This window comes from Alistipes sp. An66, from assembly GCF_002161445.1.
Lineage (GTDB): Bacteria > Bacteroidota > Bacteroidia > Bacteroidales > Rikenellaceae > Alistipes > Alistipes cottocaccae.
In genome coordinates this window covers 1-57671 of record NZ_NFHT01000017.1, presented here as the reverse complement: position 1 = coordinate 57671, position 57671 = coordinate 1, and the positions used below count along the sequence as shown (strand labels likewise).

General features: G+C 61.8%; 41 protein-coding genes and 2 pseudogenes (1 of these 43 running past the window's edge). 10 read left to right on the top strand and 33 right to left on the bottom strand.

Annotated elements, in window-relative coordinates; translation table 11 throughout:
- The 5 genes from infB to B5G16_RS10515 all read right to left on the bottom strand — a co-directional run.
- Positions 1–554: the 5' end (the start) of a translation initiation factor IF-2 gene (gene infB / locus B5G16_RS10535; protein ID WP_087263703.1), read on the bottom strand. The gene continues 2383 nt to the left of window position 1, outside the view; 554 of the gene's 2937 nt are visible here — the first part of the coding sequence; the start codon lies at positions 552–554; its stop codon lies off the left edge, out of view.
- A 30-nt stretch (positions 555–584) separates the two neighbouring features.
- Complete coding sequence (nusA, locus tag B5G16_RS10530; protein ID WP_087263702.1) at positions 585–1814, bottom strand: transcription termination factor NusA; 1230 nt, start codon at positions 1812–1814, stop codon at positions 585–587.
- A 39-nt stretch (positions 1815–1853) separates the two neighbouring features.
- On the bottom strand, positions 1854–2321 hold the full coding sequence (rimP, locus tag B5G16_RS10525; protein ID WP_087263701.1) for a ribosome assembly cofactor RimP: 468 nt from the start codon (positions 2319–2321) through the stop codon (positions 1854–1856).
- Between the two features lie 136 nt (positions 2322–2457).
- The gene (gene lpxA, locus B5G16_RS10520; protein WP_087263700.1) at positions 2458–3249 is read right to left on the bottom strand and encodes an acyl-ACP--UDP-N-acetylglucosamine O-acyltransferase; all 792 of its coding nucleotides are present in this window, start codon (positions 3247–3249) and stop codon (positions 2458–2460) included.
- A gap of 9 nt (positions 3250–3258) precedes the next feature.
- Positions 3259–4650, bottom strand: coding sequence for a bifunctional UDP-3-O-[3-hydroxymyristoyl] N-acetylglucosamine deacetylase/3-hydroxyacyl-ACP dehydratase (locus B5G16_RS10515; RefSeq protein WP_087263699.1), 1392 nt, complete (start codon positions 4648–4650; stop codon positions 3259–3261).
- Positions 4651–4737: 87 nt separating this feature from the next.
- Between B5G16_RS10515 and B5G16_RS10510 the strand changes: the two genes are divergently transcribed.
- Entirely contained in the window at positions 4738–5541 is an 804-nt protein-coding gene (locus B5G16_RS10510) for an energy transducer TonB (RefSeq protein WP_204228082.1), read from the top strand.
- 62 nt (positions 5542–5603) lie between these two features.
- Positions 5604–7112, top strand: coding sequence for a potassium/proton antiporter (locus tag B5G16_RS10505; RefSeq protein WP_087263708.1), 1509 nt, complete (start codon positions 5604–5606; stop codon positions 7110–7112).
- A 56-nt stretch (positions 7113–7168) separates the two neighbouring features.
- On the opposite strand, the gene B5G16_RS10500 is transcribed toward B5G16_RS10505, so the two are convergent.
- The 14 genes and pseudogenes from B5G16_RS10500 to B5G16_RS10435 form a co-directional block, all read right to left on the bottom strand.
- Positions 7169–7702, bottom strand: coding sequence for a PaaI family thioesterase (locus tag B5G16_RS10500; RefSeq protein ID WP_087263697.1), 534 nt, complete (start codon positions 7700–7702; stop codon positions 7169–7171).
- A 156-nt stretch (positions 7703–7858) separates the two neighbouring features.
- Positions 7859–9061, bottom strand: a complete 1203-nt coding sequence (locus B5G16_RS10495) for an MFS transporter (protein ID WP_087263696.1) — start codon at positions 9059–9061, stop codon at positions 7859–7861.
- Positions 9062–9279: 218 nt separating this feature from the next.
- The gene (locus tag B5G16_RS10490; RefSeq protein ID WP_143260872.1) at positions 9280–10263 is read right to left on the bottom strand and encodes a serine O-acetyltransferase; all 984 of its coding nucleotides are present in this window, start codon (positions 10261–10263) and stop codon (positions 9280–9282) included.
- Positions 10260–11219, bottom strand: coding sequence for a cysteine synthase A (cysK, locus tag B5G16_RS10485; RefSeq protein WP_087263695.1), 960 nt, complete (start codon positions 11217–11219; stop codon positions 10260–10262). Before cysK ends, B5G16_RS10490 begins: the two co-directional genes overlap by 4 nt.
- 528 nt (positions 11220–11747) lie before the next feature.
- Positions 11748–14879 (bottom strand): DUF4906 domain-containing protein, encoded by a 3132-nt coding sequence (locus B5G16_RS10475; protein WP_162612062.1) that lies wholly within the window; start codon positions 14877–14879, stop codon positions 11748–11750.
- 11 nt (positions 14880–14890) lie between these two features.
- Positions 14891–16666 carry an RICIN domain-containing protein gene (locus tag B5G16_RS12745; protein WP_162612061.1) on the bottom strand — a complete coding sequence of 592 codons (1776 nt, stop codon included), beginning with the start codon at positions 16664–16666 and terminating at the stop codon, positions 14891–14893.
- A gap of 22 nt (positions 16667–16688) precedes the next feature.
- On the bottom strand, positions 16689–17879 hold the full coding sequence (locus B5G16_RS10465) for a fimbrillin family protein (protein WP_087263691.1): 1191 nt from the start codon (positions 17877–17879) through the stop codon (positions 16689–16691).
- Positions 17876–18838: a fimbrillin family protein gene (locus tag B5G16_RS10460; protein WP_087263690.1), complete on the bottom strand. Its 963-nt coding sequence runs from the start codon at positions 18836–18838 to the stop codon at positions 17876–17878. Before B5G16_RS10460 ends, B5G16_RS10465 begins: the two co-directional genes overlap by 4 nt.
- Before the next feature lie 84 nt (positions 18839–18922).
- Positions 18923–19999, bottom strand: a complete 1077-nt coding sequence (locus B5G16_RS10455) for a fimbrillin family protein (RefSeq protein ID WP_087263689.1) — start codon at positions 19997–19999, stop codon at positions 18923–18925.
- A 47-nt stretch (positions 20000–20046) separates the two neighbouring features.
- A complete protein-coding gene (locus B5G16_RS10450; protein WP_087263688.1) occupies positions 20047–21093 on the bottom strand; it encodes a DUF5119 domain-containing protein in 1047 nt (348 codons plus the stop codon).
- On the bottom strand, positions 21090–22643 hold the full coding sequence (locus B5G16_RS10445; protein WP_087263687.1) for a DUF3575 domain-containing protein: 1554 nt from the start codon (positions 22641–22643) through the stop codon (positions 21090–21092). The genes B5G16_RS10450 and B5G16_RS10445 overlap by 4 nt, the downstream gene beginning before the upstream one ends.
- 486 nt (positions 22644–23129) lie before the next feature.
- Positions 23130–24396, bottom strand: a pseudogene (locus B5G16_RS10440) (glycoside hydrolase family 97 N-terminal domain-containing protein).
- A gap of 21 nt (positions 24397–24417) precedes the next feature.
- The gene (locus tag B5G16_RS13030; protein ID WP_366944421.1) at positions 24418–24621 is read right to left on the bottom strand and encodes a glycoside hydrolase family 66 protein; all 204 of its coding nucleotides are present in this window, start codon (positions 24619–24621) and stop codon (positions 24418–24420) included.
- A gap of 15 nt (positions 24622–24636) precedes the next feature.
- Positions 24637–25163: pseudogene (locus B5G16_RS10435) on the bottom strand (glycoside hydrolase family 66 protein); the annotation flags it as partial.
- A 418-nt stretch (positions 25164–25581) separates the two neighbouring features.
- On the opposite strand from B5G16_RS10435, the gene B5G16_RS12980 reads away from it, so the two are divergent.
- The 8 genes from B5G16_RS12980 to B5G16_RS10400 all read left to right on the top strand — a co-directional run bounded on the left by B5G16_RS12980 (position 25582) and on the right by B5G16_RS10400 (position 34252).
- The gene (locus B5G16_RS12980; protein ID WP_275532351.1) at positions 25582–25905 is read left to right on the top strand and encodes a sulfatase-like hydrolase/transferase; all 324 of its coding nucleotides are present in this window, start codon (positions 25582–25584) and stop codon (positions 25903–25905) included.
- A 5-nt stretch (positions 25906–25910) separates the two neighbouring features.
- A complete protein-coding gene (locus tag B5G16_RS10430) occupies positions 25911–26963 on the top strand; it encodes a sulfatase-like hydrolase/transferase (protein ID WP_162612060.1) in 1053 nt (350 codons plus the stop codon).
- A gap of 28 nt (positions 26964–26991) precedes the next feature.
- Positions 26992–28260, top strand: a complete 1269-nt coding sequence (locus tag B5G16_RS10425; RefSeq protein WP_143260870.1) for a hypothetical protein — start codon at positions 26992–26994, stop codon at positions 28258–28260.
- An 18-nt stretch (positions 28261–28278) separates the two neighbouring features.
- Positions 28279–31404 carry a SusC/RagA family TonB-linked outer membrane protein gene (locus B5G16_RS10420; protein WP_087263683.1) on the top strand — a complete coding sequence of 1042 codons (3126 nt, stop codon included), beginning with the start codon at positions 28279–28281 and terminating at the stop codon, positions 31402–31404.
- Positions 31405–31415: 11 nt separating this feature from the next.
- Positions 31416–31781: a hypothetical protein gene (locus B5G16_RS10415; RefSeq protein ID WP_087263682.1), complete on the top strand. Its 366-nt coding sequence runs from the start codon at positions 31416–31418 to the stop codon at positions 31779–31781.
- Positions 31782–31819: 38 nt separating this feature from the next.
- Positions 31820–32392, top strand: a complete 573-nt coding sequence (locus B5G16_RS10410) for a RagB/SusD family nutrient uptake outer membrane protein (RefSeq protein ID WP_087263681.1) — start codon at positions 31820–31822, stop codon at positions 32390–32392.
- 190 nt (positions 32393–32582) lie between these two features.
- Entirely contained in the window at positions 32583–33329 is a 747-nt protein-coding gene (locus tag B5G16_RS10405; protein WP_143260869.1) for a hypothetical protein, read from the top strand.
- Entirely contained in the window at positions 33305–34252 is a 948-nt protein-coding gene (locus tag B5G16_RS10400) for a DUF6377 domain-containing protein (RefSeq protein WP_335341000.1), read from the top strand. Before B5G16_RS10405 ends, B5G16_RS10400 begins: the two co-directional genes overlap by 25 nt.
- An 88-nt stretch (positions 34253–34340) precedes the next feature.
- Here B5G16_RS10400 and B5G16_RS10395 read toward each other — a convergent pair whose 3' ends face one another.
- The 14 genes from B5G16_RS10395 to B5G16_RS10330 all read right to left on the bottom strand — a co-directional run bounded on the left by B5G16_RS10395 (position 34341) and on the right by B5G16_RS10330 (position 57167).
- Complete coding sequence (locus tag B5G16_RS10395) at positions 34341–35531, bottom strand: AGE family epimerase/isomerase (protein ID WP_087263678.1); 1191 nt, start codon at positions 35529–35531, stop codon at positions 34341–34343.
- Entirely contained in the window at positions 35528–36919 is a 1392-nt protein-coding gene (locus tag B5G16_RS10390; protein WP_087263677.1) for an MFS transporter, read from the bottom strand. The genes B5G16_RS10395 and B5G16_RS10390 overlap by 4 nt, the downstream gene beginning before the upstream one ends.
- Before the next feature lie 6 nt (positions 36920–36925).
- Complete coding sequence (locus B5G16_RS10385; protein WP_087263706.1) at positions 36926–38101, bottom strand: glycoside hydrolase family 130 protein; 1176 nt, start codon at positions 38099–38101, stop codon at positions 36926–36928.
- Between the two features lie 29 nt (positions 38102–38130).
- Positions 38131–39234: a glycoside hydrolase family 26 protein gene (locus B5G16_RS10380; RefSeq protein ID WP_087263676.1), complete on the bottom strand. Its 1104-nt coding sequence runs from the start codon at positions 39232–39234 to the stop codon at positions 38131–38133.
- Positions 39222–41522, bottom strand: a complete 2301-nt coding sequence (locus B5G16_RS10375; RefSeq protein ID WP_087263675.1) for a glycoside hydrolase family 3 N-terminal domain-containing protein — start codon at positions 41520–41522, stop codon at positions 39222–39224. Before B5G16_RS10375 ends, B5G16_RS10380 begins: the two co-directional genes overlap by 13 nt.
- Before the next feature lie 174 nt (positions 41523–41696).
- The gene (locus B5G16_RS10370; protein ID WP_162612059.1) at positions 41697–43094 is read right to left on the bottom strand and encodes a glycosyl hydrolase; all 1398 of its coding nucleotides are present in this window, start codon (positions 43092–43094) and stop codon (positions 41697–41699) included.
- 71 nt (positions 43095–43165) lie between these two features.
- Positions 43166–45691 (bottom strand): IPT/TIG domain-containing protein, encoded by a 2526-nt coding sequence (locus B5G16_RS10365; protein WP_087263673.1) that lies wholly within the window; start codon positions 45689–45691, stop codon positions 43166–43168.
- A gap of 12 nt (positions 45692–45703) precedes the next feature.
- Complete coding sequence (locus B5G16_RS10360) at positions 45704–46915, bottom strand: glycan-binding surface protein (RefSeq protein ID WP_087263672.1); 1212 nt, start codon at positions 46913–46915, stop codon at positions 45704–45706.
- Between the two features lie 31 nt (positions 46916–46946).
- Positions 46947–48803 carry a RagB/SusD family nutrient uptake outer membrane protein gene (locus B5G16_RS10355; RefSeq protein ID WP_087263671.1) on the bottom strand — a complete coding sequence of 619 codons (1857 nt, stop codon included), beginning with the start codon at positions 48801–48803 and terminating at the stop codon, positions 46947–46949.
- 18 nt (positions 48804–48821) lie between these two features.
- Positions 48822–52019, bottom strand: coding sequence for a SusC/RagA family TonB-linked outer membrane protein (locus B5G16_RS10350; RefSeq protein WP_087263670.1), 3198 nt, complete (start codon positions 52017–52019; stop codon positions 48822–48824).
- 12 nt (positions 52020–52031) lie between these two features.
- Positions 52032–53303 carry an acetylxylan esterase gene (locus B5G16_RS10345; protein WP_087263669.1) on the bottom strand — a complete coding sequence of 424 codons (1272 nt, stop codon included), beginning with the start codon at positions 53301–53303 and terminating at the stop codon, positions 52032–52034.
- Positions 53300–54532, bottom strand: a complete 1233-nt coding sequence (locus tag B5G16_RS10340; RefSeq protein ID WP_087263668.1) for a glycoside hydrolase family 27 protein — start codon at positions 54530–54532, stop codon at positions 53300–53302. Before B5G16_RS10340 ends, B5G16_RS10345 begins: the two co-directional genes overlap by 4 nt.
- Before the next feature lie 23 nt (positions 54533–54555).
- Positions 54556–55836 (bottom strand): glycoside hydrolase 5 family protein, encoded by a 1281-nt coding sequence (locus B5G16_RS10335; RefSeq protein ID WP_087263667.1) that lies wholly within the window; start codon positions 55834–55836, stop codon positions 54556–54558.
- A gap of 449 nt (positions 55837–56285) precedes the next feature.
- Positions 56286–57167 (bottom strand): helix-turn-helix domain-containing protein, encoded by an 882-nt coding sequence (locus B5G16_RS10330; RefSeq protein ID WP_087263666.1) that lies wholly within the window; start codon positions 57165–57167, stop codon positions 56286–56288.
- Positions 57168–57671 lie beyond the last annotated feature (504 nt).

The window sequence follows — 57671 nt, the reverse complement described above, 5'->3', positions numbered from 1 at the left end:
CGGGTCGGAGCTGCTGCCGGAGCCGGCTCTTCGTGCTTCACCGTCGGAGCGGCCTGCATCGGCTCGGCGGCCTGTGCAGGTGTCGCGGGTGCTGCCGTTGCAGCGGCCGCCGGGGCCTTCTCGGCCGGAGCGGCAGCCGGAGCCGCCTCCTCGGCCGTTTCCTGCGGAGCCGGGGCCGGCGTGGCCTTGGGTTTGGGCGACAGGTCGATCTTGCCCAGGAACTTCGGTTGCGGGATTTCGTCCTTCACGCTGATGACGTTGCTCTTGATGACCACCTCCTTCTCCTCCTCGCGCTCCTGTTTTTTGGCACCTTCCAACGTGATGGTAGTCTGTTTCAGTGAGATACGCTCGCGGATCGAATCCCGTGCATTGGCTGCGCTGCGGTTGGCGCCGAACTCCTTTTCCAGAACGGCATACGTTTCCGCGTCGACCAGCGTATTGGGCGACCCGTCGTTCTTGATGCCCTTCTTTTGCAGGAAGTCCGTGATGGTGTTCAATCCCACCTTGAACTCCTTGGCAACCTGAATGAGCCTTAATTTTCTTTCATTACCCATATGTCTCTGTTCTCCTTTCTTGCTTGATGGTTATTCGAATTCGGCTTTCAGGATCTCCACGACCTTCTGCGCCTGTTCCAGTTCGAGGTCCGCACGTGCGGCGATCTCCTCCACGGGGAGTTCCAGCACGCTCTTGGCCGTGTCGCACCCGGCGGCTTTCAGCGCGTCGATGATCCATCCGTCGATCTCGTCGGCGAACTCCGTCAGCGCCACGTCCTCCTCCTCGACCTCGCGGTAGACGTCGATGTCGTATCCGGTGAGCATCTTCGACAGGCGGATGTTCAGGCCGCCCTTGCCGATGGCCAGCGACACCTGATCGGGTTTAAGGTAGACCGACGCGGTTTTCTTCTCCTCGTCGATGGTGATCGACGAGATCTTCGCGGGGTTCAGCGACCGCTGGATCATCAGCTGCGGGTTGGCCGTGTAGTTCACCACGTCGATGTTCTCGTTGCGCAGCTCCTTGACGATCGAGTAGATGCGCGAACCCTTCATGCCGACGCAGGCGCCTACCGGGTCGATGCGCTCGTCGTAGGACTCCACGGCGACCTTCGCACGCTCGCCCGGGATGCGGACGATCTTCTTGATGGTGATCAGCCCGTCGAAGATCTCCGGCACCTCCTGTTCGAAGAGGCGTTCGAGGAACTGGCTGGCCGTGCGCGAGAGGATGATGCGCGGCTGGTTGTTGTTCATCTCCACCGACTTGACGATCGCCTTGATCGTGTCGCCCTTGCGGTAGAAGTCGTTGGGGATTTGCTCGGACTTGGGGAGGATCAGTTCGTTCTCCTCGTCGTCGAGGATCAGCACCTCCTTCTTCCACACCTGGTAGACCTCGCCGGTGATGATCTCGCCGACCTTTTCCGAGTATTTCTCGTAGAGGTTGGCCTTTTCCAGGTCGAGGATCCGCGATGCGAGGTTCTGGCGCAGCGACAGTACGGCGCGGCGTCCGAACGACGAGAGTTTGATCTCGTCGGCATACTCGTCGCCGATTTCGTAGGTCGGGTCGATGGCCTTGACCTCCGAGACGGCGATCTGCGTGTTGGGGTTCTCCACGGCGCCGTCCTCCACGACCGTGCGGTTGCGCCAGATTTCCAGGTCGCCCTTCTCGGGGTTGATGATGACGTCGAAGTTCTCGTCCGTTTCGTACTGTTTCTGCAAGGCGTGGCGGAAGACATCTTCCAGCACGCCGATCATCGTCGACTTGTCGATGTTCTTCAACTCCTTGAACTCGGCAAAGTTGCTGATAAGGTTGAGATTGTCCATGGGATGATTATCTTGTTTTTCGTTTTTTGATTTTCCGTCTTACTTGAAGTCCAGCCACTCCTTCGTGTACTTGATTTCGGCAAAGGGGTACGTGCGGCTCACCGTCACCAGTTGTTTGCGTTTCCGGCCCTCGACGGTCTGCTTCTCCTCGTAGGAGAGCGTGATGCCCTGCTCGTCCACGGCGTCGAGTTTCGCGAGGATCTTCACGCCGTTGGCGAGCAGCACCTCCACCGGGCTTCCGACGAGTTTGCGGTACTGGCGCAGCGAGCGCAGCTCCGAACCGATTCCGGCCGACATGACCGTCAGCGAGAAGTCCTCCTCCTCGCGGTCGAGCTCCGCCTCGATGGCGCGGCTCAGCGACGCGCAGGCGTCGATACCCACCGACGTGTCGCTGTCGATCGTCAGTTCTACCTCGTTGCCGGGCGAGCAGCTGCAATCCACGACGAAAAGGTCCGTGTCGGCCAGCATGCGTTCGGCGATGGCTGTTATTTTTTTCGTGTCAATCATAGTCTCCGGTGTGGCTCAATCATGAAATAAGGGGACTCACCGTCCCCTTATCGCTTCGTGCTTTGTCTTTCGACACTGCAAATATAGGAAAAATTTCCGATATACCAATATTTAAGGAAAAAATCGGGATAAAAAATCACGATTCGGCCTTTGCGGCGTAGGGTTTGATGATGCCGCGCTTCGAGTCGCGGATGAATTGCAGGAGCAGGTCGCGTTCGGAGCTCTGGGGAACCTGCCGTTCAACCTCGTCGCAGCCGTTCAGATAGTTCATGCCGCTCTGGAACAGCAGCCGGCAGGCGTCGTGGATCTCTCCGATGCGCTCCGGCGTGAACCCCCGGCGCGAAAGCCCCACCTTGTTGATGCCGGCGAAGCGCAGCGTGTCGTTGCGCACGATGACATAGGGCGGCAGGTCCTGGCTCAACAGCGCACCGCCCTGGACCATCGAGTGGTCGCCGATATGCACCCACTGGTGGATGGCCGCATGTCCGCCGATGACCACCCAGTCGCCGACGTGCACCTCGCCGGCCAGCGAGACGCGGTTGGCGATGACGCAGTGGCTGCCGACCACGCAGTCGTGGGCCACGTGGACGTAGGCCATCAGCAGGTTGTGCGAACCGATGCGGGTGGTTCCCGTGGAGGCGGTGCCGCGGCTGACGGTCACGTATTCCCGGATATCGTTGTAGTCGCCGATTTCGGCCGTGGTTACTTCGCCGTCGAATTTCAGGTCCTGGGGCAGGCACGAGATCGAGGCCGCGGTGTGGATCCGGCAACCCTTGCCGATGCGGGCCCCGTCGTGGATCACCGCACCCGGGCCGATCCAGCAGTCGTCGCCGATGACGACGTCGCCGGCGATGTAGGCGAAGGGTTCTACCGTGACGTTGTTTCCGATCTTCGCGTCGGGATGGACGTAGGCCAAATTGCTGATCATGGCATTCTCTTATTTACGGTTTTTGACGATCTGGGCCATCATGACGGCCTCGCACGCAAGCGTCTCGCCCACGAAGGCCTTGCCTTCGACCACGGCGACGCCGCGGCGGATGGGTTCCAGCAGATGGATTTCGAATTGGAGCGTATCGCCCGGCACGACCTTGCGTTTGAACTTCACGCTGTCGATCTTCATGAAGTAGGTCGAGTAGTTCTCGGGGTCCTCGACGGTGTTCAGCACCAGGATGCCGCTGCACTGCGCCATGGCCTCGACGATCAGCACGCCCGGCATGACGGGTTCTTCGGGGAAGTGTCCCACGAAGAAGGGTTCGTTCATCGTGACGTTCTTGATGCCGGCGACGTCGGTCTTGTCGCAGTAGAAGACCCGGTCGACGAGCAGGAACGGCGGACGGTGGGGCAGCATGCGGCGGATGTCGTTGATGTCGAAGAGCGCCGGCTTGCGGCAGTCGTAGGTGAAGCGGGGCTTCTCGCCGGCCTTGCGGATGGCATGCTTCAACTGCTTCATGAACTCCGTGTTGGCGAAGTGTCCCGGGCGGGTGGCCCACACGCGGCCCTTGATCCGCACGCCGAGCAGTGCGAAGTCGCCCAGCAGGTCGAGCAGTTTGTGGCGCGCCAGCTCGTTGTTGCAGCGCAGTTCGAGGTTGTTCAGGTAGCCCGCCTTGATTTCGATGTCGGGCTTGTTGAAGAGTTTTTTCAGATGGTCGAGCTGCTCTTCCGGGACGGGGTTTTCGACCACGACGATGGCGTTGTCCAGATCGCCGCCCTTGATGAGGTTCATCTTGATGAGCGGTTCGAGTTCGTGCAGGAAGACGAACGTGCGGCAGGGCGAGATCTTGCCGGCGTAGTCGTCGCCGGGGTTGAACGTGGCGTACTGGTTTCCGATGACCTTCGAGTTGTAGTCGACGTGCACCGAGACGGAGAACTCGTCGTCCGGGTAGAGGATGATGGCGACGCCCTTTTCGGGGATCGTGTAGACCATCTTCTCGGTGACGTGGTAGAAGGCGCGTTCGGCCTCCTGCTCTTCGAGACCCGTTTCGGTGATGGCCTGTGCGTAGGCGCAGGCGGATCCGTCGAGGATGGGGGTCTCTTCGGCGTCGATGTCGATGACGGCGTTGTCGACGCCCAGCGTCCAGAGGGCCGACATGACGTGTTCGATCGTATGCACGCGGTAACCGCCGGCTTCGATCGTCGTGCCGCGCGACGTGTCGACGACGTTGTCGCACAGCGCCGGAATTATGGGTTGTCCCTCGATGTCGGTCCGACGGAAGACGATGCCGGTGCCGGCTTCGGCGGGATTGACGGTCATGTTCACTTTCACGCCCGTATGCAATCCCTTGCCCGAGAACGAGATCGGGGCTTTCAATGTTTGCTGTTTGGTTGACATAAGAGGAGTGGCATAATTATATTTGCGCCAAAGGTATAAAATTTTCGTGAAAAAGCCTTATTTTTGCCTGAAATTCCATGCCGATCCATGAGTGAGAAACCCGCCAACCCGCACCCCGGGGCCCCGCGCAGGCCGCGTTTGAAGCTTCCGTTCGACAACCGTCGGGAGGATGCCGGCACGTGGGCCTACGACCATCGTGTCGGGCTGTGCGTGACGTTGATCGCCTATTTGGTGCTGATGATCGTCTTCGTGTCGTCGAAGATCGTCGTCGGGCGCCGCGCCAGCCAGCAGGGGATGTACATCGACTTGCAGACGCTGGCCGAACTGGAAAAGGAGCGCGACCGCCTCGAACGCGAGGTGCGCGAGCGGCAGGAGCAGGACCCCGTCGACTGGCGGAGCATCCGCAACGAGGCCTCGAACGAGCATGCCCTGAACGAGCAGCTGCGCGACGACCGCGGGACGAACACCGCGGCGCTGAACGAGGCGGCGGCCGAGGCCGAAGCGCGCATGCGGGCCAATCGCGAGGCCTATGAGGAGGGTCTGGCCGAGGAGCGTGCGATCCGCGAGCGGCGCGGTCGCGAGGACGGGGCCGAGCATCGGGACCGCAAGGTCAAGGGGCGCGTGACGGTGTCGTTCTCGCTGACGAATCCCGTGCGGACGTCGCGCTGGCTGGAAGTCCCGGCCTACCGCTGCGAAGGGGGCGGGGAGGTTGTTGTCTCCATTACGGTCAACCGGGCCGGCGAGGTCACGGCCGCCCGCATCGAGGAGGGGGGCGACGACTGCATGCGCGAGGCGGCCCTGCGGGCGGCGCGTACGTCGTTGTTCAACATCGACTCTTCGGCGCCTGCCCGGCAGACCGGTACGATCACCTATGTCTTCATTCCGCAGTAGCCCGGATTCGGCTGCAAACAACCTGCTGACGGTATCAAATTTGCAAGGATATGACTCCGCTGATGATCAATATTACAAGTGAAAACGTGGTGCTGGTCGGTGCCTTGCTGCTCTTCGTGGCGGTGATGGCCGGCAAGGTCGCATACCGGTTCGGAGCCCCCGCGCTGTTGCTCTTCCTCGGGGTCGGCATGCTCTTCGGCCTCGATTTCATCTCGTTCCGGTCGGTCGAGATGACGCAGTTCGTCGGGATGATCTCGCTCTGCATCATCCTCTTCACCGGCGGTATGGACACCTCCTTCCAGGAGATCCGGCCCATCCTCGGACCGGGCGTCGTGCTGGCCACGGCCGGCGTGGTGATGACCGCCGTGGTGCTGGCCGGGTTCGTGTGGCTGGTCGCCCCCTGGATGGGGCTGGAAATCTCCTTCCCGCTGGCGCTGCTGCTGGCCGCGACGATGTCCTCGACCGATTCGGCCTCGGTGTTCTCGATCCTGCGAAGCAAGAAACAGGGCCTCAAACAGCACCTGCGTCCGCTGTTGGAGTTGGAGAGCGGTTCGAACGACCCGATGGCCTACATGCTCACGGTGCTGCTGATCAGCGTCCTGACGAACTCTTCGGACGGAAATTCCGGGCTGGGGATGGGCATGGGGCTGGTCTATCTGGTCGTGCAGTTGGTCGTCGGCGCCGTGTCGGGCTATCTGATCGGGCGTCTGGCCGTCTGGACCATCAACAAGATCAACCTCGTCAACCATTCGCTCTACTCGGTTCTTCTGCTGGCCTTCATCTTCTTCGCCTTCGCCTTCACCGATCTGGTGAAGGGCAACGGCTACCTGGCCGTCTATCTTGCGGGCCTCGTCGTCGGAAACCGCAAGATCGTCCAGAAACGGCCCCTGACGGTCTTCTTCGACGGTTTCACGTGGCTCATGCAGATCGTCATGTTCCTCACGCTGGGCCTGTTCGTCAACAGCGACGAACTGCTCCGCCCCGAGGTGCTGATGCTGGGCGGCGCCGTCGGCGTGTTCCTGATCCTCGTGGCGCGGCCCGTGACGGTTTTCGCATGTCTGGCGCCCTTCCGGAACTTTTCGACCAAGGCCCGGCTCTATGTCTCGTGGGTCGGACTGCGGGGTGCCGTGCCGATCCTCTTTGCGACCTATCCGCTGATGGCCGAAATCGAGCATGCCGAACTGCTGTTCAACGTGGTGTTCCTTTCGACGATCATCTCGCTGCTGGTGCAAGGCACGACGGTCAGCGGCATGGCCAACCTGCTGGGGCTGGCCTTCGAGGAGCGCGAATCGGCGTTCAGCGTCGAGATGCACCACGAGGAGATGAAGTCGGCGCTGACGGAGGTCGAGGTCAACGAAGGAATGCTCGGAGCGGGCCACACGCTCAAAGAGATCACGCTGCCGGAGAATACGCTGGTGATGATGGTCTGCCGCGACGGGGCGTATTTCGTTCCGCAGGGAAAGACCGAATTGCAGGTCGGCGACAAACTGCTGGTCATTTCGGACCGCAGCGAGGAGCTCGAAAACACCTACAAGGATATGGGCATCGACGACGTGATGAAACTCCGGTAGGGATCGCACTGTACCGGCACGAAAAACGCGGTATCTCGATCGAGATACCGCGTTTTTCATGAGCGGTCGTCGGGATGCTGCCGGGCCGGGGTTGCGGGTTCCGGAAGCGGATTGCACTCCTCGTCGTCGAGCGAACAGTCGCAGAAGTGGAAATCACGAGCGGCCTTCTCCTTCGGGAAGAGGAAGTAGACGCACGCGGCCTCCGTACAGAGTTGTCCCTGCGTGTCGGTGATGCGCACGCCGATGCGCACGAGGTTGCGCCGCTGCTCCTCGACGTGGGCCCGCAGGACGATGTATTCGTCCGAGGTGTGGATCGGGCGGTGGTAGCGGACCTCCATCTTGGAGGTCACGCCGCTGGTCTGGAACTTCCGGAAGACCACCCAGCTGCTGATTTCGTCGGCCAGCGTGGCCTGGATACCGCCGTGGAGCGTGTCGATCCATCCCTGGAATTCGGGGCGGGGTTTCCAGACGCTGACGATTTCGTCGCCGTCCTCGTAGAACTCCATGCGGAGTCCCTCCGGGCTGTGGGGCGCGCAGCCGAAGCAGCGGTAGCCCTCCATCCCGCGCCACGGGTTGATGATGCGTTTCATGGTGTTGCAGTTTTATCGGTACAAAGATACGGATATTTCTTTCCGGAAGTTGCCGGGAAAAACGAATCCGGGTAGTAATTGTTGTCCGGATGGTCGGGGAACGTGTTGCGTAGGGGCCTGCCGGGACTTGTCCTCCGCAGTCGCGGCCTATCCGGGTCAGCGGAGCCGGTTGCGGAGGAAGCTGCGGCGTGCGTAGGTGAAGAAGAAGATGACCCCCGCGACGTTCACCGCAAAGGCCAGCCAGAAGGCTGCCGAGTAGCATCCGAGGTGCTCGGCGACGCTGCCGCCGCCGATGATGCCGATGCCGACGCCGAGGTCCCACGAGGTGAGGATCGTCGAATTGGCCGTGCCGCGGCGCTCGTGGGGTGCGAGGTTGATGAACATCGTCTGCATGGCGGGGTACATGTGTCCGTTTCCGAGACCGATCATCAGGGCTGCGGCATAGTAGCCGTAGAGGTTCGGCACGGCCGTGAAGACCAGATAGCCGCACAGCGACATCACCATGCCGGCCGAAGCGTTCTGGACGATCTTACCCTCGCGCAGGGATTTGCTGCCCATGAGCCGCGAGAGGATCAGTCCGGCGGCCAGCAGCATGAAGAAGGTTCCCGATCCGGAGGTGATGTGCAGGACCTCCTGGCTGTAAATGGCGATGTAGGTCGAGATGACGCCGAACGAGAAGGCGAAAGCTGCGACGCAGAGCCCCTCGCTCCATCCTTTGAGGAGGATGAAACGGTCGAGCGAGATCTTGCTCTCCTTGCGGATCGGCTGGCGTTCGCGGCAGTGGATGGTCGAGTCGATGGCCAGCCCGATGAAGGCGATCACCAGCGAGAGGGTGAAGAGCAGGTTGAAGTTGTGGATCGTGTGGTAGATGTAGAGCCCGGCCGAGGGGCCGATGGCCATGGCGATGTTGTTGCTCAACCCGTAGTATCCGATGCCTTCCGAGCGGCGTTCGGAGTGGAGGACATCGACGGCCATCGTGCTGCTGGCCACGGTCGTGGCGCCGAAGGGCCCTCCGTGGAGCGTTCGGATGACGGCGAAGAGCACCAGCGATCCCGTGATGAAGTATCCGGCGAAGAGCAGCGCGAAGCAGAAGTAGCAGATCAGCAGGACCTTCTTGCGGGAGAAGCTGTCGACGACGAAGCCGCTGAACGGCCGCACGCACAGCGCCGTCAGGGTGTAGCCGCTCAATACGATGCCGATCATGGCCTTTCCGGCCGAGAAGGTGTCGCGCAGGTAGAGCGGCAGCAGCGGAGCCAGCAGATAGAATGCAAAGAACAGCATGAAATTGGCGATCCACACCTTCACGTAGTTGCTGTTCCAAAGAACGGGTCTCTCCTCTCGAATTTTTGCTTCGGTCATGACATGCGGGGTTTCTTGACGTCGTTCCCGCCCGGGCGGATCCGGAACAGGGCGGGGGATCGGCCGGCCTTGCGGCGTGCGGTCTTGCGGCGGAGGGCGCTCCGACCTGCGGACCGCTCCGATCTTTGAACGTCGCTTTCCGGATGCAAAAATAGCGATTTTGTCGTCATGTTGCACCTCCGGGAGCGGCGAATTGCCGTCGCGGGGGTCGGAAGGGGCTATATGCCCCCTCCGTTTTCGAATCCCGAGACCGTGGCGCGGCCCTGTACGACCCGCGAGTGGGGCGGCAGATCGGTCGTCTGCCAGACGTTGCCGCCGATCACGGTGTCGTGTCCGATCCGCACCCGTCCGAGGATCGACGAGTTGGAGTAGACCACCACGCGATCTTCGAGAATCGGGTGGCGCGGCTCCCGGAGGATGTTGCCCGCGGCGTCGAACTTGAAGCTCTTGGCGCCGAGCGTCACGCCCTGATAGATCCGCACGTGGCTGCCGATGATGCAGGTCTCGCCGATGACGACGCCCGTGCCGTGGTCGATGCTGAAATAGTCGCCGATCTCGGCACCGGGGTGGATGTCGATTCCGGTGGCGGAGTGGGCCATTTCGGTGATCAGACGCGGCAGGATCGGTACGCCGAGCCGCAGCAGGGCGTGGGCGAAGCGGTAGTGGGTCATGGCCGTGAGGGCCGGATAGCAGAGGATTACCTCCTCGTAGCTGGCGGCCGCGGGGTCGCCGTCGAAGACCGCCCTGACGTCGGTGCCGAGCCGGCGGCGCAGCTCGGGCAGCTCGGCAAGGAGCCTTTCGGCCGTCTCCTGCCCGAAGCGTCGGGCCGCGGCGCCGGAGGCGTTGTCCGGGGATGTTCCGGCCGCCGGAGTGGTGTCCGCGACTGCACCTGCCGTCGGGGCGTTGCTTGGGGATGTTCCGGCCGCCGGGACTGTGTCGGAGGTGGTTCCGCGACGGAACGTCGCCAGGGCCCGGGCACTTTGGCGGGCGAGGATCCCGGCCAGCTCCGTGAGCCGGACGTCGAGCGGCCGCGGGTCGAAGTAGCCGTCGAAGATTACGGCGCGGAAGAGCGCGACGGCACGTTTGAGTTCCGCGGCGTCGATACCGGCGCGTGCGGCCGGGGGGATGTGCGGGTCGGGGGTCGTCAGTGTCTCGGCGAGTCGCCGCAGTCGGTTTTCTCCGGAATGGGTGTGCGTGGTCATGGGCGGATGTCGGTTTTGTATTCGTCGAAAGCGTAGAGCAGCGTCGAGAGATAGCGTTCCCCCGTGTCGGGCAGCAGCACGACGATCGTCTTGCCGCGGTACTCTTCGCGTTTGGCCAGTTGCAGCGCCACTCGGGCCGCCGCTCCCGAGGAGATCCCCGCCAGCAGCCCCTCGTGCGACGCGAGCAGCCGCGCCATGCCGATGGCCTCCTCGTCGCTTACGGGAACCACGCGGTCCACGACCTGCGCGTCGTAATTCCCCGGGACGAATCCCGCGCCGATCCCCTGAATCCTGTGCGGTCCCGGGGCGCCGCCCGAGAGTACGGGCGATGACGCCGGTTCCACGGCCACGATCTCCACCTCCGGGTTCAACTCTTTGAGCCGGCGTCCCGTACCGCTTACCGTGCCGCCCGAGCCGACTCCCGCCACGAAGAGGTCGACCCGTCCGTCGGTGTCGCGCCAGATCTCGTCGCCCGTCGTTCGGTAGTGTTGCTGCGGGTTGTCGGGGTTCTCGAACTGTTGCAGGATCACCGATCCCGGAATCTCCTCACGCAGCTCCCGGGCCCGGTCGATGGCCCCCGTCATCCCCTCGGCTCCGGGTGTGAGGACCACCTGCGCGCCGTAGGCGGCGACGAGCCTCCGGCGTTCGATGCTCATCGTCTCGGGCATCGTGAGGATCAGCCGGTAGCCTTTCAGTGCGCTCACGAGCGCCAGTCCTACGCCGGTGTTCCCGCTCGTGGGCTCGATGATCGTGTCGCCGGGGCGGATTTCGCCGCGGGCCTCGGCCTGCTCGACCATGGCCAGAGCCACGCGGTCCTTCACGCTTCCCGCGGGGTTGAACGACTCGACCTTTGCCACGACTCTCGCCACGGCCCCGGCTTCGCGGGCCAGGCGCGAGAGTTCCACCAGCGGCGTACGGCCGATGAGTTCCAATGTCGAATGTGCGATTTTTTCCATCTGGTTTCGGTTTTGGATACGAAAACGGGGCAACAGTGCGAACCTGCTGCCCCAATTCCGATGCGGATATGGTTGAAAATGTGATTTACCGTTGTTTCGATCCGGAATCTCTCCCGGCAGCAGGCACGATGCGGCGGCAACGACAACAGTTCGCTGCACAACAACACATCGTATGGTTCAGACTTGCCGGCATGGTTCGTTGTTTTCAGGATCGGCAACAAATATAGGCATTCGGAACGGAAAATCCAAATCCGCGGTCCGGGAATCGGAGTAAATTCCCTTCCGACCGGCTTTCCGACCGGCTTTCCGACCGGCTTTCCGACCGGCTTTCCGACCGGCTTTCCGACCGGCTTTCTGACCGGCTTTCCGACCGGCCTATGCCCGTCTCGCACCCGTCTCGCACCCGTCTCGCACCCGTCTCGCACCCGTCTCACACCCGTCTCGCACCCGTCTCACACCCGTCTCACACCCGTCTCACACCCGTCTCACACCCGTCTCACTCCCTGCTCCCTGCTTTCCGCCCGGGGGCTACTGGACGTCGCGGACGCAACGGATTGTTTTCGCTTCACTCGGCTTGGAGATCGTAATGTGGTTGCTCGTCGCATACCATGAGATCTCCGTGTCGTATTGCTTTCCGAGCGTTCCGAAGGAGTAATAGGTGTTTACCAGCGTGTAATTCCCCGACCACCAGTTCGGATTTACGTCCGAGGTGATGTAGTTCGACATGAGGTTCGCTTCCCGGATGTTCGGCACCCGGTATCCTTCGGGACAGGGCGACTCACCCCGTTCGATCATCTGCTTCAAGGACTGGTAAGTTCCCGTATAGGAGACGGCCGGACCCGTTTCGAATGACGAGTACAACCGTGCCGATTCCGAATATTCGTTTCCGGGTTCCAGCTCCCGCGTCGTATAGTAGCGGATCGAGCGTTTGTTGATCCGCGAGACGTCGAACCGGTATACCGAAGAGGAGGAGTTGTTCTCCTGCACCTTCTCGAAGATGATCGAATACTCGGGAATCGTGTTGGCATCGTTGAGTTTCGCGATGGCTTCGGCCTCGTCGGCGGGATCCATGCCCAGGTTGCGCACGCAGCGCACCGTATAGCGTCCCGGTTTGCCCTTTTCTCCGGTGCTGTATTGCTGGTAGGCACTTGTCGAGAGCCCCTCTTCGGCCCACAGCATCGTCGGATAGTTCACCGGATCCGATGTTCCCCAGCGGGTGCTGCTGATGATGTGCCGGCGCCACAGCTGGGTGCCGTAGGCATCCGTATCGTCTTTTCCGTAGTCGTTGTTCTTGTCGTAGAGCTGCGCTTCGGCCGAGATTCCCTGATCGCCGGCATAAAGGGCCGACAACTGCTGGATCGACGCTATGTACCACTTGACCTCCGCAGCGTCGATGATTCCGTTTCCGTTGTTGTCGCGGTTGCGCATCAGGCAGGTGTAGCGGGCCGTGGCTATCTCGTCGTCATCTTTGAGGAAGAGATAGGCGTGGTCGTTTTCGCGGTTGAAATCGAGGTAGCTGTCCCAGCGCTTGTAGGAGAAGTTTCCGGATCCGTCGGTGAGTTCCCAGAGGCGTCCCGTATTGTAGAGTCCGTTCGTGCGAGAGGTGTTTCCGGCATTCTCGTTGTTGTATGAGGTCGTTCCGTGGCGTTCGGTGCGGTTGTAGAACCACAACTTTCCCTCCGTTTCGTCGATCGACTCACCGCCCCAGGCCGTATGGATGGTTTCGCTGGTGGAGTCGAAGATCGACTGGATCGAACGCTGGCGGATGGTTACCACGCTGCCCGTGGCCGAACTGTCGCCGTCGGGGCTGAACTGCGTGTCGCAGAGGATGTGCATCGTGCGGTTGGGCTGGTTGACGAACTCCTTCCACAGCGTGGCGCGCACCTCGTCCGAGATGGGGTCGCGGTCGTAGTAGAATTCGTCGACGAAGATCGTGGCGTAGATTCGGTAGCGGGTATAGATCTCCGGATGGTCGGGATAGCGTTGGCGGAGCTCCTCGTCGATCTCTTTGCGGAAGGCGTTCGTACGGCCGTTGTCGAAGCGGACCTTCTGCTCGCGGATGTAGTTGCAGAACTCCATGACGTCCATCACCGTGTCGGGGTTGTACGTACGGTTCCGCCGGCTGTATTGCTCCGAAGTCTCGATGTCGTTCACAAGGAAGCTCACCCACTTGTAGTCCAGACCGTTGGGGACCTCCACACCGTCGATGATCTCCGGCATGCCTTCCCGTCCGAAGGGGGTCTTGACATACCAGGTGACGTCCTCCGGGGTGATGTACTCCTGATCGAATGCGAAGACCCGCTGTCCGTAGTGGGCGTCGAAGGTGTAGATCGACTCCTTGGCGATGTAGACGTGTCCCATGGCGCCCGATTCGTTCTCGATGCCCGTTTCGACCTCGACCTGGATGTTCTTCACTCCCTTGACGGTGATCGTATAGGTGTAATGCGTGTTGCGCTTCACCCGGAAGTCGTCCACGTCGCGGCCGATGTCGCCCAGATGGATGTAGTAGATCACCGATGCGCTGAGCGTCTGATCCTTGGCGTCGTCATCCACATTGACATTCATCGACACCTCGCCCTTGATGACCAGATAGGTGGATGTTTCCGGGGCATACTCCCACAATCCGTCGGTGGTGTCATAGGCTCCCGTATTGTCGTCCTTGATGCGCCGGTCGCGCTGGTGATACTCCGTGACGGTCTGCTTGGATGCCGGGCGGTTTTCGTACATGTAGAACGAGAAACCGTAGACGGGAGCCGTCACCGTTTCGGAGGTTCCGTCGCTGGTCTCGTAGGAGTAGGTCTCCTCGGTTTCGGTCTCGAAGTTGATCGGGTCGCTGTCGAAATAGCCCGTATCGGCATCGTGTCCTCCCTCCGCGGCGACGGCGTGTTCGAGCAGGAAGCAACCCTTCGGCAGGTTGACCACCTGCCACGAATCGGGCGTGAAGTCTTTGAGCACCTCGACGGTCGAACCGCTCTGACTTTCGACCCGGGTTTCGTTGCCTACGGCCGCCCGGATCTGGACCTCGATCTTGGCATCGAGCCGTGTCAGCGGGATCTTCACCCGCTGGTTTGTTGCGGAGGTGATGCCGCTGCTCGTGATGGTGATGTTTTCGGCGCTTCCGGTCATGGCGAACGAACCGTTGCGCGAGGTGATCTCCTGATTGAGCAGCACGGTCAGCGCTTTGAGTTCATCGAGCGTGCGGATGAAACTGAACTTCTCGGGCGAGATGTTCAGCATGTCGGTGTCGAGGTTCGACACCAGGTACAATATACCTCCGGTGAGCTGCGGCACCTTCATGCGGATGGTTCCGGTGGTGGTTCCCGTGTCGTCCATGCGGTTGTTCACCATCCAGCAGTTCGTATTGGCGGCGACGACCTCGTCGCGGGTCGCGCGTTTGTTCTCGCTGTCGAAATAGTGCCCGTAGACGCGCTCTCCGGCGCTGTTGAACAGGAAGACGTAGAGGTTCGAGACGCGGGCCTCGGCGATCGGGCCGAGGGTCGATCGGGTCGTGATTCGGATCGGGTCGTAGTCCGTATGCGCGAAGTCGAGCGTCGTCCATACGTCGCCCTCGCCGACCTGTGCCGGGTCGAGCTCCGGATCCTTGACGCAGCCGCCCGCCAGCAGGCTGCAAAGCAGAAAACAGCGTATGAGTCGTTTCATATCTTTCGGCATCAGTTGAAGGTTATCTCGTCTCCGCCGGTCTCCCAGTCGTTGACGATGAAGTCGAAGTCGCCCTTGTCGGGGTTGTACGACACCTCGACCAGAATGCGGATGTAGTCGTTCCGTTCGATTTCGTGGACGTCGCTTACGACGCCGCTTGCCTTGTCGATGGTCCGCAGCACCACTTCGTGACGGGCATTCAGGCTCCTGTGTGCGTCGAGGGGGTAGAGTGCGAACTGCGACCATTCGCCGGTTCCGTTCCACCCGACGACCAGCGTGTTGTCCGTGCCGCGGGTGTTGATGTAGGCGTTGCCGCCGTACCAGGAGTGGTTGCGGTAGTAATCCGACCGGAAAAGCAGGAAGCCGTTGTTGGTTTCGAGCGTGAAGGTGTCGGAATCGGTTTCGGTGGTGGTTCCCAGCCGGTAATTCTCGTTTTCTCTGTTGTTGGACCGGATTCTTTCGATGTAGTCTCCGGTCTGGACATTGCGCAGGCGGTAGCTCGAACCCGAGGGTACGAGTTCCCAGACGTAATTGTAGTAGTAGTTGTTCTGCTGGCAGCGATCGAGGATCTCCTGCGGGGTATAGCTGCCCGTGGAGGCGTAGACCTTGTCGTTCTCCACGTAGAGGTACGAGAAGGCGCTACTGCGCCGGATGAGAAAATAGGGACCTTGTGCCGCCACGTCGTCGGGAGTCGTGACTGCTTGTCCGTTTCCTTTCAACGTGTAGTTGTGGAGATCGCCCTCGCCTTTGTAGGAGACGTCGATCGCATAGGTGTAGTTGTTCGTCAGGTCGCGGCTTTCGTAGATCAGTCCGTCGAAGAGTGTTGTCGTGCCGTCCTCTTTCGTGAGGACCATGCCCGGCGTGAAGGTCGTGATGGCGTTGTCGTCCGTCACGACCGGAGCGCCTTTTCCGTAATGATCGTTTTCGATGGCGTAGTTCTCGCCGTCGGCCCGCGAGAAGAGGTAGCTGGTCGACTGGGTGAAGTTGCTGCTGAACGCCAGGTTGTTGATCGTCAGCGGCAGATCGCTGTAATTGCGGAGTTCGACCCGCACGCGGGCGGACGTACGTTTGAGTTCCGCGGTTGCGTGGTTCTGTCCCGAGATGAGGTTCAGGATGTGGGTGCTGCTCAACGGGATGGAGACGTCGTCCGGGCGGATATACGGGAATACGGTTTTTTTCGGGATGTAGAGTTGCAGGTTGTAGAACGCCTGGCAGGTTCCGCGGAAGTCGGAGATGCCCGTATCGGGGCTTTGCTGGAAGTGGTCGACGAGATTCCGGACCTGGGTGGCAATCCCCGAGTCTCCGAACTGGTCCGATTCCGAGAAGTTGGCCACGGCGAGCAGCATGTAGGATCCGCGGGTGAGTTTTTCGGCGTCGCCGTGCTTCGGGTCGTTGTAGTTGAACGTGACGCGGAGCATTTTGCCCGAGGTGCGTGACGGATCGACCTCGCCCGTTGTTTCATCGACGAATCCGTTCTGTTCGTCAATATCGTTGTAGGGCGTTGTGGTTCCGGGGTCGATGATGCGGTAGGCGACGAGCCGGTTGTCCATATAGTCGATCAGGAAGAGGGCGGCGTGCCGGATCGTATTGTCGTCGGCATCGTTGGCCCGGGTGCCTTCGGGGGTGATGAGTGCCCGGAAGTCGGTCGTCAGCACGAGGCTGGCGGGTTCGCGCACGGCTTCCGTTTCCGCATCCGTTCCGGGAACGGGGTCGGCCGTCCGGCAGCCGAAAGCCGTTGCCAGCATCAGCAGCAGGGCGAAAATCCGGTATGTGTATGGCTTGTACATGGTTCCGTCGGTTTGGTCGTTGTCAGAATACGATTTCGTATGAGGATTCGCGTTCGTTCCAGTCGGCGACGGTGAGTGTCAGGTCGACGTTTGCCTCGGTGATGGTGATCGTGTAGGTGTAGCGTCTTCCGGGGCGGTATTCGGTGCTTTCGTAGACGCTGCCGTCGGAGGCCGTGATGCGTTCGGTGATCTTCGGGATGGTGACCCGGTAGATGGCCTCTTCGCCGCTGGTGGTGGTGAAGCAGAATTGGAGGTTGCCCGAGGAAGCCTGCGGGAGGATCAGCACCCATCCGTTGTTTTGCGTGAAGAGGTCGCCGGAGGTGGCGTTTTCCGCGGTGTAGGCCATGGCCCGGACGGTATTTCCGGCCTCGTCGGTCGAGAACGCGACGCCCGGATGGCTCCAATAGTAGATCCGTTCGGTGACGGGCGGGGTGTAGCCTATGATCCAGGAGATGTTTTCCGGCTGGGTTTCGGTTCCGTATGCGAGCATGCCCGACGTGGCGAAGTCGCGCGAGTCGGCATTTTGGAGGTAGCAGGAGGTGAGCTGGTCGCTGTTCGTGTAGCTGGCCTTGACGAAGAAGCGCAGGGCGGCCAGTCCGTGGCTGAAATGCAGGGGCACGGGGTCGTTCAGATTGACCAGCGGATTGTTCGTGTCGACCTGGTTGTAGGCCAGGAGGAGATCCTCCTGGATTTCGTGCGTCGGGTACTCGATGACGAACGTCGTGGCGTTCGTCGACGAGACGACGTGGTCGGCAAGGTTCTGGGGGTAGTATGCGCGGAACTTGTATCTTCCGCCGATGAACCAGTAGAGGTCCGAACCGGCGTAGTTCCAGTCGCTGTGGGGATTTCCGCTCTCCTTGTGCTGGTAGATCAGACGGGTGCCGCGGAATACGTCCTTCATGGTCGACTCCTGTCCATCGGTATCCATGTAGGTGTAGTCGGCCCAGATGCCGATCGCCTCGCCCTGACCGCCCGATGCGGTCGGGGTGCAGGCCTCCTCGAGGGTGATCCAGTCGGGGTTCTGGCCCTCTTCCGGGGCGGGACCGATGAGCGAGCGGCTTTGGGTGCCGGGTTTGTCCACGCTCACGACGTCCCATACGATGGGAATGGTCCCGGCTTCGGGCCCTGTCGGGATCTTTTCCCGGGGCTCGGTGCTGCAACCCCCTGCGGCGAGCAGCGCCAGTGCGAACAGGTATTTCGACGTGCGTATCATGGCTTGGCTTCTGATTCGGTGGTTTGGTCCGGGAGTTCGGGGATGACCTCCGCGCCGGCGGGGCTGACGGCCAGCGTGAAGGTGTAGTGACGTCCGGCTTCGAGCGTGCGTTCGACGGGTTCCGTGGTGTCGGACTGCGGGAGGCGGGCCCCGGTGGGCGCCAGGAATTCGTATTCGACCGTGACGGTGCTGTTCAGCTCCTGTGGGATGAGCCGGAGGGTCGATCCGGTCTCCTGCGGAGCATATTCGAGCCGGATTTCGCCTTCGAAGAGGGTCAGCGGGGCGTTGTTGCCGCGCAGGGTCCACGTCGGCGCGGGCAGCGAGCGGAAGTCGCCCCGGATGCCCACGTTGTCGAGGGTGATCGAGCGCACGTAGACCTCCGTATCCTCGTATCCGTTCACGCCCCGGACGCGGAAGTCGACCTCGCAGAGAGCCTGAACCAGCGGCAGGGTGACGACTCCGCCGTTGTGACTCTTGACGAGGTCGGTCTGCGGCAGGGTGTAACGCAGGTCTCCGGGGTCGGTCGAGGTGTCGACCTCCTCGAAGCGGACGCCGTATGTGGCGTCGCAGCCGGCGGCGGCCTCATAGGGCGCGAATCCGATGCAGGTGAGGGTATAGCGGTTCGAGGGCCAGTCGTTGCCGCTTTCCGGCAGCCAGCGCTCGCCGTCGCGGACCAGACGTGCGGCATCGAGGAGCGGTAGTGCCGACTGTTGGTCGGTCTCCCAGGCCAGCTCCTCGGGGAGTTGCCAGACGCTGACTCCGAACGATGTCCCGACGGCATCCCCGGCATCCCCGGCATCCCCGGCATCCCCGGCGGCCGAACGGACCCGGGTGTGCATGACGGGTTCGAACGCGAGCCGCACGATCGGGTCGTGGCGCTCGCGGTCTTCTTTCACGCAGGCACCCGCCGCCGCTGCGACGGCCGTTGCGAGGAGGATCCGGATGATGAATCGGTTCATGCGTTCTGGTTTTTGTGCCTGCGAAGGGTATCACCCCTTCGCAGACTGGATGCGGGACTTCGTCGCTCCCGCGTGCGATGTGTGTCAGAGTTCGATGTCTATGCCGGGGACATCCTCCCACTCGTCGACGTCGGGCGAGAAGGTGATCTTGTCCAGACCGATGATCAGCGTGAAGATATAACGCTTGCCGATTTCGAACTCGGTGAGGTTGTATCCCGGATCCGTAATGTCGATCGTTGCCGTCTGGTCGATCTCGTTGGTGCCGTTGTCGATCGAGTAGGTTACGTCGATCGTGACGTTGTTGGTCCCATGTGCCAGATCCTGCGGCAGGACGATAAGCCGCTTGGCGCCTGCCGGCTCGGCAGCCGTGGAGGTGATTACCTCGGCTCCGTTGAAGGCCACGTATCCGGCCGTGTTCTCGGTGTTCTGGCCCGACCATGCGGCAGCGGTCGTTACGGCATTGTTCTCGTCTACGAGACCCTGGTTGAAGTTACCCTTCGTGAAGGTGTTCTTCAACGTGATGTTCTTCAATGTAATGGTGTGGCCCGTGTAGGTATCGCCCAGCTTGGTCTTGAAGACCACCGACGACAGGGCGTGCTTGAACGTGATGTCTACACCGCCCTTGTAGGTCGTCGAACTGGTCTCGCTCTGCGTCTTGTTGTAGGCGCGCTCGCTGAACAGCAGGTCGTAGTGGTTTGCCGGCTCGCTCTGCACCGTGAAGCCCGTGAAGGTGAAGCCCGCGGCGCCCCAGGCTACCTTGCAGTCATTCGCAGCCCCCGTCGGCGAGTAGGCGGCGAAGGTCAGCGAACCTTTTTTGGGCCAGTAGTAGGCCTGTCCTCCGGGAACGCTTTCCGAATCCCAGTATTGGCCGCCAGTGTTGTAAGCGGTCTCGACATTGTCCATGTACAGGGTTCCGTCGCCGAATTCCGTGTAGGTGCCGTTGGCAAAGTAGAGCGCATAGACCGAGAAGTGCTCGCCTTTGTCATACCCGGTTCCGATCTCGCCCGGGACCAGGGCGGCACGGGTGATGCCCGTCACGGCCGGGGCCTCGAAACTGATTTTCGATCCCGAAACGGCTCCGCCGTTCGCGGTTTCGTTCTTCACGCAGCCGGTGAGCATCGCGCCCGCCGCAACTGCCATCATGAGGAGTGTTTTTTTCATAGGGAAGTAAATTTTTGTAATTGTTGTTTATCTCTTTTTTTGATGGGTCAGATGATGATGTCCGTCTCGATGTCCTCCCACTCGTCGACACCCGGCGTGAATCCGTCGCCCTCGCCTTCGGGATCCTCCGGTTCGGGGATGTTCAGCACCTGGTCGAGCAGCAGCCACTGGTGTTCGACGGCATCGGGTTCGGAGAACTTGTCCGTGATGTCGAGCGTCGTGGTCAGGGCGCGTCCGTCGGTGGTCCGCACGTCGAACGTGATGGCGAGTTCGTTCGACGCGTCGGGGAGTTTCCCGAAGGTGTGGAACGTCGTGTAGATGACCCCTTCGTTGGCCGATGAGGGGCCGCGCTGCATCTCGAAATAGACCGTCACGGGGTCCTCCGTGCGGATCTGGCCGTCGTTGAGCGTTGCCGAGCCCGCCATGCCGGTCAGCAGCCCCACGGCCGACGAGATCCAGTCGATGCCCTTGACCCGGATTTGGAGGTAGTACGACAGCACGATGCTCCCGGCCGTGAAGTGGTCGCCGCCGGCATTGCGCAGCGTGTCGATGTCGCTGCCGAAGGAGGTGCTCAACTCCTCGTTGCGGTCGGTGAAGAGGTGGTCCGGGACGTAGACGATGCGTTCGTTGTCGCCGTTGGCCCGCGACGAAAGGCTGTTGCGGAGCGTCCCGGAGATCTCGTTCGTATAGGCCTGGATGCCGTCGTAGAGGTGTCCGTCGCGGATGAGCGTCGATTCGGTGCCGAAGTTGTAGGTCAGCAGGCGGTAGTGCCCCGGGGCGGCCACGACGTATCCGTCGAAGTAGATGCCGCGTTCGTCGCTCTTGCGGTTGCGCAGGTAGCGTTCGGCCGCAACGTGTCCGTTTGCGGGGTCATAGAGCACCACGCGGAGCATCTCCGGCGTTGCATAGTCGGGTTTTTCCAGCGTCTCGTCGTAGAATCCCGTGGTGACGTTCTTCAACTCCTCGTCGAGGTAGACCCGCACATAGTGGGTGTTTCCGGCGTCGACGAGCGGGCGCCGCTCGCAACGGACCGTCAGCAGTGCCGCAGTCAGAAGAACCGCGGCCGCGAACAGATATGTCATCGGACGTTTCATCGGTTGCCTCCTGTCTTTACGGGTTTCTTGACGGGGAACAGCAGCGGCACGGAGAGGGCGATCTCCACCTTCGTGGGACCGAAATAGTGCCAGACGCCCGTCTTGTTGCGGTCGCGGATCAGCAGGCTCCAATCCTCCGTCGGGATGTAGTGCCGGTAGGGGATGCGGGCATACCCGGCCGAGATCGAGAATTCGAGGTTCAGCCGTTTGGCGATGGGCATCGAGTAACCGTAGGTGAGTCCGGCGCTGAAAAACTCGCCCTGGTAGCAGAGGTTGCGGTTGAGCTGGAAGTCGAACTTTCCGCCCATGCCGTAGAGGCCGAGGAAGTGGCCGACGAGCGCGTCGCGCTGCACCCGCTTGGGTGTTGCGGGCTGCGTGCGGGGCTTGAACCACCAGCGGAATTCGCCGCCGAAGGAGAGCATTTCGACGCAGAAGCGGTTGTTGTCGCTCAACCACCACGGACAGTGGTGCTCGTAGAGGAGGGAGAATTTCTCGTTGAACGGGACCTCGACGGCGAAATTGAGAACCGTTGCCGCATCGTAGAGCAGGTTGCTCTTCAACGCCACGAACGTCCGCTTGTAACGCTCCGGGGCGGCGGGCGGATTGCATCCCTTGTAATGTTCCAGCGGAATCGGTTCGGGTTCGGCGACGGCGAACTGCGCCGTCTTGCCGAGGGGCTCCTCCTGCACGGGCCGCTGCCAGATGCAGACCCACGTCGCCAGACGCAGTTTCGGCATGTGGTTGCGGATGATGTACTTGTAGCTAAACCCCCCCCCGTCAATTTGTTGCAGCCGCCACTTCTTGGTGTCGTTCCGCACCGGGGCACGGAGAATGGCGAGCACCTGTTCGCGGTTGCTGCGGTGGTAGTTGGCTTCGATTTCGGCTTCCAGACCGTCCCAGTTCTCCTCCATGGGGCAGAGACGGATGCGGGATGCGTCGAAATCGCTTCCGGCGGGGATGTGTTCCAGGATGTAGCGTTTGGCGGCCTCGGCGCGTTTGCGGGCGAGCCAGACGTTGTGTTCGTAGACGCCTTCGGGCGAGGCGTAGGCGTAGACGGTGATGCTGTCGATGTGCGGTGATTCGGCCAGATAACGCTTGATGCGAGTCATCTGCCGGGCGTTGTCGAGGTAGTTCTCGTCGAGGTCGATGCGGTCGCGCCAGTAGTAGAGGGCGAATCGGTCGACGATGCTGGCCGAGTCGGCTCCGGCGGGCAGCGCCGGTACGGGGTACGTCTCCTGTATCCCTTCCTGCTGTACTCCTTCCTGCTGCGCCCCTTCCTGCTGCGCCCCTTCCTGCTGTACTCCTTCCTGCTGTACTCCTTTCTGCTGTACTCCTTTCTCCTCTACTCCCTTCTGCTGTACTCCTTCCTCCTGTACCCCCTTCTGCTGCACTCCCTCCTCCTGTACTCCCTTCTGCTGTGCTCCCTTCTTCTGTGCCCCCTCCTGCTGTGTTTCCAGGAGCGGAACGGGAGATTGTGCGGCGGCCGTTTGGATCGTGAAGAGCAGAGCACAGAAAAGCACGACCGCACATGCGGGGAAGATTCCCTGCACGTGCCGTAGACCGTATGACCTTGACGCCTTGTGCGGTACCCGGACATCCCGGGACAAACCCGCCACGGCGCCGTTGCTCTTCGGCGTCTTTATGTTTTTTCCCGTCTTCACGTGACTTTTGGGGTCGGTTTTCGATGCAAATATAGCAATTATATTTTGAAAATTCCCCCCCCCGAAAAAAAGGCATTATGGCCATTTTTTAGGATATAAATGCCAATGTTTCGGAAAATTGGTAGTTTTTAAGGCGTTGTTTGTCAAATTTATGGCATGAAAAAGTCTTTTTGTTATATTTTGAAAGCAGATCTTCATGTCGGGAATAACAGGTCATCATGTGAAAATTTTCATTTCGGGATGTTTTTTTTCGTTTTTTTGATGGAAAAATCGGTCCGGATTCCGGAAAACAGAAGAGCGGCGGGATTGAAACCGAGTTTCAATCCCGCCGCTTCCGTTCTTGGGAATTTCCGCAGGGCGCGGAGAACATCCGCCCTATTTCTCCACGAGGCTGATCGCATAGCCGCCTCCGGGCACGGCGTGCAGCGTCAGCTCCGTGTCGCGGGTAACCTCCCGGCGGGTGATCTCGTATGCCTGCGGGTTCGTCCGGCAGTCCGCATCCGCGGCATCGCAGTAGATCGTCGCCGTGTAGCGCTTGCCCGGTTCGAGGAAGCCGAGTTTCAGCGTCGACGTATGCCCCTTCTCTCCGGCCGTGCTGCCCACGAACCAGTTTGCGGAGTGCTTGTCCTTGCGTGCGATCGTTACGAACTCCGCGGGTTCGGCTTCCAGATAGAGGCTCCGTTCCCACTCTACGGGCACATCCTTGATGAACTGGAAGGCATCCGGATGCTTCTCGTAGTTCTCCGGCAGGTCGCACGCCATCTGCAACGGGCTGTACAGCGTCACGTAGAGGGCCAGCTGGTTGGCGATGGTGCAGTTCGCACGGGAGTTGTTCTGCGGGTTCACCTTCGCGATGTCCATCTCGAAGATGCCGGGCGTGTAGTCCATCGTGCATGCAGGCGAAGTCGACGAGCGCCGCTTCGTGGATGTTGATGTAGAGTCCGTCGTCGGATTTCAGCAGCAGGGCGGTCTGTACGCCGGTGGGCGAGAAGAGCGTCTGCGAGAGGTTGGCGGAGACGGCCGAGGACATGACTTCCCGGATCTCGGAGAGCCGCGAGACGGTGTAGTCGTACTCCTGCGTGTCGTAGTCGCCGGGGATCCAGTAGGCGGTCATGTCGCGTCCGAGGGCGAACTGCGTCCGTTCTTCGCCGATGACGAAATAGACGAGTTCCGGCTGTTGCGGAAATTCGTAGCGGAATCCCAGCCCGTCGTCGAAGAGGCGGAAGCGGATGGCCATCGAACGGCCCGTGGCGGGTTGGCGCAGCGTCATGAGCAGTTCGTTGTAATGCTCCCGGATGCGTGTCTCCTCACCCCAGACCGGTGTCCAGTACGTATCGGACTGGGCCCGTGCGACCTGCTCGACGACGAACCCGCTGCACAGCGAACTGCCTGCATGGAGCGGATTCGGCGCCGTGCCGAGATCGGTCGTGAAGTCGCGTTTCTCCTCGTCGGCGCGGAGGTCGAATCCGAGGCGGCCGGGGTGGAGGACCTGCTTGCCCTTGTATTTCAGGGTGTAGGTCGGTACGCCGTTTCCGGCGATGGCGAACGTCATTTCCAGATTCCCGTTCGGGGAGCGGAGCTCCTGCGCCGGGGCGGAGAGGAGCGACAGCATGAGTCCGAAGGTGCAAAAAAGTCTTTTCATGGGGCTTCCTGTTGATTCGTGTCAGTATTCGATGACGACCATGCTCCAATATTTCAGCCACGGGAGCGTGATGTGGATCGTGCTGCCCTCCTGCCGGAAGGCGATTTCGCGGAACATCTCCCCGCAGCTGTCCGGCGTGGCGCACCAGACCTTCCGGACCGGGCCTCGGACAGATAGTTGTCGGTGGTCAGCCGGTAGGTGGGGCGGTTCATCAGGTCGGGCCATTCTGCGGCGGGACGCTCCGCGCTTCCGGCCAACGGCCGGTGGTGGGCGGCGAGCCAGTCGTAGAACTGCAAGCCGTTGATGTGGTGCCGGTTGAGGTTCTCGATCATCTTCCTTACCTCTTTGAGCCCGATGGCCCCGTATGCCGATAGGAATCCGTAGCGCGGGAAGCGGGTCCAGTCGCTCGATACGTCGACGGCGGTCGAGGCGACGACGCTTTCCCGGCCGCTCTGCCGCGAGACGACCTCGACGAGGTATCCCTTGAAGTCCCCGGTCGGGGGATTCCAGGTCCAGGCGGCCGCCGTGAGGGGCTCTTCGCCGACGGTCTCCGCGAGGTGGCGGTAGCGGACGAAAAGTCCCTTGCCGGGATCGGCGTTGCATGTGAAGCGGACGCTCTCGCCCGGGGCGTAGCGGGCCTTGTCGGTCGAGAGGTCGAATCGTCCGGCGGTTTTGAGGACCGTTTCGGAGTCGTGTTTGTCGCAGCCGGTGTTCCCGCACAGGCAGAACGGGAAGAAGACGGACAGCAGAAGGATGAATCTGTACATGGGTGAAATCTTTGGGTGGAATTCTCTGACAAAATTATAAATAACCGGCGTTGGAAAATTGCGGGAAACGAAATTAGTGGCCGGAGGGTCGCTGGGATAGGAGTTATGTATTTTGAAAACAGTATGTTGCGCGTTGTTTGCGGCTGGGAAAAAGTAGTGTCCGGAATGCCCCGGCGAGCCTTCGGGATGCGTCTTTTACGGAACCGGCGCATTTTCGGACCACTACTAAATGATATTCGTTCGGAATGTGCCAACAAATTGGTTTATAGCCTGTTGTGTGGTTCTGCGGCACTACTATTTTTGTAGTGGGGCGAATAGGGCCTGAATATCTTTATTACTTTTGTATGGGAACAGACAACATCCGTTCCGACTCCCTCCGAATTCATTCATCAGATTCTTATAATTCCGAAATCGAATCATGAAAGATCAGAATTCCACATTCGTGTTTCTGGCCGGCAGCTGCCTGACGGCAGCTCTGGGCGGATGCGCATCCGATGCGGAAGCGGCGCCGAAGCCGAAGCCTGCGAAACCCAATTTCATCATCATGGCCGACGATCTGGGCTATGGCGACATCTCCTGCTACGGGAATCCGACGATCCGGACGCCGAATCTGGACCGGATGGCGCAGGAGGGCATCCGCCTGACCAACTTCCATACGAACGGTGCGGCGAGCACGCCGACGCGGGCCTCGCTGCTGACCGGCCGCTACCAGCAGCGGGCCGGGTTGCAGGGGGGCTGCTGACCTGGGTGGCGGCCGACCTCCACCGGGGTCTGGCGCAGGAGGAGATCACCTTCGCCGAGGTATTGAAGAACAACGGCGGCTATGCCACGGCGCTCTACGGAAAGTGGCACCTCGGGACCGACAATACCTATAATCCCGTCCATCAGGGTTTCGACGAGTTCATCGGCTTCAAGAGCGGGAACGTCGACTACCGGAACTACTACGACACGTCGGGGAATGCCGACTGGTGGGAGGGCGAGACGCTGAAAGCCTCCACGACGCAGGGCTACCTCACCGAGCTGATTTCGGCGCACAGTCTGGATTTCGTGCGGCGGAACAAGGACCGACCCTTCTGCCTCTATGTGGCGCACGGGTGCCCGCACTATCCCTATCAGGGGCCCGACGATCCGGGGTTCCGGCAGCCGGGCGTGGAGCAGATGCACCATGCCCCGCGCGAAGACCGCGCCACGGCCTACAAGGAGATGATCGAGTACATGGACCGGGGAATCGGCCAGATGCTCGACCTGCTGGCCGAGGAGGGGCTGGACCGGAATACGTTCGTGATCTTCCTTTCGGACAACGGCCCGGTGGAGCCGGGCACCACGGGCGGGCTGCGCGGCGAGAAGGGCAGCTTCTTCGAGGGCGGGATCCGGGTTCCGGCGATTCTCTGGATGCCGGGCCGCGTTCCGGCCAACGGGACCTCCGACGAGCTGGTGCTGTCGATGGATCTCTTCCCCACGATGCTCGACATGGCGGGCATCGATTACCGGAATGCCGACAAACCGCTCGACGGAACCAGCTTCGTGCCCGTGATCGAGGGTCGCTCCATGCCGCGGCGGACGATCTTCTGGCGGCAGTCGAACGCCAAGGCGGTCATGCAGGACGGTCTGAAATACATCGTGACGACCGACAAGGAGCACGTCGACACGCACTATCTGTTCGACCTGAAAAAGGATCCGCAGGAGCAGACGAACCTCGTCGACGACTATCCCGATGTCGTCGGGCGGCTTCAAGGGGCGCTCAAAGTCTGGGAGAACGACCTGTGGCGGGAGCGGCAGCGCACGCTCAAAAAACGATGAACCGAATCATTGAACCAACCCGAACGATATGAAAAAAATCTACTTGTTTGTGGCTTTTTGGACCGGTTTGCTGTCCGGTTGTGCGGACAACCGGTTCGGCTACCTCCACATGGATCCGGAGCCCGCGAAACTCCAAATGGACGTGACGCTGAACCGCTTGCAGGGACTCTTGCAGCAGGACCGTGCCGTCGACGAGGGCGTCTCCTACCAGCTCCGCTTCCTCTACGCTTACGGGCGCACGGTCGAGATCCGGGTGCAGGCACCCGAGACCTGGGGCGTGCGTTTCGCGAACGGAACCTACACCCTGCCGCAGGGGAGCGGCATCGCCTTCAACGAGGAGGCGGCTCCCCAGACGCTTTCGATCCCCGTTGTTGCGGGCGAGGATTCCAAACCGCTGCTGGCGGGCTCCATGCCGGTCTCGATTACGGTCCTCGACCCGCAGGGGGAGGTGCTGCTCTCGGAGCAGAGCACGATCCAGGTCTTCTCCCGGGACGAGGTCTTCACCACGGTCGGGGAGCTGAACGAACGGTGGCGGCTCTCCCTGGGCGACGCCCTCATCTACGATCCGCAGCACCCGAACGACAACCAGGGCAACCGTGCGGTGGTTTACGCCTCGCTCGACGCCTCGAAGGATGTCGAGGTCGTCGAGGATTTCGGCGGGACGGGGCTGAAAGGCATCCGCATCCGCCGCGGACAGACGCTCTCCACGGCACTGCTCGCGTGGCGGGAGTACGTGATCGCCACGGACGACTGCGCGGGCTTCTTCTACTGGTCGCCCGACTGGGCCATAGCCGACGGCGAGTCGCCGGCGTATGATCCCAGCGGCGGCGTGCCGGGCCGGATCTACGATTTCGAGACCGGAGAGGTCGAGGATTCCGCCGTCGGGAGCGTCTGCGTCTCGGGCACCAATGCGAAGGACGTCAACAACAGGACCTCGAACTACAACTCGCCGACGAACATCATTGCCGGGGTGGGGGATGAGCGGATCGTGAATCTCGTGCCGTCGACCACCACATGGTATTACAAGGGCGAGGGGCGCTCGGTGCTCAACGAGACCGGCCGTTACCTCGTGCAGTGGAACCTGCTCGACAGGAAGCCGGATGTGAACGGCGACGACCGCCTGCTGAACAAGGCCGTGTCGAACAACAACCTCTGGCTGATCGGTGCCGAGTCGGTCTTCAACCGGGCGGGCGTCTATGTGTGCCAGTGGGATCTGATCGACAAGAACGTGACGCCGTCCGTGGTGACGGGCAAACTCCGCATCGTGGTCGTTGCGGTGGAGGACGGAGAGTTTTAACCCGAGAAAATCGAGATCATGAAGAGACAAAAAACAAATACGGGCCTGTTCCGACAGGTCGCACTGATTGTCTGCCTGTTTGCGGGGCTCTTTTCCGGATGGAGCGCTGCGGCGCAGCAGTCGGGGGTCCACGGACAGGTTACCGACCGCAAGACAGGGCAGCCCGTCGTGGGTGCCACGGTCCGGGTCGAGGGAACGACGATCGCCACCTCGACCGACATTCTGGGGCAATACCGGATTGCGGCATTGCCGGACAAGTGTACGCTGATCTTCTCCTACGTGGGCTATGAGAGCCGCATCGTGGAGTACCATGCGCAGCAGACCGCCGTGGATGTGGCGCTGGCCGAGGATGTCCAGAATCTGGACGAGGTGGTGGTCGTGGGCTACATCTCCAACTCGAAGCGGGAGACCACGACGGCGATCTCGTCGCTGCGGGACAAGGACCTCACGACGGCGAACTCGGCGAACCTGCTGCAATCGATCCAGGGACTCGTCCCGGGCGTGCAGATCGGCTCGTCGAACGGTACGCCGGGTGCCGAGACGGATTTCTACATCCGCGGCGTCGGGACCGTCAATGCGGGCATGGCACCGCTGTGCATCATCGACGACGTGGTGGAGGAGGATGGCCTGAACGGACTGAACGTCAACGATGTCGAGAGCGTCCAGATCCTCAAGGACGCCGCCTCGACGGCCATCTACGGCGCAGCCGGAGCCAACGGCGTCATCATCGTGACGACCAAGCGCGGCCGGAACCAGCGTGCGGAGGTCTCGCTGGAAACGAAGTTCGGCATCTCCGAAGTGGCGCGCTACTACGAGATGATGAACTCGGAGCAGTGCATGGACATGATGGACGAGGCGGGCGTGAAGTACTGGTCGCTGCCGGGCTTCGACCCGAATCTGAACACCGACTGGCAGAAGGCCATCACGCGGCGGGCCTTCACGCAGAGTTACAGCCTCTCGGTGCGGGGCGGGAACGAGAAGGTGCAGTACGCCGTGTCGGGGTCGTTCTACGACCAGCCGGGCGTGCTCATCAACACCTCCTACAAGCGTTACAACCTCCGTGCGAACCTCGACGCGCAACTGGACCGGCGGGTGAAGCTGTGGGCGAACTTCACGTCGAACTACACGGATCAGAGTGCCGTGAAGGACCAGGGACAGCAGGGCGGCGAGGGCGTCATGGTGCGCACCTTGCAGATGCCGCCGATGTTCCCGGTCTACTACGACGGGACTTACTGGACGCAGAACAACTACACGACCGAGGATCTGGTGGCCGATCCGCGGGATCCGACGCGGCTGCCGGGCAATACGATGCCGTTGCAGCACATCGAGAATCCGGTGAAGATCCTCACCGAGCAGTCGATCCGCACGCTCAACCAGCGCTATACGGGCTCGGTCGGACTGAACGTCAACCTGGCCAAAGGGCTGACCTTCAAGCCGCGGTTCAACTTCCTGATGTCGAGCAACTCCTACCGGAACTGGCGCCCGGCGTCGATCGGCGAGCGCTACGGCAAGGTCACCGACGGCAACGCCTCGATGAACTTCAAGACCGTCAGTTCGTGGGAGAGCGAGTTCGTGCTGCTCTACAACCGGATTTTCAACGGGAAGCACAAGATCAATGCGGCGCTGGGCGCGAATCTCGGCGAGCGGCTCGAAAACTACACCTACGTGAAGGGCATCGGCTTCGGGTCCGACGCCCTGGGGACGCTCAACGGCGCGACGTCGTTCACGGCCAACGACCTGCCTTACCTGCGCGACCGCAGCGTCTCGTTCTTCTTCCGGGCCAACTACTCCTTCAAGGAGCGTTACCTGTTAGGTGTCGTCGTGCGGGCCGACGGGTCGTCGAAATTCGGCCCCGACAACCGCTTCGGATACTTCCCGTCGGTTTCGGCCGGGTGGATCGCCTCGGACGAACCCTTCATGCAGTGGGCCGCCCCGGTGTTGAGCATGTTGAAGTTCCGCGCCAGCTACGGCGTCGCGGGCAACAATGCGATCGGGCGCTACAAGTATGAGTCGTTCCTCTCGTCGCGCAACTACGTCTTCGGGGACGAGGTCGCCAACGGACTGGCCGTGGCGAACATCGCCAATCCCGATCTGGGCTGGGAGCGGAAGACCTCGGCGAACGTCGGCGTCGAGCTGGGCCTGTTCAGCAACCGGATCTATGTCACGGTGGACGCCTACCGGGACGTCACCTCGGACATGCTGCTGAACGCCAACATCCCGGCCACGCTGGGGCAGTCGACCATGACCCTGAACATCGGGTCGGTCGAGAACAAGGGCATCGAACTCGGCGTCAGCACGAGCAACATCTCGCGGCGCTACTTCCAGTGGACGACGCGCTTCAACATCTCGTTCAACCGGAACCGGGTGCTCTCGCTGTCGGGCGACGCGGACATGATCTTCGACGGAGAGAGCGGGACCTCGAACGTCACGATGGAGGGGTGGCCCGTCGGCGTCTTCTACGGCCGGGTCTACAAGGGGGTCTACATGAGTTGGGACGAGATCCGCCAACTGGCTGCGGATCCGAACAACGGACTGGCGTTCGACCCGAAGACGGTGCCGGGCGACATGAAGTTCGTCGACCTGAACGGCGACGGTGTGATCGACGACAACGACCGCACGGTCATCGGCACGCCGCATCCGAAGTTCACGGCCGGGTTGAGCAATACGTTCCGCTACCGGAACCTCTCGTTGAGTTTTCTGCTGACGGGTCAGTACGGCAACCAGATCTACAACTATACGATCCACGACATGGCGCGTTCGGTGAACAACAACGCCATTGCGGCCTACGACCGCCGCTGGCGGAGCGAGGAGTCGCCGGGCGACGGCTGGTATCCGGTCGTGGGACCGAAGTCGGGGGCGGGCGCCGACCGGAACAAGTTCTCGACCTACCAGCTGGAGGATGCCTCCTACCTGTGCATCAAGAACGTCTCGCTGGGCTACACGTTCCCCGCGTCGCTGCTCAAAAGGAGCTTCATCAAGGGGTTGTCGGTGAGCCTGAATATCGACAACCTGCACACCTTCACCCGCTATTCGGGACAGAACATCGAGGCGAACAACTACCGCCGGGCCACGGCCCTCGGCATCGACTATACGAGCTATCCGCTGGCGCGGACCTACACGATGTCGGTCAATCTCAAATTTTAACACGATCCGCCATGAACAAGAGAATACATACGATCCTGCTTGCGTCTGCGCTGCTGTGCGCATCGGGCTGCTCGGAGTTCCTCGACGTCGACGCCACGGACGCCTATGTGACCGAGGAGAACATCTCGACGGTCGAGGATATCGACATGCTGGTCACGGGGACCTACGGCTCCCTGATGGAGAACGGGCTCTACGGGGAGATGATCTACCTGATCAACGACGTCCGCTCGGACAACGGCTTTCCGAACCAGAACACCTTCACGGCCAACCTCTACCGGCTGGAAATCGAGGATTTTGCCGAAACGACCCTCAATACGGGCATCATCCAGTTCTGGCAGCGCAGGGCGGCACGGCCTACGGGCTGGGCTGCACGGTGACGGGCACGGTCAGGGGATACGGCGGAAACGGGCTTTACATGACGGGCAAGTACCTGACCATGAAGACTTCGAGCACGATCGCCGACGATGCCGACAACAATTTCTATGTCCTGCGCCTGGGCGATGTCATCCTGATGCAGGCCGAGGCGCTGTGGGAGTTGGGCCGCCACGCCGAGGCGGTCGACAAACTGAATGAGATCGTCGACCGTGCGAACGCGACCCTGGAGGACCCCGCACAGCGGATCATGCGCTATTCGCTGACGCCGGGCGACGGTTCTGGACGGTATCCGGGTGATTTCCGGGTGATTCCGACCGACGATGCGTGGTCGGCGCGGAAGATGATTCTCGACGAACGGCGCCGTGAGCTCGCCTTCGAGGGGCAGCGGTGGTTCGATCTGGTGCGCTGCAACCGCTATCGGGACGAGGGGGCGCAGGTGAACCACGCCGTGGAGATCATGAACGCCGCCTTCGCGCGGATGTACAACAACTATCTGAACGGCCTGACGACCAAGAACATGATCAAGAAGACGGAGATCATGATCCGCGAGGATCAGCTGCTGTTCGCCATTCCGCCGACGGAGATCAATCTGAATCCGCAGCTGCAACTCTGACGCCTTGCCGGGGTCCGCGGAGGCCGGATCGGGATCCAGGGTTCGGGATGCTCCTCGCCGCAACGGTTCGGGGGCGTTCCGAACCATGAATTTTGGCGGTTCCGTGGGAAATATTTCGTATCTTTGGGATGCGGTTCGGCGAAACGGCCGGCGTATTTGCCTTCCGCAATCACCTTTCATTCTGTTGTCCATGCGTAGTACGTTTGTCTCCCTGTTGTTTTTCCTGCTTTTGCCGGGGTGTCTCTGCGCCGCGGCGTCGAACGGGGCGCTGCTGCGGAAACTCGATGCGACGATTGCGAACAAGAGCCTCTACGAGGAGAACAAACAGCATCTGATCGGCCAGATCAAGGAGCTGCTGCGCTACTCCTCGTCCCCGCGTCAGCGATACGGGATCTACGGCAACCTCTACCGGGAGTATGCGAAATACGACATCGACTCGTCGATGCACTACGCGCAGATGCGTCTGACGCTGGCCCGGCAGATGGGCTCGCCGCGCGACATCGAGGAGTCGCTGCTCGACCTGTCGGAGACCTACATCGACGCGGGGATGTACACCGAGACCGTCGAGGTGATGTCGCGGCTGCAAGCGTCGGCGCTCCACGGCGAACACCTCCCGCGTTACTACCATATCTACCGGACGGTCTTCAACGCTCTGGCGAACAACTGCGCCTCGAACAGCAAGAAGAGCGAATACGTGGAGCTGGTCGACCGCTACCGGGATTCGTTGAAGATGTGCCTCACGCCGGACGACATCGCCTACCTCTATGTGGTCACGGACCAGCTGATCGCGGAGCGTGAATACGAGGCGGCGCTGTCGATGCTGCTGAAAAAGTATGCGGACCCGGAGGTTTCGGTCCACGAGAAGGCGATTCTGGCCTATTCGCTGGGGATTGCCTATCGGGGGATCGGGGTCTGGAAAATGCGGAGCGCTACCTGACGATCAGTGCGATCAACGACCTCTCGACGCCGATCAAGGAGTATCAGTCGTTGCAGGAGCTGGCCTTCCTGCTCTACAATTCGGGCGACATCGAGCGGGCCTACAACTACATCAACTATGCGATCAACGACGCCATCAAGTTCAACATTGGGAAGCATTTTCCGTTCATTCTGCGGGTGCTTCCCACCATCGTGCACTCCTACGAGCAGAAGATGAAGGACAAGGAGCGGCAACAGACCGTCATGTTGTGGTGCATTGCGGTGCTGCTGCTGTTTCTGTGCGTGGGTCTGGTGACGATCTACGCACAGAAGCGTGAGATTGCGAAGGCCAACCGCCGTCAGTCCGCGGCCAACCGGAATCTGGTGTCGCTCAATGAGAACCTCCGCCGGGTCAACATGCAGCAGAGCGAGATGAATGAAAAACTGGTCGAATCCAACCGGCTGAAAGAGATCTACGTGGGCTATTACATGGACATCTGCTCGGACTGCATCGACTCGGCGAACCGCTACCGGGTCTCCTTGAACCGGATCGCCCGGAACCGCGGCACGAAGGCGCTGCTGGAAGAGCTGCAAACGGGGTCGATCATCGACGACCGGATTCAGGCCTTTTACGACGATTTCGATGCGGCATTCCTGCATATTTTCCCGCATTTCGTGGAGCAGTTCAACGAACTGATCGTCCCGGAGAAGCGCAAGTTCCCGAAGCCGGGGAAACTTCTCAATACGGAACTGCGGGTCTTCGCGCTGATCCGCCTGGGGATCACCGACTCGAACAAGATCGCGAAGTTCCTCCGCTATTCGGTTTCGACGATCTACAACTGCCGGGTGCGGATGCGCAATGCGGCGATCGACAGCCGCGACAACTTCGAGCAGCAGGTCATGCGCCTCGGCCTGCCCACGGAGGAGCCTCCTGTGCGGGCATAAACGGACGGGTCGGATCCCCTTTCCGCTGTTTCGGACCTGTTCGGCCTCTTCGGAAAAGAAATCCGACCCGGAGTGCGCTCCGTTCCGGTTATCGGAGCAGCGCCATCGCTTCGAGACACATCCGCGAGTTGTGGTAGGGACACTTCCAGAATCCGGCCTTGTCGTTGGCCCGGTCCTCGCGTCCGTCGGGCAGGATGCCCCACCACCATTCGCCGCCTTCGGGGTCGACGATCCGGTCGCGGATGTAGGTCCAGCATGCGGCGGCGCGTCCGTAGGCCGTCTGGTCGCCGTGGAAACGCCACAGCCAGAGCTGGCCCACGACATTCTCGGCCTGCACCCACCAGTGCCGCTCCTCGTCGGGCGTTCCGTCGGCATGGCGCTCGTAGATCATCGAACCGTCGTTGCGGATCCCTTCGGCGGCCGCTGCGGCGATCTTCCGCGTCACCTCCGTCACGCGGGCCGTCAGCGGTTCGTCGCCGACGACCTGTGCGGCTTCCAGCAGCAGCCACGACGCCTCGATGTCGTGGCCGTAGGAGTACTCCGCGTCGCGGCGCTCCCACTCCTCCGAGAAGAAGAGCCCGAGGTGATGCGTCGCCGGGTCGTAGATCCGGTCGAGGAAGACCCCGATGAGGTTGCGCAGACGTTCGCGCAGCCACGAGTCGGGCCATACGCGGTAGAGGTTGGTGTAGGGTTCCAGAATGTGCAGGTGCGTGTTCATCGTCTTGCGCTCGTTGGCGTCCTTGTCGCTCAACCGCACGTCGCCGATCTCCGCCCATTCGCGGGTGAAGGCTTCGAAATAGCCGTTTCGCTGCGGGTCGAAACTGTGCTCCTCGATCGTGCGGCAGAGTCTGCGGGCATATTCCAGCGCCGTTTCGTCGCCCGTGGCCCGGGCGTATTCGCTCAATCCGTAGATGGCGAATCCGAGGGCGTAGATCTGCTTTTTGGTGTCGAGCGGCGCCCCTTCGGGGGTCAGCGACCAGTAGACTCCGCCGTACGTCGTGTCGTAGAACCGGCCGAGCAGGTAGTCGCGGGCGCGGGTCGCCACTTCGAGGTACTCCGGACGCCGCGTCACGCGGTAGGCTGCGGCAAAGGCCCAGAGGATACGGCCGCAGAGGATGGCGCCTTTGGGGGCTGCGGGGTCGGGGTTTCCCGCGCCGTCGATCCGGCCCAGGAATCCGCCCCGGGATTCGTCGACCATCCGTTCGCGCCAGAAGCGCAGGATGTTGTCGTGAAGATTCGCTTCCACCTCGCGGCGGAAGGTATCGGGATTCAGTGTCATGCCTGTATGTTTTTACGACGTTCTTCGAGTTCCGCGGTAACGGTCTTCATCCGTTTTTCGCTCAACGGATAGAATCCGATGAAGAGGATCGAGAGCAGGGTTCCCGCGGCGGGCAGGAAGCTCAGGAACATGCGGATGCCGCGGATCGCCTCGTCGGCCTGCACTTCGTTGGCGCGGAATCCGAAGTAGCCGAGCAGCCACCCCGTGACGGCCGTTCCGATCGCCCATCCGAATTTCTGCGACATGGAGGACGAGGAGAAGATCAGTCCCGTGGCCCGGTTTCCGGTTTTCAGTTCCGAATAGTCGGCGCAGTCGGCATACATCGACCAGAGCAGCGGGAAGATGCTTCCGGCGCAGATCGAGATGAGCACCTGGAAGAGGAAGATCCATCCCAGATCCCCGGGTGCGAACCAGTAGAAGACGATGCTCAACAGGGTGGCGATGGCCATGGCGGCCATGTAGGTGCGCTTCTTGCCGATCCGGTTCGAGACCGGGGCGGCGAGGATCACGCCCAGGATGTTGGCGGCCTGCCCGACGGCCAGATACAGCCCGCTCAATACGAACGGGATGCCGAAGAGCGTCACGGCGCCGTGCTGTTCCTCGACGACGTAATACTTGAAGTAGTAGACCGTGGCGCCGTCGCGGATCGAGTTGAAGACCAGGGCGGCGATTCCGGCTCCGAGCAGGATCCACCAGGGACGGTTGTGCAGCAGGTCCCGGATGTCGTCGCGCAGGGATCCCTGCTTGGCTTTCAGGGGCTTGACCCGTTCGCGCGTCAGGGCGAAGCACCCGTAGAAGAGCAGGCTGCACAGGATGGCGATGACGACGACGGCGAGCGTCCAGCCGTGCTGCTGGACCTGGATGTCGTCGCTGCCCCGTGAGAAGAAGTTCACCATCGGCATGAAGAGCAGCAGGGCCACGAAACTGCCGATGTAGGCGAACGTCATGCGGAAGGTCGAGAGGATGTTCCGCTCGTGGGGGTCGGGGCTCATGACGCCGAGCAGCGAGGCGTAGGGGACGTTGATCGCCGAGTAGACCATCATCATGAGCGAATAGGTGGCATAGGCGTAGACGATCCGTCCGGTGAGCGGCCAGTCGGGGGTGGTGAAGGTGAGCACGCCGACGATGCCGAACGGCACGGCGAGCCACAGCAGATAGGGTCGGAACTTGCCCCAACGGGAGTGCGTGCGGTCGGCGATGACGCCCACGATGGGGTCGAAGACCGAGTCCCAGATGCGAGTGATGAGGAACATGGTGCCCACCACGGCTGCCGGCAACCCGAAGATGTCGGTATAGAAGATCATCAGGTAGGCTCCGAAGAGTTTCCAGAACATCGAGGAGGCCATGTCCCCGAAACCGTACCCGATCCGTTCGTGAAGTTTGATCATCGTGGGTCAGCGTTTCATGATTTTCATGTTGCGGTCGATCATCCGTTTGAGGGTTTCGACCGATGCCGAAGTCGAGAGGCCGTCGGCGGGGGTGTTCAGACAGTAGTCCACGAGGCGGTCGACCGAGGATTCGGCGACGTGCATGCGGGTATCGGACGAGGCGTAGTAGATCAGCACGCGGCCGTTGTCGTCGGCGATCCAGCCGTTCGAGAAGAGGACGTTCATCACGTCGCCGATGTACTCGCCGCCCACGGGGGCCATGAAGTACCCGGCGGGTTCGGCGATGACGCGCGAGGGGTCGTCGAGCGCCGTCATGTAGAGGTAGAGCACGTAGCGCAGCCCCGATGCGCAGCCTCTCACGCCGTGGGCCAGGTGGAGCCAGCCTTTGGGCGTGCGGATCGGATGGGGTCCTTCACCGTTTTTCACCTCCTTGATGGTGTGGTAGTGGCGCAGGTTGATGATCTTCTCGTCGCGGATCTCCGCCCGGGTCATGTCGTCGACCAGGGCCCAGCCGATTCCTCCGCCTGATCCGGCGTCGATGAATCCGTCCTGGGGCCGCGTGTAGAGGGCGTATTTGCCGTCGACGAACTCCGGATGGAGGACGACGTTGCGCTGCTGGCTCCGGGCTTTGAGGTCCGGGAGGCGCTCCCAGGTGACGAGGTCCTTCGTCCGGGCGATTCCGGCCGTGGCGGTAGCCGACGAGAGGTCGCCCTGCGGAGCGGCGGGGTCGTGCCGCTCGGCGCAGAAGATGCCGTAGATCCAGCCGTCCTCGTGTGCCGTGAGCCGCATGTCGTAGATATTCGTGGCCGGGTCGTCCGTGTCGGGCATGGTGATGGGATAGTCCCGGAACCGGAAGTTGTCGATGCCGTTGGGCGATTCGGCCACGGCGAAGAACGACTTGCGGTCGGCTCCTTCGACGCGCACGACCAGCAGGTAACGCCCCTGCCATTTGATGGCTCCCGAGTTGAGCGTGGCGTTCATGCCGATGCGCTCCATCAGGAAGGGATTCGTCCGCTCGTCGAGGTCGTAACGCCAGAAGAGCGGTGTATGGGCTGCGGTCAGGATCGGATTCCGGTAGCGGGTGTAGATTCCGTTGTATGCTTCGTCGGGCGTGTTGGGTCGGGCCAGCAGGGCTTCGTGTTCCCGTTGCAGTTCGTCGAGTTTTTCCTGAAAATTCATGATGCTGAATATTAGAGTGATTGTGTTGTCGTTCATTCTCCGAGGGCGTTCAGATCGCCGAGCAGGCCGATGCGCTCCTCGTCCGCGAAGGCTTTGAAGTCGTCGGCCGAGGCTTCGCCTTCGAAGGGTGCGTAGTAGTGGTTTTCGCGGTCCCAGGCGTTTCTCCACAGCAGGACATAGGCCACGGGAGCGTCATCCAACGCCGGCAGCAGCGTTTCGGTCCACCACGCGGGGTTGGGGATCGACTCATACCCGGTTTCGGTCAGGGCCAGTAGTTTGCCGTGTGTACGGGCCATGTCGGCCAGCGTGGCGAGGTGCTGCCGGGTGAGCGTGCGGAACGCCTCGTCGGTGCCGTACTGGTAGATGTCGATGCCGATCAGATCCACGCAGTCGTCGCCCGGATAGTAGTCCGTGTATCCGGTGTCGCAGCGGTCGGTGAATCCCGGGGAGACGGCCCAGAGCAGATTGGTGAGACCTCTTTCGTTTTGCAGGTATTCGAAGGTCAGGCGCCACAGCGCCTTGTACTCCTCCGGGGAGCAGTAGGGGGCGCCCCACCAGAACCATCCGCCGGCCATTTCGTGCCAGGGGCGCCAGATGACGGGAATGGGCTCTCCGTTGTCGTCGCGCAGCGAGGCGAGGAAGTCGCCCACACGCGCCAGCCATTCGCGGGTCAGGGCATGGAGGTCGCCCCCTTCGAGCATCCGGGCCGCCGTACCTGCGGCGTTCTCCACGTCCCAGGAGTTGCCTTCCGTGGCAGGGTTGGCGGCGTGCCAGCTCACCGTGACGATTCCGCCGCGGCGGTGGTGTTCGGCAATCCCCTCGCGGATCAGCCGGAAGGGCACGCGGTCGAGCGAGAGACTGTCGCCGAGTTCGATGCCGCCGATCTCGACGCCGAGGATGGCGGGGTAATCGCCCGCTACGGCGCGGATGTCGGATTGTTCGCATCCCGAGTCCCAGCGGTTCCAGTGTTTGCCGTAGAAGAGGTCGTCCTGATGTCCGAAGAGCACGAGACCGTGTTCCACGCAGTTGCGGAGCCGGGCTTCGAGCGTTTCGGCCGGCGTCGGTGCGGGTTGCTGCGAGCACCCCGAAGCGAGGGCCGCACAGCAGAGAAGCAGGTATTGGGTTATTGTTCGCATACTTCGAAAGTTTGGGTGAGTAACTCCTTGTCGCGGCTCGACGGCCCGACCATCACGCGGAATTCGCCCGGTTCGACGATGGGCTGCAAGTTGCGGTCGAGCATCGAGAGCATCTCCGGGGTGATTTCGAAACGCACGCGGCGGGATTCGCCGGCTTTCAGGCTTTCGCGCGAGAAGGCTTTGAGCTCCTTCACGGGGCGCGTCACGCTCGAAAAGAGGTCGCGAATGTAGAGCTGGACGATCTCCGTGCCGTCGCGCTTTCCGGTGTTGGTCACGGTGACCTCGGCCGTGAGTCTTCCGTCCGGGGCGATCGTCTCGTGCGAGAGCGTCAGGTCGGAATAGGCGAAGGTCGTGTAACTCAAACCGTGGCCGAACGGATAGAGCGGCTCGGGATCGGAGCAGACGACGGGATGGAAGTAGTGGCTCGGCTTGTGGTTGTAGTAGACCTGAATCTGTCCGGCGCTGCGCGGGATGGTGATCGGCAGCTTGGCCGAGGGGTTGACCTCGCCGAAGAGGATCTCGGCCACGGCCCGGCCTCCCGCCATGCCGGGTTCCCACGCCTCGACGATGGCGGGCAGGTGTTCGGCGGCCCATTCCACGCCCAGCGGGCGCCCGTTGACCAGAACGAGCAGCGTCGGTTTTCCGCTGGCGGCGACGCGTTCGATCAGCTCCTGCTGCAACCCCACGAGAGCGATGTTGTCCCGGTCGGTGTCCTCGCCGCAGGTGCGCTCCATCCAGCGCCGGCGCATCATGTACTCGCCGGCGACGACGATGTTCAGATCGGCCTGCCGGGCTTTGGCGGCGGCTTCGGCCACCTTCGCCGGGTCCATGTTGCGGGGATCCCAGCCCTGGTCCACGAAGTCGAAGCGCACGCCGGGCGCCACTTGCCGCAATCCTTCGAGGATCGTCGTCACATCCTCCGGATCCTGGCTTGCGGACCAGTCGCCGAGGATGTTCTCGTCGTCGGCGTTGATGCCCGTCACGAGGATGCGGCGGTATTTCGCGGCATCGAGCGGCAGCAGACCGTCGTTTTTCAGCAGGACGACCGACTGCCGGGCGGCATCGAGCGCCGTGGCGCGGTGCTCGGCGCAGAGACGTGTCTGCTGGGCGTCGAGGTCGGCGTAGGGATGCTCGAAGAGCCCCAGCCGGAACTTGGCCGTCAGGATCCGGCGGACCGAAGCGTCGATGCGGCTCTCGGGGATGCGTCCCTCGCGCACCAGTTCGCAGACCAGTTCGTTCCAGTGCAGTCCGTGCATGTGCATGTCCATGCCGGCCATGATCGAGCGGTAGAAGGCCTCTTTGAGGTTTTCGGCCGTGGCGTGCAGGTCGTACAGATGCTCGATGTCCATCCAGTCGCTGACGACGAAGCCGTCGAATCCCCACTCGCCGCGGAGAACCTCCTCCATGAGCCATTCGTTTTCGTGGCAGGGGATTCCGTTGAGTTCGTTGTGCGAGGTCATCAGGCTTCCGGCCCCTCCCCGGACGATGTTGGTGCGGAAGGGCGGGAAGAAGACCTCGCGCAGGGTGCGTTCCGAGACGTCGCACGGCGCTCCGTTCGTGCCGTTCACGGGCTGGGAGCCTCCCACGAAGTGCTTGGCGCAGGCCAATACGTCCTGCGTGGAGTTCAGCGCGCCCTGATAGCCTTCGGTCGTGGCCAGCCCCATGCACGCTACGAGCCAGGGATCCTCGCCGAAGGTCTCGCCGCAGCGGCCCCAGCGGGCGTCGCGGGCCACCTCGACGTTGGGGTTGAAGGTCCAGTGCATGTTCATGGCGCGCATTTCGCGGGCCGTTTCGCGGGCGATGCGCCGGGCCAGTTCGGGGTTGAACGACGAGGCCAGTCCGATGTTGGTGGGGTAGACCGTGTTGCCCGGGGCGTTGGCATTCCCGTGGATGGCGTCGATGCCGAAGATGGCGGGGATTCCCAGCCGGGCGCGCATGACGTGCTCCTGAAGGAGGTTGGCCTCCTCGGGGGTCAGCACGTGCAGGAACGAGCCGATGCGCCCCTCTTCGGCCCAGCGCAGCACCGTGTCGGGGCCGATTCCCGGATAGAAGGCCTGTGCGGTGTTGGTTTTCAGCTCCTCTTCGGTGAGGACTCCCGAATTGGCCTTGATGTGCTCGATGCCTACGAACTGGTTCATCTGTCCGACCTTCTCTTCGAGGGTCATGCGCCGCAGCAGGTCTTCGACCCGTCGTTCGACGGAGAGCGATGCGTCCTTGTAGGGTTCGGTTCCGGGTGTCGCGGCACATCCGGCAAGGGCCATGAGAGTCATGATCATGAGTTTTTTCATGGTTCGGAATGTTGTCAGGCGTGATGGATTCGAGGGAATCCGGAGCGCGTGGCCTCGTTCGTCACCGATCGTTGCGGAAGCGTAAAGGTAGTCATAAGATCCTGTATCTGCAAGCCTCGGACGTCAGTTTTGCCTCCTGCGGCGAAGGGCACACGCGCTCCGGATGTTTTACGGTCAGAGGGCCACCTCCGAGCGGTCGATCACCCGGTCGGCGAAGTCGCCCGTCATCATCCGCTGCCAGTATTTGATGCCGTTGTACTGGATGCTCTGCGTGTGTTCCCCGTACCAGGGCATGCAGTAGGCCCATGCGGCTCCGTCGTTCTGCATCTTGTCGACATCGGGCATGGCGCCGCACTCGGTCAGGGCGATGACCTTGCGCGAGGCGCTCACCTCGGCGGCGAATCGGAACTCCTCGGCGAAGCTGTCGTGCACCTCTTCGTAGATGTCGACGCCGACGATGTCGACCCTGTCGTCGCCCGGATACCACTGCTGCGCTTCTCCGAAGCGGTCGTCGACCTGGACGGTCCATACCCAGATCAGGTTGTGCAGGTCGCCCATTTCGCGGCGCAGCAGCTGCCACAGGGCCTTGCAGGCGTCGGCCCCGGCGTTGCCCCACCAGAACCACTTGCCGCGGGCCTCGTGCAGGGGACGCCACAGCACCGGAATCCCGGCGTCGGCGAGTTTTTTGAGCTCGGCCTTTGCGGCGGCGATGTCCTCCATGACGGAGAGGTACTCCTCCGAGTCGGTGGCATAGGTGTAGGTGCCGTCCGGGTTGGCGGCGGCCACGATCTTTGCGAGGTCGAACGAGCAGTTCTCGACATAGAAGTCATTGCCGCTCTTCGAGGGGTCGCGCCAGTGCCACATGGCGGCCACGATGCCTCCGGCTTCATGCCATGCCCGTGCGTTGGGCAGCAGGTCGGCGTAGTCTTCCAGATACTCCTTGCCGGTGAGGTTCATCAGGTCGAAGCAGTGCAGGGCCGGATAGCGGCCGGTTTTTTCGCAGACCCATTCGGCTTCGGTCATCTGTGTCGTGTAATGGGCCATCGTTCCCGTGGCGATCTTTCCGCCGAGGAAGAGGTCGTTGCGGATGTAGTCGTAGAGCCGGCGCGCGGCCTCGGAGGCGTCGGGATCGGTGAGCGCCTCGTCGGGATTGACGGTGACGCTTTCGGGCGTTGTGTAGAGCGTCGTGAAGCGGACGCTGGCCGCCGTGGCGTTGATGAGCGCCGGGTCGTAGGCGTTGTGCAGCGATCCGGCGGGGATCGTCAGCGTGTAGAGCGTGTTCCGGTCGAGTTCGCCGAACGTCAGGCGGAAATTCTTGTTGGCGGGCGTGATGCGGAATTCGATCCGGGTGCCGTCCTCGGATGCGAGGGTGATGGCCTCGTTGTCCGGCGTTACCGGGGCGGTCGTGTAGACGGAGATCGTCCCCAGCGCCGGGTCGACATCGACCGAGCCGTCCTGAATCGAAATGCTGCTGATCTCGGGTGCCGCGGCCTGCGACGCCACCGTCTCCTCGTTCTGCGAGCACGCCAGCAGGAGCAGTGCCGGGCAGATGCTGGTCATTATCTTTTTCATGTTCATGGTATGCTTGTTTGTGGCTCCGGGTCCGGGCGTGCGGCCGTGCCGCACGCCCTTCCGGGGCGCCGTCAGTTCTTCATGGTTACTTTCGTTACGGTGACGTCCTGTCCCGAGATGATCATGCCGCTGCTTTTGACCTTTTCGAGGTCGGTCTCATCCAGCGAGAAGGTGAATGTTTCCTGTCCGGAGGCGAGATCCACACCTCCCCAGTCGGTCTGGGGGAGGTTGGCCGAGGGGAGCGTCGTCCAGTTCTTGTCGACGATTTTGAGCTGGGGCGTTGCGCCGAGGTCTGCCAGATGGATCGTGAAGAGGGTCTGCGTGGTGCAGCCGGCGAAGACCGAGACGTCATACCCCATGTCGGAGTCGAGCCGGACCGAATCGCCCCATCCCGACGGCAGCACTTTCGGGTCCTCCGTCAGGACGGTTTCGCCGGCCGGGTCGGATCCTTCTGCGGATTGGGCGGCGACGACGAATTTCGTGATGACGACCTTCTGTCCCGAGAGGTACATGCCGTTGGCCTGCACTTTGGCCAGGTCTTCGGCCGAGAGCTGGAACGAATAGGAGGTCTCGCCGCTCTGGATGGTGTAGCAGCCCCATTCCGGGTCGGAGGGCGTCGCCGACAGCAGGGCCGTCCAGTCGCCGGGGTTCTTGAAGGTGAGCTGCGCCCCGGTCTCGTAGGGGGTCTCGAAATAGAGCGTGTAGGTCATGTCCGCGGTCAGCGATGCGAACAGGCTGGCCTCGACGGTCTGTCCGTTCCAGGAGCCGGTGTCGACGCTTCCCTCCCAGAGCACGGTCTCCTGGGCCGGAGCCGCTCCGATCGTGATCTGTTGTGCCGAGGTTTCCGAGGTCCCGTCCGTGAGGTTGAAGGTCAGCGGATAGGTGCCGGCCGGGGTCTCCTCCGGAACGGTGAAGGTCAGCTGCGTGTCGCTGCGGAAGCTGTATGCGATGACCTTCGTGCCGCCGATGAGGAGCGACTCCACGAGGTTGAATCCCGAACCCTCGACGGTGATCTCCGCACCCGCAGCGGCGTTTCCGGGCAGTGCGGTGACGGCGATGCGTCCGGTCGGCAGGAGGGTCAGCGGCAGCGTGATGCTGTACGTCGGATCGACGGCTTGCAGGATCAGGTCGCCGCTCGTGCAGGTCGGGGCGATGGTGACCACCATTTCCGTCTCCGAGGAGCGGTCGATTTCGCAGGCCACGCCGTTGAGCGAGGCCTTTGCGATCAGGTCGAGGTGCTCGCCGGTCAGCGGAATCGCGTCGCCGGCGTGGAGCTCCGCATCGTCGGTCCGCCGTGCGGAGGGTGCGGCGAAGCCCAGCGCGTCGATCACGGTCTGCTGCTTGCCGGCATAGGTGACGATGGCCACGGCGCGGGCGCCGCAGACATCCGGAGCGGTCAGATCCAGACAGCGGTAGTCGTCGTTGAGCGAGAAGGTGGCCTCGGTCTGCGTTGCGGCATCCGCGCCGGAGATGAGGAGCACTTTCTCCACCTGTTTGAGGATTTCGTAGTTCGTGGCGTCATCCTCCGTGTCGTTGCACGAGAGGGTCATCGCCTTCCCGGCCTTGAAGAGGTCGCCTTCGCTCCATGCGGAGAGGTTCGTCGGGACGACGGTCTCCACTGCGGGTGTGGCGATCACTTCGCCCGAGCGGGTTTTCAGCGCCAGCGGACCGTCCTGCATGCCGCGCCGGGTCAGGACCGTCAGCGAGGAGCCGTCTTCGGCGATCTCCACCATCGGGTCTTCGTTCTCGTCGAGTTCGCCGACGGCGATCTCCACGCCTCCGGTGAAGACGACCGAAGTGACCAGTCCGAAGTTCTCGCCCGTGATGGTGAGGCGCGTCAAGCCGGGGATCACGCCCGTGACGGGCGCAACGGATTCGGCTGCGGACTGCGCGATCTCGACGGACTGTGCCTCGAAACGATCCTCGTTGGTGTTGTAGAGGCTCACGGCGCCGCTCCGGGCGCTTTGCGGGATCGTGACGATGAGCAGGTGGGCGCCGCGCACGAAGTCGACCCGTTCGGAGAGAGCCAGCAGGTACTCCTCCTCTTCCATCTGGTCGTTTCCGTCGGCGAGCTCCTTTTCGGCGGCGGCTGTGGCGTCGGCATCGTACACCACGACGGCGTCGTCACCCTCGAATTCCACGCGGACGATATCGGTCAGGTAGTCGGTTTCGGCGGCCGTGACGATGTAGAGTTTGCTTCCGACGGTGGTCACGGCATTGGTTTCGTGCTCGAAATCGGTATAGGAGAGCAGCTGCGCATCGGCGGCGAGGGGCTCTTCGAGCGTCAGCGCCGAGCGGGTCGTGTAGCTTCCGCCGGGGAAGCGCAGTTCGATGTAGCCGGGCTGGGCCTCCATGGGGATCACGACGCTGATCGACGATCCGTTGCGGGTGATTTCCGAGGTTTCGGCACCTCCGGCAAAGACGACCGTCGTAACGGCGTCGAGTCCTTCGCCGTAGAAGGAGATCAGTTCGCCTCGTTCGGCGGGGTTGGGGTTGAATCCGTAGAGTGTAAATCCCGTGGTATCGTCCTGCTTGCAGGAGACCAGGAGCAGCGCTCCGGTCAGCATCGGGATCAACAGGTTTAGTATCTTTTTCATCGTTTTTCGGGTTTACTGTTTTTTGACCACGCGGAAGTTGTCGAGCGCGATGCTGATCGGGGTGTCGGCGTTGGCCGAATCATCGAGCGCACCGAAGAAGAAGATGCAGAAGTTCCGCACCAGCGACGCGGTGAGCGTGCGCGATTCGTCCTCGCTCTTTCCGTAGCAGAACTCCGAGAGGGGCACCGTCGCCGTCGTCCAGACGCCGGTTTCCAGTCCGAGACTGTAACCGCGCCAGTGGCATTGCGGCTCGGTTCCGTCGACCGAGAAGGAGTTGTAGAGATCGGAGAACCACATTGCCATGTAGAGATCATCCCAGGCGTCGGCGCGGATTTCGAATTTGAGCACATAATCGGCGATGTCGGCCTGTTCGGGGATGAGTTCGCGTCGCAGGTCGCCGGCTTCGTTGAGGATGTTGCAGAAGAAGAGCGAGAGGTTCTCGTCCCAGCCCCAGTCGGCGGCCTTGCCCGTCATGAGCATGTAGTTTCCGTCGATGCCGTTTTCGGAGTGGATGTCGTCCTTGCAGCGACCCCAGTTGTCCCAGACGGGGAGACCCTGGTCGTTGAGCTCCTCGAAGTCGATGAAGATGTCGTCGCGGTCGTAGAGGTAGAAGGCCGAGCGGGCCTCTCCGTTGTCGTTCGCAAGAACGATGCGCTGCTTGGCCGTGGCGTCCACCCCGTCCGGGACGGTTACGTCGAGACGGGTTGCCGTGCAGGCCGTGACGGCGGCCTCGATACCGCCGATCGTGCATTCGATCGGGCTTCCGTCGGCCTTGTCGAAGAAGTAGTTTCCGTGGATGGCGAGGGCTTCGCCCGGGCGGGTCCACTCGCACGAGACGGAGTTGATGACCGGCGAGGGGGCCTTCGTGATGAAGTTCTCGACCACGCAGCTGCGGCCCTTCTTGGTCGTGAGCGTGATGGTGTTGGTGATCTCCGTGGGGAGCGTGCCCGGGACGTTGACCAGCACGGCCGTGGAGGTGATGTACGTGGGGTTGAGTTTGGCTTCGACGTCGTTGAAGCGCACCGAGCAGACCCCTTCGAGTCCGTCGCCGATGATGGCGATCAGTTCGCCCATCGAGGCGCTGGTGAGATAGATCTCGGCCAGCGCGGGATCCGTCGAACGGATGTATTTGACGCGGGGCGTCGCCGTGCTGTTGAGTCCTTCCTCGTTGTTGCAGGCGGCCAGAAGCACCGCCGGGAGGGCGAAGAGGAGGAAACGTTTCATGATATTTTTCATCTCTTGTCGGCTTTAACGGTTAGTTGTTGTAGTAATCCACGGCCTCTTCGAGCAGAATCGGGGCTTTGGTCAGGGCGTCCGACGGGATGGCGATGACCAGGTTGCTGCCGCTCATGGTGATGGCCGCGTCGCGGTTCGACGTGTCGGGGATGTCGCCGTCGGCGAGCGAGCCGTCGCCGAGCACGTCGACGTAGACATCCGCCTTGCGGGTGTACCATTGCCGGACGTAGTAGTTCAGGTCGCTGCGCACCTGGTAGGTCTGCTCGTCGGTGATCGACGATCCGAACTCCTCGTTGATGCGGGTCCAGTCGGATACCCAGATCAGATCGCGGTACATGCCGTTCAGGTAGTCGAGGGCCGCCTGCATGTCGAGCGATGCCAGCCGCTGGATGTCGAACCAGTTGATTCCTTCCAGTGCGAACTCCTTGCGGCGCTCCTTGACGATGTCGATCAGCGTCAGTTCGCCGTCGGCGACGGTGTAGTTCGCACCGTGAGCGTCGAGCACGTCGTTGATGTAGTTGACACCCTGTCCGGAGAGGCGGGCCGAGAGGTCGCCTTTGAGCGAAGCCTCGGCGTAGATGAAGTAGACGTCCGAGAGACGCAGCAGATGGAGGTCGTTGCTGGCGTCCTGGCTCGACCCGATGTTTCCGCCGTCGGCGTTGATGACGTACTTTTTCAGGTGGGAGAGCATCTCGTTGGGCATTTCGGTTTGGAGGTCGTATTTGAGCGTTCCGTTCTCTTCGGTGGGTTCGAGGAAGAAGCGGTAGACGTATCCGTTCGGATAGGCGTCGTTGCCGACGGCCAGGGTCGTGTACGTGTCGCCCGGGAGCATGTAGACGGCCTTGCGGCGTCCGTCGGTCCGGCCTTCGGCCAGCCGGGGGTTCTCCTCGAAGGCGGCGCGCAGCGAGAGCGTCGGGCCTTTGCCCGGTCCCCAGCAGCTGACACCCGTCAGGGCGTCGCGGCGTCCCCATTCCGTCGAGCGCGAGTTTCCGCAGCCGTAGCCTCCGGTCGTGCAGAGCAGCGAGACGAGCGCTTCGGAGTGGTAGTCGCCCGTGCCGGCCTCGAACATCGAGGCGTAGTCGCGGCACAGCGAGTAGGGGGATTCTGTGATTACCTCTTCGGCGAGGTTGCGGGCCTTTTCGAAGTAGTCGGCGTTGTCGTAGCTCTGTCCCGAACCCTTCTCATAGCAGGCCCGTGTGAGGTAAGCCTTTGCCAGCAGCCCCTTTGCGGACCAGGAGGTGACGCGCCCGGCTTCGGGGTCGCTGTCCGGCAGGAGACGTGCGGCGAGTTCGAGATCCTCGCAGATGAAGCGGTAGAGACTCAACCGGGTTGCCTTGCGGACGTAGATGTCCTGGGGGTTTCCGGAGGTGACGAGACCCTCGGGGTCGGTGATGATCGGCACCTCGTGCCAGTATTCGGTCAGCAGGTAATAGGCCAGCGCCCGGAAGAGGTGGCATTCGCCCAGGGCGTTGTCGATCACGCTCTGCGGGACTCCGTTTTCGGCGGCCATTTCGGGCATGTCGCGGATGATCGAGTTGGCGAAGGCCACGACCCGGAAGAGGGAGTTCCAACCGTCGCGGGAGAACTGGTTGTTCTGCGTGACGGTGTTCAGGTAGAACTGACCTTCGTCGGAGTAGGTGTAGAAGATGTCTCCGGCGAGCATGTCGCCGCCCATGTACATGAACCGGCACGAGAAGTCGAACCAGGTCGTACCGCCGTAGAGTGTGGCCGTATTGGCGCGCACGGCGCTTGCCGAGGTGTAGTAGAGCTCCTTGGAGGTGGAGTCGGCGGGGTTTACGGTCAGGAATTCGTTGCAGCCTGCGGCCATCGAGGCGGCGAGCAGGATTGCGCAATGTTTTATGATGGTTGTTTTCATCGAGATGTCCGTTAATCGTTAGAAACCGATGTTGATGCCGAGGATGTACATGCGGGGAGTCGGGTATCGTCCCATGTCGTAGTTCTGCATGGCGGCCGACTGGTTGTAGGCTCCGATTTCGGGGTCGTATCCCGTGTATGCGGTCCAGGTGTAGAGGTTCTGCAAGGTTCCGTAGACCTTCATGCTCCGCAGTCCGATCTTGGAGATCCACTTCCGGGGCAGGTTGTAGCTGAGCGTGATGTTCTGGATGCGGAGGTAGGATCCGTCCTCGAGCCAGCGGTCGCTCATGCGGTTGTTGCCGTTGATGTCGTTCATGGCGGCGCGGGGCGTCTTTGCCGTCGAGGGGTTGGCCAGATAGGGGTTCCCGGCGGCGTCGTAGGCGATGCGGGCGCGGTCGATCACGCGCACCGACTGGTTGTCCCACTGGTTGTTGAGCGCTTCGGTGCGGTAGCGTGCGATGTTGAGGATGTCGCCGCCGCAGACGCCCGTGAGGCCGACCGTCAGATCGAAGTTCTTATAGGTGAATGTGTTGGTCCAACCGAAGGTGAAGTCGGGATTGGGGTCTCCGATTACGGTCTGGTCGTTGGCGTCGATCACTCCGTCCTGATTCAGGTCCTTGAAGCGGATGTCGCCCACGTAGACGCCCGAGGTTTTGTTGAAGAGGTTCTGCCCGGGGTTGTTGCCGTCCTCGACCTGGACGGGTGCCGCGAGGACCTCCTGTTCGTTCTGGAAATAGCCGTCGGTGAGGTATCCGTAGAAGACGCCCATGGGCTGTCCGACCTTGACGATCGAGGCCGTGGAGAAGGCTGCGCTGAAATAGGTGCCCACACCGTAGTAGAGGACCTGCGAGTCTTCGTTCAGGGCCAGCACCTCGTTGCGGTTGAGCGAGACGTTGAGGTTCGACGACCAGGAGAAGTCTCCGGCTTCGACGGGAATGGCGTTCAGCGCGATGTCGACGCCGCGGTTGCGGACCTTTCCGATGTTGGAGTAGGGCATCTGGATCTCCCAACCCGACTTGTCGGAGTTTCCGGAGTTTCCGAGGTAGGAGGGTACGGAGACTTGCAGGAGCAGGTCCTTCGTATCCTTCTGGTAGGCGTCGACCGTCAGCGAGAGGCGGTTGTTCCACAATCCGAGGTCGACACCGATGTTGTACTGCTCGGAGGCCTCCCATTTGAGGTCGGCATTGGAGATGTTGGCCACGAAATACCCGGTGCCGAAGGCGGTGATCGTCGATTTCATCGTCGATCCGTACTTGTAGGTTCCGATGTTGTCGTTTCCGACCATACCGTATCCGAGGCGGAGTTTGAGGTTCGAGAGCGTCTTGGAGTTGCGCAGGAACTTTTCGTTGGAGATACGCCAGGCGAGGGCGGCCGAGGGGAAGTAGCCCCACTTGTGGTTGGGTCCGAATTTCGAGGATCCGTCGGCGCGCATCGTGAAGGTGAGCAGATAGCGTTCGTCGAAGTTGTAGTTCAGACGTCCGAATACCGAAGCCTTCGTCGTGGCGTCCTTCCACCCGGAGTTGTTGTCGAACTCGCCGTCCTGGGTCATCACGTGGATGTCGTCGTTCGAGAAGTTCTTCTTGATGAGCGAGATTCCCTCCCATGTGCTTTTCTGGGCCTCGAAGCCGCCCATGAGCGAGATGTTGTGCTTTTGTGCGAAGGTCTGGTTCCAGGTGGCGTAGGTCTTCCAGATCCAGAACACGGAGTGGTCTTCGCGCTGCATCATCATGTTCATGCTGTTGGCGATGCCGTTACCGAAGTCGTAGGTCGGGATGAAGCTCTTGTTCTTGTTGTCCGAGAGGTCGTATCCGAATTCGGTGCGGATGTTGAGGACTTTGAGCGGGTCGACTTGCAGGTAGAAGTTACCCATGCTCCGGTTGCGGTCGAGTTCGTTGGTCTGCATGTTGGCCTGCCACAGGGGGTTGTATCCCGACGATCCGTAGATCGAGGCGGGGCCTGCGAAGTTTCCGTCGAAGTCGTAGACGGCCACGGAGGGCTGCATGGTCAGGGCTTGCAGGATGACGCCGTCGGAGCCGTCCTGCCGGGTGATGCTCTCTTCGGTGTGCGTGAAGGAGATCGAGCCTCCGGCCTTGAGCCAGCGGTTGATGGTTCCGTCGCCGTTGAAACGGCCGTTGTAGCGTTTGAAGTTCGAGCCGTAGATCGTACCGTCCTGATCCATGTAACCGCCCGACGCGGCGAAGGTGAACTTGTCGCTGCCGCCCGAGAGGGATACGGCGTGGGAGTGCGTGAGGGCCGTACGGGTGATGGCATCCTGCCAGTCGGTTCCTTCACCCAGGAGCGAGGGATCGAGGAACGCCTCGTCGATTTCGACCGAAGGATACAGTTCATGGAGATCGTTCTGATATTGGGCATACTCGCGGAGGTTCATCATGTCGATCTTTCGGGCGAGCGTTTGCCAGGCGACATATCCGTCGTAGTTGATCTGTACGGCGCCCTTCTGTCCGCGGCGCGTGTTGATGATAACGACGCCGTTTGCACCTGCGGCTCCGTAGATGGCCGTTGCGGAGGCATCCTTGAGGACGTCCATCGAGACGATGTCCTGCGGGGAGATGGTCGACAGCGGGTTGACCTTGGTCTGTCCGCCCGTACCGCCGGCCCACGAGAAGCCGCCGATTTCGGTACCGTCACCGGAGAAGGGGATTCCGTCGATGACGTAGAGGGGTTCGTTGGAGGAGGTGATCGACGAGGCTCCGCGGATGCGGATCGACGAGGCTCCGCCCGGGGCGCCGGAGTTCTGTGTGACCTGTACGCCGGCGACATGTCCCTGGAGCATCTGGTCGGCGTTCGTGATGACCGAGGTTTTGAGTTTGTCGGCCGAGACGGAGGCCACGGATCCCGTCACGTCGGATTTTTTCATCGTGCCGTATCCCACGACGACCACTTCGTCCATGAGCTGGGAGTCTTCGGCGAGCCGGACGTCGAACTGCGTGCGACCCCCCCCCTTGGGGACGGTGATCTCCTGGGTGGCGAAACCGATGAAAGAGAAGACCAGGGTGGGGTCCGCACCTTTGAGTTCGAGGGTGTAATGTCCGTTGACATCGCTCGAAACGCCGTTGGTCGTTCCTTTTTCCACGACGCTCACGCCCGGGAGGGGTTGTCCGTCGGGGCCGGAGACGGTTCCGGAGACGCGCAGACCCTGGGCCATGAGCCCGACGCTGCAAGCCAGCGCCGTGAAGAGCAGCAATAACTTCTTCATAGAGGTTCTTTTTTAGTTGATATGTTGAGTTTGTCGGATTGATTGTTCGTGTTCGCGGAAGAACCGGTCGCGGGAGACGAACCAATCGCTTTCGTTGTGGAGATCGTGTCCGCGGCGGGTGTAGACCTTCCATTCCTTCGGGACACGCAGCTGGTTGTAGCCTGCGAAGTTGGTGTGCGGCGGGCAGACGGTGTCCTGCAATCCGAATCCCATCAGAATGGGACAGCGGACCCGGCCGGCGAGGTTCTTGATGTCGAAGTAGGAGAGCCTTCTCAACAGCTCCTCCCGGTCGATTCCGAGCCGTTCTGCTGCGGGGAACAGGGCCGAGGCGGGCCAGGGTGCGATGTCGAGGTAATCGGGGAAGTCGTTCAGGAAGGGGACGTAGGGGGCCGCGGCGGCGATGCGGTCGTCGAGGGCGCAGGCGGCGAGCGTCAGGGCGCCGCCCTGCGAGCCGCCTTCGGCGAAGATCAGCCGTGTGTCGACCTTGGGGCGCGAGGCCACGAAGTCGATGGCCCGCACGGCATCCATGAAGGCGCCGCGGTAGTAGTAGGTCTCGGGGGATTCCAGCCCGCTGACCACCCAGTCTCCGTAGCGGTTTTCGGGCTTGTTGAGACCCTGCCCGCGGTGCGAGAGGACGAATTCGACCCGCTCCGGTGCGGCGTCGGCATCGGGGCACCAGGCGTCGGAACCGTATCCCATGAAGGTGACGACGGCGGGGTATTTCCCGGGAGCGACCGGTTCGGCGTAGTAGCCGCGGATGGTCTCGCCGCCCAGCGACCGCATCTCCACGAGGTAGATGCGGCGTTTCTCCGTGGAGCGTTCCCGGTCGGGATGCAGCCGGTAGCGCGGGGCCACGGCATCGAGTTCGGCGCGGGCCCGGGCCCAGAACTCATCGAAGTCGGGCTGTGCGTCCACGGGGGATTCGATCCGTTCGGGGTCGCACCCGAAGGTGAACGCGGCGGCTTCCCGCTCCCCGTCCCGGAGCGATGCGCGGTAGAACCCCGGTGCGGCTTGGAATTCGAACCCGAGCCGGACGGAGTCGCCGCCTCCGAGCGTATAGGGCTGCTCGAAGACGCAGACGGGCTCTCCGGCATCGGTCCGGATGTCGAAGCGCAGCACCCCGGCAGCCGGCTCCTCCGCGGAGACGACGGCCCGCAGGGCGGGGCGCTCCGGAGAGAGGAAGACCCGGCAGGAGCCTTCGCAGACGCGCACCGTGACCCCTTCGGCCCGGAGCAGGGCGGGGACAAGCAGCGTCGTGAGCAGGAACAGACGGAACGGTCTCATTTGCGTCGGGGTTGTTTTGCGGAGGGGGTCAGCCGGTAGAGGACGACATCCTCGGCCGGGACGGTCACTTCGTGCTTGCGGTCGGTGCGGAAGCTCTTGCCGCCGTACCACAGGTCGCGCACGTCATAGACGATCGTGTCGAACGAGGTCGAGCGTCCCGATACCTCGTCGTCGGTGAAGTTGAACCGCTGCCAGTCGATGGTGTATTCGCGCGGGGTTTTCGTGCGATTGAAGAGACAGAAGGCCCAGTCGCCGTTGATCAGCGGCTTGAACCAGATTTCGAGTCCCTGATCCGTGGAGTGGCGCAGACCCTGTACGCCGAGCGGATCCTGGTCGATGGCGATCACGTCGGGATCGGTCACGATGGCGGCCGTCTGGTCGCTCATCTGGCGGATGTCGTTGCCGAGGATGAGCGGTGCGGCCATCATGCACCAGAGTGTGAAGTGGGCGCGGTCCTGGTTTTCGGTCAGGCCGTTTCCGACTTCGAGCATGTCGGGGTCGTTCCAATGGCCCGGACCGGCATATTTGCGCAGCGGGGCGTTCAGATCGAGGCAGCGCAGCACGGAGTTCTGCTCCCAGGTGCCGTGTACGATCTGTTCGGAGAACGACAGTCCGATGTCGCCCGTCGTGCGCCACATGTGTCCGACGTCGGCGGCCCACTCCCAGGGTTTGTTGTCGCCCCACTCGCACATCGAGAAGAGGATCGGGCGTCCGGCGGCGCGCAGGGCGTCGCGCATGAGCGTGTAGGCCCCTACGGGGTTGATGTTGTCGCTCTCGCACCAGTCGTATTTCAGGTAGTCGAAGCCCCAGCGGGCATATTGCAGGGCATCCTGATACTCGTGTCCGAAGCTGCCGAAGCGGCCTCCGCAGGTTTTTCGTCCGGCGTCGGAGTAGATGCCGATTTTCAACCCTTTGGCATGTACGTAATCGGCCAGGGCCTTCATGCCGCTGGGGAAGCGGGTGGTGTCGCACTGCGGGAATCCGTCGGCGTCGCGTTCGGGGGCGTGCCAGCAGTCGTCGAGGTTGATGTAGAGATACCCGGCGTCGGCCAGTCCCGAGTCGACCATGGCGTCGGCGATTTCGCGGATGAGTTCCTCGTTGATGTCGCAGGCGAATTTGTTCCAGGAGTTCCAGCCCATGGGCGGGGTGTCGGCCACACCCTCCCATTTCTGGGCGGACACGACGGTCCAAAGGCACACGCATGTGCCGAGAAGGAGGAGTTTTTTCATATGTTCGGAATTTGAGATGAATCCTATTTCAGGCGGGCGTTTGCATCACGGATGATTGCGATCGTGGGGTCGTCGTCGAAGACGGAGTTCAGTCCCTGTTGCTCCTGTGCGGGGTCTCCGCAGTAGTCGTCGCCGCGTTGCCAGTAGACGTGTGCGGGCCGGGCTTCGCCGCCCCAACCCCAGAAGTTGCAGCCGGCCAGCACGCCCTGCCGGTTTTTCGAGTCGACGATGCGTTCGAGCAGGCTGGCGTAATAGGCGTCGCGGGCCGTTGTGGGGGTGCCGCGTTCGAAGTGGACGCTGTCGCGCGGGAAGCCGAACTCTTCGATCACGACGGGTTTGCGCAGGCGTTCGGCCAGGTCGAGATGCGGGGCGATGTATTTGTCGGTTTCGTCCAGTGCGTTGTCGAGGCCGGCGGCGGGGTTGTCGCGCGGGATCCACTGCCAGTTGTAGGGCCAGATGTGGAGATTGACGTAGGCGATCTCCGGGAATGCGTGGATGCGTTCGGTGAGTTCGGCGTCGCTTTCACATCCGTAGAGTCCTTCCGAACCGGTTGAGATCATGTGATTCGGGTCCAGGGATCGGATCAGCCGGGCGGTCTCCCCGATCCATTGTGCGAAAGCCTCCTTGTTCTCCTGGCCGAAGGGGCGGGGTTCGTTTCCGATCTGCCAGGAGAAGATGGCGGGATCGTCGGCATATTTCAGTCCGGAGTATCGGTTCGTGCGTCCGACGATGAAGCGCACGTGATCGGCGAAGAGTTTCCGGGCCTTTGTGTCGGGGATGAACCTGCCGACATACTCCGTGTAGGCGCGGTATCCGGCCACGGCGGGGATTGGGATCTCTCCGGCGCCGCACCAGGCGAGGTATTGGGAGTATCCGCCCGACCACTCCCAGGAGTTGTTCAGATAGAGGACGGCTTTCATGCCGCGTTTGCCGAGCTCCCACAGGAAGAAGTCGAGTCCGTCGAGCAGGTCGTCGTTGTATTTTCCGGGGGCGTATTGGAGCGTGGGTTCGATTTTGGAGGTGACGCCCGTTCCGCCGTCGGCGCCGACCAGCACGCGCAGGTTCGTGATGCCGCAGTCGGCCAGCGCGTCGAGTTCGCGGGCGAGCCGTTCGCGGTCGCCGTCCCTGCCCGGCGTGCCGAGGATCGGGCCGTACCAGAAGTTCGTACCGATGAAGTAATAGGGTTTTCCGTCGAGGATGAATTGTCCGTTTTCGACACGGACGAACGGGTCGGTTTCGGGTGCGGACGAGCAGCCGCCGACGAGCAGGGCTCCCAACAGGAGGAGTGCGGGTAACAGTTTCATTGGTCTTACGGGTTTTAGGTCACTGCAAAGATAGGAACTTTGCGTGTGTTAAAATGATATTATGTTGTCAGAATGTTATACTTTGATAACATGTGCGCAAAAAAGTTCCCCGGGGCGCTTCTTTCTCCTGCCGGCATGGCGCAAACTACACGTTCGGTATTGAGTCTGTCGGACGCCGTTCCGCGGGCGATATGTCGGGTATTGACAGCGAAATCCGTGCGGAAGCTCCGGCAGAGCTGGTTTTGGGGCGGTTGTGTTTGTTTTTTGTGTAATCCGGGTGCGTGTATGGGTGTTGGCGCGGCGCTGCTGTCGGATGTGTCGTCAGATGATCTCCGGTCCCGGAGTCATCGGAAACGGCCTTGCGAAGCGGGAACAAAGCTCTGTAAGGCGGTCAAAACAGAGCTTCGAATGGAAAAATAATGCTTGATTTATCCGAATCTGATCTTATTTTAACAGATGATTTTCTTTTTCCGGTACATTTCCCGGAACTCCGAGGGGGTTACGCCCTTTTTCTTTTTGAAGATGCGGTTGAAGTTCGCCAGCGAGTTGAATCCGCATTCGAAGCTGATTTCGGCCACGGTCTTCGTTGAGTCGATGAGCTGCCGGGCTGCGATGCCGAGCCGGATGTCGATGATATAGTCCGTGAGGCTGCGTCCGGCCCGCACGCTGAAAAAGCGGCTGAAAGCCGTTGGTGTCATTCCGGCGATCTCGGCCAGTGTGGCGAGGCGGATATCCTCCTCGAAGTGGGTCCGGATGTACTCTTCGACGCGGGCGATACGGCGGGAGTCGGTGGTGGGGGTTATTTGAGCGAAGGCACTGCTGGACAGGGTGTAGGCCTCCTGCGAGAGGGAGAGTTCGTAGAGGATTTCCAGAATTTGCAGGACCTGCCGGAATCCCTGCTGCTGGGCCGAGAGGGTGTCGATGAGCGAGTAGACCCGGATGATGGTGTGAAGCGGGAAAGCGAGTCCGTTCTGTGCACGGAGGAACATTTTCTGGATGGACGCGAACTGGTTTTTTGCGAGGAGCGATTCGGGGAGGGTGTCGGGGGCGAACTGGATGGTGATTTCGCGGATGAGTTTCGATTGACAGGATCCCTGTTCCCAGACATGGGCGAGATTCTCTCCGCCGACGAGCACCAGGTCGTAATCGCCGATCGTTTCGACGGAGTCTCCGACAATCCGTTTGACTCCGGCGCCGTTTTCGATGAAGTTCAGTTCGAATTCGCGGTGTTGGTGCAGGGGGTAGGTGAATTCGGTTTTGTGGCGTTCGACGATGTAGAAGCAGTCGCGGTCCGAGAGTGGCGAGAGTTCGTTGAGGATGTTTTTGGCCATAGGTTCGGTTTTGGGTTGCTGAAATATAGGGAAAGGCGGGTGCAAAGGCAAACGAAAACGAAGTTTTCAGGTTTGGCGGAGCCGAGCCGCGTTCTATATTCTTCTCTATTCTGTAAATATACGAAAAAATCCCGGTTTTCCGAAATCCGATTTTCTGCCGCCCTGCCGTCTCTGCCTGCCGTTTTCCCTCCGTTCCTGTTGCCGCCGCCCGTTGCCGCCGCCCGTTGCCGCCGCCCGTTGCCTCTGCCCGCCGTCTGCCTGCCGCCTTGCCTGCCCACCGCCCGTTGTCCGCCGTCTGCCTGCCGCCTTGCCTGCCCGCCTTGCCTGCCCACCGTCTGCCTGCCGTCTGCCCGCCGTCTGCCCGCCGTCTGCCTGCCCGCCTTGCCTGCCCACCGTCTGCCCGCCGTCTGCCCGCCGTCTGCCTGCCCGCCGCCCGTTGTCTCTGCCCGTCGTTCCTGCCTTTTGTTGCTGTTCCCGACCTGCTGCCCCCCCCCTCTATACCGA

Excerpts from the sequence above, each read along its gene's own strand:
- nusA (WP_087263702.1), bottom strand. The coding sequence starts at position 1,814 with ATGGACAATCTCAACCTTATCAGCAACTTTGCCGAGTTCAAGGAGTTG.
- rimP (WP_087263701.1), bottom strand. The coding sequence starts at position 2,321 with ATGATTGACACGAAAAAAATAACAGCCATCGCCGAACGCATGCTGGCC.
- lpxA (WP_087263700.1), bottom strand. The coding sequence starts at position 3,249 with ATGATCAGCAATTTGGCCTACGTCCATCCCGACGCGAAGATCGGAAAC.
- B5G16_RS10515 (WP_087263699.1), bottom strand. The coding sequence starts at position 4,650 with ATGTCAACCAAACAGCAAACATTGAAAGCCCCGATCTCGTTCTCGGGC.
- B5G16_RS10510 (WP_204228082.1), top strand. The coding sequence starts at position 4,738 with ATGAGTGAGAAACCCGCCAACCCGCACCCCGGGGCCCCGCGCAGGCCG.
- B5G16_RS10505 (WP_087263708.1), top strand. The coding sequence starts at position 5,604 with ATGATCAATATTACAAGTGAAAACGTGGTGCTGGTCGGTGCCTTGCTG.
- B5G16_RS10500 (WP_087263697.1), bottom strand. The coding sequence starts at position 7,702 with ATGAAACGCATCATCAACCCGTGGCGCGGGATGGAGGGCTACCGCTGC.
- B5G16_RS10495 (WP_087263696.1), bottom strand. The coding sequence starts at position 9,061 with ATGACCGAAGCAAAAATTCGAGAGGAGAGACCCGTTCTTTGGAACAGC.
- B5G16_RS10490 (WP_143260872.1), bottom strand. The coding sequence starts at position 10,263 with ATGACCACGCACACCCATTCCGGAGAAAACCGACTGCGGCGACTCGCC.
- cysK (WP_087263695.1), bottom strand. The coding sequence starts at position 11,219 with ATGGAAAAAATCGCACATTCGACATTGGAACTCATCGGCCGTACGCCG.
- B5G16_RS10475 (WP_162612062.1), bottom strand. The coding sequence starts at position 14,879 with ATGAAACGACTCATACGCTGTTTTCTGCTTTGCAGCCTGCTGGCGGGC.
- B5G16_RS12745 (WP_162612061.1), bottom strand. The coding sequence starts at position 16,666 with ATGTACAAGCCATACACATACCGGATTTTCGCCCTGCTGCTGATGCTG.
- B5G16_RS10465 (WP_087263691.1), bottom strand. The coding sequence starts at position 17,879 with ATGATACGCACGTCGAAATACCTGTTCGCACTGGCGCTGCTCGCCGCA.
- B5G16_RS10460 (WP_087263690.1), bottom strand. The coding sequence starts at position 18,838 with ATGAACCGATTCATCATCCGGATCCTCCTCGCAACGGCCGTCGCAGCG.
- B5G16_RS10455 (WP_087263689.1), bottom strand. The coding sequence starts at position 19,999 with ATGAAAAAAACACTCCTCATGATGGCAGTTGCGGCGGGCGCGATGCTC.
- B5G16_RS10450 (WP_087263688.1), bottom strand. The coding sequence starts at position 21,093 with ATGAAACGTCCGATGACATATCTGTTCGCGGCCGCGGTTCTTCTGACT.
- B5G16_RS13030 (WP_366944421.1), bottom strand. The coding sequence starts at position 24,621 with ATGGCCCGACCTGATGAACCGCCCCACCTACCGGCTGACCACCGACAA.
- B5G16_RS12980 (WP_275532351.1), top strand. The coding sequence starts at position 25,582 with ATGAAAGATCAGAATTCCACATTCGTGTTTCTGGCCGGCAGCTGCCTG.
- B5G16_RS10425 (WP_143260870.1), top strand. The coding sequence starts at position 26,992 with ATGAAAAAAATCTACTTGTTTGTGGCTTTTTGGACCGGTTTGCTGTCC.
- B5G16_RS10420 (WP_087263683.1), top strand. The coding sequence starts at position 28,279 with ATGAAGAGACAAAAAACAAATACGGGCCTGTTCCGACAGGTCGCACTG.
- B5G16_RS10415 (WP_087263682.1), top strand. The coding sequence starts at position 31,416 with ATGAACAAGAGAATACATACGATCCTGCTTGCGTCTGCGCTGCTGTGC.
- B5G16_RS10410 (WP_087263681.1), top strand. The coding sequence starts at position 31,820 with ATGACGGGCAAGTACCTGACCATGAAGACTTCGAGCACGATCGCCGAC.
- B5G16_RS10405 (WP_143260869.1), top strand. The coding sequence starts at position 32,583 with ATGCGTAGTACGTTTGTCTCCCTGTTGTTTTTCCTGCTTTTGCCGGGG.
- B5G16_RS10395 (WP_087263678.1), bottom strand. The coding sequence starts at position 35,531 with ATGACACTGAATCCCGATACCTTCCGCCGCGAGGTGGAAGCGAATCTT.
- B5G16_RS10390 (WP_087263677.1), bottom strand. The coding sequence starts at position 36,919 with ATGATCAAACTTCACGAACGGATCGGGTACGGTTTCGGGGACATGGCC.
- B5G16_RS10380 (WP_087263676.1), bottom strand. The coding sequence starts at position 39,234 with ATGCGAACAATAACCCAATACCTGCTTCTCTGCTGTGCGGCCCTCGCT.
- B5G16_RS10375 (WP_087263675.1), bottom strand. The coding sequence starts at position 41,522 with ATGAAAAAACTCATGATCATGACTCTCATGGCCCTTGCCGGATGTGCC.
- B5G16_RS10370 (WP_162612059.1), bottom strand. The coding sequence starts at position 43,094 with ATGAAAAAGATAATGACCAGCATCTGCCCGGCACTGCTCCTGCTGGCG.
- B5G16_RS10365 (WP_087263673.1), bottom strand. The coding sequence starts at position 45,691 with ATGAAAAAGATACTAAACCTGTTGATCCCGATGCTGACCGGAGCGCTG.
- B5G16_RS10360 (WP_087263672.1), bottom strand. The coding sequence starts at position 46,915 with ATGAAACGTTTCCTCCTCTTCGCCCTCCCGGCGGTGCTTCTGGCCGCC.
- B5G16_RS10355 (WP_087263671.1), bottom strand. The coding sequence starts at position 48,803 with ATGAAAACAACCATCATAAAACATTGCGCAATCCTGCTCGCCGCCTCG.
- B5G16_RS10350 (WP_087263670.1), bottom strand. The coding sequence starts at position 52,019 with ATGAAGAAGTTATTGCTGCTCTTCACGGCGCTGGCTTGCAGCGTCGGG.
- B5G16_RS10345 (WP_087263669.1), bottom strand. The coding sequence starts at position 53,303 with ATGAGACCGTTCCGTCTGTTCCTGCTCACGACGCTGCTTGTCCCCGCC.
- B5G16_RS10340 (WP_087263668.1), bottom strand. The coding sequence starts at position 54,532 with ATGAAAAAACTCCTCCTTCTCGGCACATGCGTGTGCCTTTGGACCGTC.
- B5G16_RS10335 (WP_087263667.1), bottom strand. The coding sequence starts at position 55,836 with ATGAAACTGTTACCCGCACTCCTCCTGTTGGGAGCCCTGCTCGTCGGC.
- B5G16_RS10330 (WP_087263666.1), bottom strand. The coding sequence starts at position 57,167 with ATGGCCAAAAACATCCTCAACGAACTCTCGCCACTCTCGGACCGCGAC.